At 66.6% G+C, this 57,671-nt stretch carries 41 protein-coding genes and 1 tRNA gene (2 of these 42 running past the window's edge); 10 read left to right on the forward strand and 32 right to left on the reverse strand.

Annotation, left to right across the window (positions count from 1 at the left end):
* The 3 genes from CWC60_RS09555 to CWC60_RS09565 form a co-directional block, all read right to left on the reverse strand.
* On the reverse strand, positions 1-3,291 hold the 5' portion of the coding sequence (locus CWC60_RS09555; RefSeq protein WP_109793756.1) for a PAS domain S-box protein. The gene continues 435 nt to the left of window position 1, outside the view; only the first 3,291 of its 3,726 coding nucleotides appear in the window; it begins with the start codon at positions 3,289-3,291; the stop codon falls past the left edge of the window.
* Between the two features lie 216 nt (positions 3,292-3,507).
* The gene (locus CWC60_RS09560) at positions 3,508-4,767 is read right to left on the reverse strand and encodes a methyl-accepting chemotaxis protein (protein ID WP_109793757.1); all 1,260 of its coding nucleotides are present in this window, start codon (positions 4,765-4,767) and stop codon (positions 3,508-3,510) included.
* 142 nt (positions 4,768-4,909) lie between these two features.
* A complete protein-coding gene (locus tag CWC60_RS09565; protein ID WP_164516463.1) occupies positions 4,910-5,566 on the reverse strand; it encodes a response regulator transcription factor in 657 nt (218 codons plus the stop codon).
* A 451-nt stretch (positions 5,567-6,017) separates the two neighbouring features.
* Between CWC60_RS09565 and CWC60_RS09570 the strand changes: the two genes are divergently transcribed.
* Positions 6,018-6,740, forward strand: a complete 723-nt coding sequence (locus CWC60_RS09570) for a sensor histidine kinase (RefSeq protein ID WP_109793759.1) — start codon at positions 6,018-6,020, stop codon at positions 6,738-6,740.
* A gap of 97 nt (positions 6,741-6,837) precedes the next feature.
* Here the strand turns inward: CWC60_RS09570 and CWC60_RS09575 are convergent, their stop codons facing one another.
* From CWC60_RS09575 to hemC, 18 genes are all read right to left on the reverse strand, one after another.
* Positions 6,838-20,772, reverse strand: a complete 13,935-nt coding sequence (locus CWC60_RS09575; RefSeq protein ID WP_109793760.1) for an Ig-like domain-containing protein — start codon at positions 20,770-20,772, stop codon at positions 6,838-6,840.
* 84 nt (positions 20,773-20,856) lie between these two features.
* On the reverse strand, positions 20,857-21,210 hold the full coding sequence (locus tag CWC60_RS23235; RefSeq protein ID WP_125182757.1) for a hypothetical protein: 354 nt from the start codon (positions 21,208-21,210) through the stop codon (positions 20,857-20,859).
* A gap of 352 nt (positions 21,211-21,562) precedes the next feature.
* Positions 21,563-22,777, reverse strand: coding sequence for a GIY-YIG nuclease family protein (locus CWC60_RS09580; protein WP_109793761.1), 1,215 nt, complete (start codon positions 22,775-22,777; stop codon positions 21,563-21,565).
* Positions 22,770-24,830, reverse strand: coding sequence for a DEAD/DEAH box helicase (locus tag CWC60_RS09585; RefSeq protein WP_109793762.1), 2,061 nt, complete (start codon positions 24,828-24,830; stop codon positions 22,770-22,772). Before CWC60_RS09585 ends, CWC60_RS09580 begins: the two co-directional genes overlap by 8 nt.
* A complete protein-coding gene (locus tag CWC60_RS09590; protein WP_109793763.1) occupies positions 24,827-26,002 on the reverse strand; it encodes a hypothetical protein in 1,176 nt (391 codons plus the stop codon). The genes CWC60_RS09585 and CWC60_RS09590 overlap by 4 nt, the downstream gene beginning before the upstream one ends.
* On the reverse strand, positions 25,999-28,779 hold the full coding sequence (locus CWC60_RS09595) for a class I SAM-dependent DNA methyltransferase (protein WP_109793764.1): 2,781 nt from the start codon (positions 28,777-28,779) through the stop codon (positions 25,999-26,001). The genes CWC60_RS09590 and CWC60_RS09595 overlap by 4 nt, the downstream gene beginning before the upstream one ends.
* A gap of 37 nt (positions 28,780-28,816) precedes the next feature.
* On the reverse strand, positions 28,817-29,902 hold the full coding sequence (locus tag CWC60_RS09600; RefSeq protein ID WP_109793765.1) for a tyrosine-type recombinase/integrase: 1,086 nt from the start codon (positions 29,900-29,902) through the stop codon (positions 28,817-28,819).
* On the reverse strand, positions 29,895-30,386 hold the full coding sequence (locus CWC60_RS09605; RefSeq protein WP_109793766.1) for a helix-turn-helix domain-containing protein: 492 nt from the start codon (positions 30,384-30,386) through the stop codon (positions 29,895-29,897). The genes CWC60_RS09600 and CWC60_RS09605 overlap by 8 nt, the downstream gene beginning before the upstream one ends.
* A 2-nt stretch (positions 30,387-30,388) precedes the next feature.
* Positions 30,389-30,607: a helix-turn-helix transcriptional regulator gene (locus CWC60_RS09610; protein ID WP_109793767.1), complete on the reverse strand. Its 219-nt coding sequence runs from the start codon at positions 30,605-30,607 to the stop codon at positions 30,389-30,391.
* A gap of 177 nt (positions 30,608-30,784) precedes the next feature.
* Complete coding sequence (locus tag CWC60_RS09615; RefSeq protein WP_109793768.1) at positions 30,785-31,465, reverse strand: hypothetical protein; 681 nt, start codon at positions 31,463-31,465, stop codon at positions 30,785-30,787.
* Positions 31,465-32,715 (reverse strand): tyrosine-type recombinase/integrase, encoded by a 1,251-nt coding sequence (locus tag CWC60_RS09620; protein ID WP_109793769.1) that lies wholly within the window; start codon positions 32,713-32,715, stop codon positions 31,465-31,467. Before CWC60_RS09620 ends, CWC60_RS09615 begins: the two co-directional genes overlap by 1 nt.
* Positions 32,716-32,878: 163 nt before the next feature.
* Positions 32,879-32,954 (reverse strand) — tRNA-Thr (locus CWC60_RS09625).
* A gap of 91 nt (positions 32,955-33,045) precedes the next feature.
* Entirely contained in the window at positions 33,046-34,047 is a 1,002-nt protein-coding gene (locus CWC60_RS09630) for an NADPH:quinone oxidoreductase family protein (protein WP_109793770.1), read from the reverse strand.
* Positions 34,048-34,057: 10 nt separating this feature from the next.
* Entirely contained in the window at positions 34,058-34,345 is a 288-nt protein-coding gene (locus CWC60_RS09635; protein WP_109793771.1) for a putative quinol monooxygenase, read from the reverse strand.
* Positions 34,346-34,395: 50 nt separating this feature from the next.
* The gene (locus CWC60_RS09640) at positions 34,396-35,811 is read right to left on the reverse strand and encodes a heme biosynthesis protein HemY (protein ID WP_109793772.1); all 1,416 of its coding nucleotides are present in this window, start codon (positions 35,809-35,811) and stop codon (positions 34,396-34,398) included.
* Positions 35,812-35,814: 3 nt separating this feature from the next.
* On the reverse strand, positions 35,815-37,314 hold the full coding sequence (locus CWC60_RS09645; RefSeq protein ID WP_109793773.1) for a COG4223 family protein: 1,500 nt from the start codon (positions 37,312-37,314) through the stop codon (positions 35,815-35,817).
* 4 nt (positions 37,315-37,318) lie between these two features.
* Positions 37,319-38,047 carry a uroporphyrinogen-III synthase gene (locus CWC60_RS09650; RefSeq protein WP_109793774.1) on the reverse strand — a complete coding sequence of 243 codons (729 nt, stop codon included), beginning with the start codon at positions 38,045-38,047 and terminating at the stop codon, positions 37,319-37,321.
* On the reverse strand, positions 38,044-38,964 hold the full coding sequence (gene hemC / locus CWC60_RS09655; protein WP_206419855.1) for a hydroxymethylbilane synthase: 921 nt from the start codon (positions 38,962-38,964) through the stop codon (positions 38,044-38,046). The genes CWC60_RS09650 and hemC overlap by 4 nt, the downstream gene beginning before the upstream one ends.
* Positions 38,965-39,045: 81 nt before the next feature.
* On the opposite strand from hemC, the gene tsaD reads away from it, so the two are divergent.
* The 3 genes from tsaD (at position 39,046) to rpmB (ending at position 41,527) form a co-directional block, all read left to right on the forward strand.
* Entirely contained in the window at positions 39,046-40,095 is a 1,050-nt protein-coding gene (gene tsaD / locus CWC60_RS09660; RefSeq protein WP_420891154.1) for a tRNA (adenosine(37)-N6)-threonylcarbamoyltransferase complex transferase subunit TsaD, read from the forward strand.
* The gene (meaB, locus tag CWC60_RS09665; RefSeq protein ID WP_109793775.1) at positions 40,089-41,084 is read left to right on the forward strand and encodes a methylmalonyl Co-A mutase-associated GTPase MeaB; all 996 of its coding nucleotides are present in this window, start codon (positions 40,089-40,091) and stop codon (positions 41,082-41,084) included. The genes tsaD and meaB overlap by 7 nt, the downstream gene beginning before the upstream one ends.
* An 89-nt stretch (positions 41,085-41,173) precedes the next feature.
* Positions 41,174-41,527 (forward strand): 50S ribosomal protein L28, encoded by a 354-nt coding sequence (rpmB, locus tag CWC60_RS24090; protein WP_109793776.1) that lies wholly within the window; start codon positions 41,174-41,176, stop codon positions 41,525-41,527.
* Between the two features lie 157 nt (positions 41,528-41,684).
* On the opposite strand, the gene CWC60_RS09675 is transcribed toward rpmB, so the two are convergent.
* The gene (locus tag CWC60_RS09675; RefSeq protein ID WP_109793777.1) at positions 41,685-42,446 is read right to left on the reverse strand and encodes a dienelactone hydrolase family protein; all 762 of its coding nucleotides are present in this window, start codon (positions 42,444-42,446) and stop codon (positions 41,685-41,687) included.
* 281 nt (positions 42,447-42,727) lie between these two features.
* On the opposite strand from CWC60_RS09675, the gene CWC60_RS09680 reads away from it, so the two are divergent.
* The 3 genes from CWC60_RS09680 to CWC60_RS09690 are packed head-to-tail and all read left to right on the forward strand — an operon-like array spanning position 42,728 to position 46,770.
* Complete coding sequence (locus CWC60_RS09680; RefSeq protein WP_109793778.1) at positions 42,728-43,975, forward strand: polyhydroxyalkanoate depolymerase; 1,248 nt, start codon at positions 42,728-42,730, stop codon at positions 43,973-43,975.
* 13 nt (positions 43,976-43,988) lie between these two features.
* Positions 43,989-45,218, forward strand: coding sequence for a hypothetical protein (locus tag CWC60_RS09685; protein WP_109793779.1), 1,230 nt, complete (start codon positions 43,989-43,991; stop codon positions 45,216-45,218).
* Positions 45,219-45,252: 34 nt separating this feature from the next.
* Positions 45,253-46,770 carry an acyl--CoA ligase gene (locus tag CWC60_RS09690; RefSeq protein ID WP_109793780.1) on the forward strand — a complete coding sequence of 506 codons (1,518 nt, stop codon included), beginning with the start codon at positions 45,253-45,255 and terminating at the stop codon, positions 46,768-46,770.
* A 181-nt stretch (positions 46,771-46,951) separates the two neighbouring features.
* Here the strand turns inward: CWC60_RS09690 and CWC60_RS09695 are convergent, their stop codons facing one another.
* Complete coding sequence (locus CWC60_RS09695) at positions 46,952-48,190, reverse strand: acyl-CoA dehydrogenase family protein (protein WP_109793781.1); 1,239 nt, start codon at positions 48,188-48,190, stop codon at positions 46,952-46,954.
* Positions 48,191-48,336: 146 nt separating this feature from the next.
* Between CWC60_RS09695 and CWC60_RS09700 the strand changes: the two genes are divergently transcribed.
* Positions 48,337-49,230: a DMT family transporter gene (locus CWC60_RS09700; RefSeq protein ID WP_109793782.1), complete on the forward strand. Its 894-nt coding sequence runs from the start codon at positions 48,337-48,339 to the stop codon at positions 49,228-49,230.
* Entirely contained in the window at positions 49,227-49,910 is a 684-nt protein-coding gene (locus CWC60_RS09705) for a 2OG-Fe(II) oxygenase (RefSeq protein ID WP_109793783.1), read from the forward strand. Before CWC60_RS09700 ends, CWC60_RS09705 begins: the two co-directional genes overlap by 4 nt.
* A gap of 22 nt (positions 49,911-49,932) precedes the next feature.
* On the opposite strand, the gene CWC60_RS09710 is transcribed toward CWC60_RS09705, so the two are convergent.
* The 7 genes from CWC60_RS09710 to CWC60_RS09735 form a co-directional block, all read right to left on the reverse strand.
* Positions 49,933-50,148, reverse strand: a complete 216-nt coding sequence (locus tag CWC60_RS09710; RefSeq protein ID WP_109793784.1) for a hypothetical protein — start codon at positions 50,146-50,148, stop codon at positions 49,933-49,935.
* Positions 50,149-50,235: 87 nt separating this feature from the next.
* A complete protein-coding gene (locus tag CWC60_RS09715) occupies positions 50,236-50,874 on the reverse strand; it encodes a MarC family protein (RefSeq protein ID WP_109793785.1) in 639 nt (212 codons plus the stop codon).
* A 3-nt stretch (positions 50,875-50,877) separates the two neighbouring features.
* Positions 50,878-51,045, reverse strand: a complete 168-nt coding sequence (locus CWC60_RS23575; RefSeq protein WP_164516465.1) for a hypothetical protein — start codon at positions 51,043-51,045, stop codon at positions 50,878-50,880.
* A gap of 11 nt (positions 51,046-51,056) precedes the next feature.
* Positions 51,057-53,369 carry a xanthine dehydrogenase family protein molybdopterin-binding subunit gene (locus CWC60_RS09720; protein ID WP_109793786.1) on the reverse strand — a complete coding sequence of 771 codons (2,313 nt, stop codon included), beginning with the start codon at positions 53,367-53,369 and terminating at the stop codon, positions 51,057-51,059.
* Between the two features lie 107 nt (positions 53,370-53,476).
* Complete coding sequence (locus CWC60_RS09725) at positions 53,477-54,328, reverse strand: carbon-nitrogen hydrolase family protein (protein ID WP_109793787.1); 852 nt, start codon at positions 54,326-54,328, stop codon at positions 53,477-53,479.
* Positions 54,325-54,591 (reverse strand): glutaredoxin 3, encoded by a 267-nt coding sequence (gene grxC / locus CWC60_RS09730; RefSeq protein WP_109793788.1) that lies wholly within the window; start codon positions 54,589-54,591, stop codon positions 54,325-54,327. The genes CWC60_RS09725 and grxC overlap by 4 nt, the downstream gene beginning before the upstream one ends.
* Before the next feature lie 39 nt (positions 54,592-54,630).
* Positions 54,631-55,374 (reverse strand): ComF family protein, encoded by a 744-nt coding sequence (locus tag CWC60_RS09735; RefSeq protein WP_109793789.1) that lies wholly within the window; start codon positions 55,372-55,374, stop codon positions 54,631-54,633.
* Between the two features lie 12 nt (positions 55,375-55,386).
* Here CWC60_RS09735 and CWC60_RS09740 point away from each other — a divergent pair, with 12 nt between their 5' ends.
* Positions 55,387-56,322, forward strand: coding sequence for a methyltransferase domain-containing protein (locus CWC60_RS09740; protein WP_206419858.1), 936 nt, complete (start codon positions 55,387-55,389; stop codon positions 56,320-56,322).
* 7 nt (positions 56,323-56,329) lie between these two features.
* Here CWC60_RS09740 and CWC60_RS09745 read toward each other — a convergent pair whose 3' ends face one another.
* Together CWC60_RS09745 and argB are read right to left on the reverse strand one after the other, a co-directional pair.
* Positions 56,330-56,818: a GFA family protein gene (locus CWC60_RS09745; RefSeq protein WP_109793791.1), complete on the reverse strand. Its 489-nt coding sequence runs from the start codon at positions 56,816-56,818 to the stop codon at positions 56,330-56,332.
* Positions 56,818-57,671: the 3' portion of an acetylglutamate kinase gene (gene argB, locus CWC60_RS09750; protein ID WP_109793792.1), read on the reverse strand. The gene runs 88 nt beyond the window's last position; 854 of the gene's 942 nt are visible here — the last part of the coding sequence; its start codon lies beyond the right edge, outside the window — the gene reads right to left on this strand; the stop codon is at positions 56,818-56,820. The genes CWC60_RS09745 and argB overlap by 1 nt, the downstream gene beginning before the upstream one ends.

A 57,671-nucleotide genomic window follows, 5' to 3' on the forward strand; every position in this document is an offset into this window, starting at 1 on the left:
TGAGCGATAGAGGCGCTCATGGACCAGAACCATCGCGTTCAACCGATTGCGGATGTCCTGCAGACCGGCGACGCTTTTCGCATCGGTCAGTCCCTGACCCTGAAAATAGAGCAGGCTGGAGATGATCTGGAGGTTGTTCTTGACCCGGTGATGGATCTCCCGAAGCAGGACTTCCTTCTCGTGAAGGGAGGATTCGAGTTCAGCCTGGGCCTTGCGCAGCTCGGTGACGTCCTGCACCGTGCCACGCGTCAGTTGCGGTGCCCCGTCCTTGCCGTAGACGGTTTCACCGCGCTCCTCGACCCACTTGACGCGACCGTCGGACAACAGAATGCGGTGCACGAGCTGGTAGGGCTTACCCTGCTCGACTGCGTCCCAGTAGGCTTGGTGGACCATGTCCCGGTCTTCGGGGTGGAGATAGGAGAGGAAGCTCTCGTAACTGACCTCCGTCTCGGCCGGGTCGGCTTCGAATATCCGGAAAATCTCGTCCGACCAGGCGAGCCTATTGGTGCGGATGTCCAGAACCCACGAACCCAGCCGGGCGATGCGCTGCGCTTCGTTGAGCCTGTCGACCAGTTCCCGCACCGCTTCCTCGGCCTGATGCTGTTCGGTTATATCCTGCACCGTGCCGCGGGATTTCAGGGGTTCGCCGTTCTCGCCATAAAGGGTTTCGGCCCGCTGCTGCACCCATTTTACGCGCCCGTCCGGCATCACCAGGCGGTGCACGGCCGCGTAGGGCTGCCGTTCCCGCACAGAGGTCTCGTAGAGGTCGCGTACACGCTGCCGGTCGTCCGGATGGATCGTCTTCAGGAATTCTTCGTAGGTCGGCGGGGTCGTCCCGGCCTCGACCTCGCGGATGCGGTAATTCTCTTCCGACCAATTCAGCTGACCGCTGGGGATATCCAGTTCCCAGGACCCCAGCCGGCCGATCCGTTGGGCCTCGCGCAGCCTGTCGGCCAGTTCCTCCACCGCGATTGCCGCCTCCTTCGATTCCGTGATGTCCTGCATGGTGCCGCGCGTCAGGAGCGGGGCGCCGCTGTCGTCGAACAGGGTTTCGCCCTGGGCGCTGATCCAGCGGACGCCACCGCCGGGTAGCACGATCCGGTGCCTGATCTCGAACGGCGCCGCCGTCTCGATCGCCCGGGTGAAACTGCCGAAGACCTGCTTCTTGTCCTCGGGATGGACCGCGCGTGCGAACGCTTCAACCTCGTTGATCTTCGCATCCCGCGGGAAGCCGAAAAGGTGCTTGAGCTCATCGGACCAGAGCCATCTCGATCGCGCATGATCGTACTCCCAGGAGCCCACACGTGCGATGCGTTGGGCCTGGGTCAGGCGATCCTCGCTGCGCGCATGCGCGCGCTCAGCGAGTTTCTGGGGTGTGATGTCGACCACGGTCGACATGATCGCCCGCTGACCGTCCCAATCGATGTCGGCGGCCTGGCTCAGCAGCCAGACGGGCGAGCCGTCCTTACGCCGGCCGAGAAACTCCTGAACCGGCGGGTTCCTTTGTCCTTTCATTCGCCGCCGGCGCAGCGCCGCCACACGTTCGACTTCCGTATCGTCGAGGATCGCGTCGAGACTCTTCAGTTCGAGGACATCGTCAGCCGACCTGTAGCCGAGCATCGCGGCAGCCTGCGGGCTGGCATAGAGCGGACGGTGGTCGAGACCGTAAACGAGGATTCCCATCGTGCCGCTCTCCACGAGGCCGCGGAAGCGCTTCTCGCTGACCGCGACCGCGCGTTCGCTTTCGACGCGATCCGTGATGTCGTTCGCCGCGCCGCGATAGCCGTTGAAGTTGCCTGCGGCGTCGAAGATCGGACGGCCATTGCACAGCAGGTGGCGGATCACGCCGGCTGGATCGCAGATGGTCAGCGGCATGTCGCGATAGGCTTCGTGCGCCTTGATCCTGTCGTGAATGGCGTCCCATTCCGCCTTCTGGGTCTCCGACATACCGGACGGTTGCAGCCTGTTGTAGGGCATCCCCAGCGCATCGCCTGCATTGATGCTCGAAATCTCGGTGCGCCCTGTGGCGACGAAGCTGACCCGGAGATCCGAATCCAGCTCCCACAGCCAGTCAGAGGATTGTTCGGCGAGATCGCGGAAGCGCCGCTCGTTGTAGCGGAGTGCGTTCTGGATCAGGTGCTGCTCCGAGACGTCGCGCATGATGCCTTCCAGGGCGACGATTTCGCCGTCCTTTCCCGGAACCGCCGTGCTTGACTGCTCGATCCAGCGCACGCCGCCGACAGGGTCGACAATGCGGTAACTGAGCCGCGGCGCGACTTTCCCGGCGCGGATGTTGGCCCATTCGCGTTCGAAATAGTCCACCGAGTCCGGATGGATGATCCGCGGAATCAACTCCGGATCTTCGATGAAGTCATCGGGATCGTAGCCAAGGGTTTGCGCCGCAGAGGGGCTTACATAGGTAAACTGCCCGGAGGGGACCGACATTCGGAAGAAGGTGTCCTGGGCATTTTCGACGAGGCTGCGGAAGCGCATCTCGCTTTCTTCCAGTTCCCGGCGGGTGCGGATACGCTCGGACACGTCGACACCGGAGCCTACGAGGCCGACGATGCGGTCGTGCTCGTCGCGATAGGGCGCAAAGACGATCTCAAGGGTCGCGAACTCGTTCTCGCGCAGCCGCGTCAGGAATTCGTCGCGTACCGTCATGCCGGTTGCCGCCTGCGCCAGAGCGTTCCGCAACTGCTCCATCGCCCCCGGCGACCAGGACCACCACCAGGTCTCCCAGAACGGCTTCCCGATCACGTCCTCACGTTCGAGGCCTGAGACTTCGAGCGGCAGCCGGTTCGCCTCGACCACGGTGCCCTTCAGATCGAACAGCCCGATATAGGAAGCCAGGCTGTCCAGCAGGCCCTTGAAACGCTTCAACTCGGCCGCGCTCATCGCCCGGTCCGCCTCACGCGCCGTGACATCGACGCCGATCGCCATCAGGACCCGCTCACCGTCCTTTCCCTCGGGCAGAGTGGTGTCGGACCACTCGATCATCCGTTCGCGGCCATCCGCGGTCAGTATGGCGTTGACGTTGCCGCGGGTGGGTTCCTTGCCGTTCCAACCCTGACGGAAGAGCGCACGGACTCTGTCGCGCTCTCGGGCCGGAACGAATGTGTCGAACCAGTCGCGGCCGCGGACCTCGTCAAGGCCCAACCCCGACAAGCGCTCCAGAAAGGGGTTGATGTAGTCGATACGACCGTCCGCCTTCAGCACCACGACAATCGCGGGCAGTTCGGTCAGCAACGACGTCGAGAAGCCGCCTCTCCCCTGCTTCGCCCAACTCATGCGTTTCCGCACCTGGCGCCGACGGCCGAGGGCCGGCGTCTTTCGGCCGGTGGGGAAGGAGGATATGGCTGGTGAACGGGGCACATTGGACAAATGCAATCAACGACACACTCTATACTACGCAGCGGCTGTGTGCATTCGGGCGGCAAACTTGTCGCACTGGCGCTTCCGGACACGCGGCTGCCGCCGTCCGGAGATGCCCGGCATTTCCCATGCTCAATCCTTCCTGCCGAGGAAGCTGTCGATCTCGGTGCGGAGCCGTTCTGCATTACGGGACAGCTCACCGGCGGCGTCGAGGACCTGCCGGGCTGATTCTCCCGTTGAGAGCGTGGCCTGAGAGACCGTCTCGATGTTCTTCGTGACATCCTCTGTACCCGTCGCAGCTTCCTGGACGTTGCGTGCAATGTCGTCGGTCGCCGTGCGTTGCTGTTCCATGCCCACCGAGACCGAGTTCGAAATCTCCGACATCTTCCGGATGGTGCCGGAAACGTCGTCCAGCGACTTCACCGCCCCCTCTGAACCGGACTGGATGGCCTCTATCTGCCTGGTGATCTGTTCGGTGGCGCCGGCGGTCTGGCCGGCGAGCTGCTTGACCTCGTTGGCAACGACGGCGAAGCGCTTCCCTGCCTCCCCGGCGCGGGCGGCCTCGATCGTGGCGTTGAGCGCCAGGAGATTGGTCTGCGCGGCGATGTTGTTGATCAGTTCGACGATCTCGCCGATCTTGCTGGCGGTTTCCGCCAGTTTCGCCATGACCGAGCCGGTCTGTTCCGCTTCCTCCACGGCCATCGTGGCGATCTTCGCGGACTCAGCCACCTGGCCGGTGATCTCGGCGATGGAAGCGGCCAGTTCCTCCGTGGCCGAGGCAACAGTGTGAACGTTCATCGATGCCTGCTGCGATGACGCGGCGACCACGGAGCAGCGCTCCGAGGAGCTGTTCGCCGCATCGGACAGTCCGGTCGCAGTCGAATCCAGCTCCGTGGCGGCGGAGGCCACGATGTCAACGACCTCCTTCACGCGGTTCGCCATTTCCACCTGGTCGGTGATGACGGACCACGAGAGCATCGGGCCCGCATAGCCGCCGTCCGCGTCCCGGATCGCCGACACCTTCAGATCGAGATGCTCGTCACCCAGGCGAATGCGCGCCTTCCATGGCAGGTTCGCAGGATCCCTCAGGATACGCCGCTGATGCTCGGGGTTCTTGTGGAAGACATCGATCGACGCGCCGACAAGCTGGTCGGCCTTGATGGAGACCAGGTGCTCCAGCCGACGGAGAGTTTCCAGACTGGTCCTGCTGGCGTAGGTGACCGTGAAGTTTTCCGGCTCGCACATCATCACGTTCAGCGGCAGGGCATCGAGCATCTGGCGGTAGCGGTCGCGTTCGGCCTTGACCGTTTCGTAGTCCTCGACCGGCTCCGGATCAGCCGGCGGACGGCCGGCGCCGCCCTTCGCGCCGCGGCGGTAAATCATGTTCAGCATGACGGGCTCCTTCGACCTGATTTTCCATGTCGAAGAATGTCCCGCCCCGATGACGCTGAAAATTTGCCAGAGGACCTATCGGGACACCGGACTTGCGCCTATGCCCATCGGCCTAGGGAAGTGCGCCGGTCGGGCATGACGTCTATGTCCCGGGTTCGCTTCCCAATCCGTACCGGTCGCGGGCGATGGCGATGGCCTCGGTGCGGTTGGTGGCGCCGAGGGCGTCGAGGATGTTGGAGACGTGAATCTTGACCGTGCCGACGGACAGGCCGAGTTCGTAGGCAATCTGCTTGTTGGCCTTGCCCAGCGCGATCATGCGCAGCACGTCGACCTGCCTGGGCGTGAGCGGCAGAGCCGGAGACGCCGCCGGCGCCGGGCCGCCCGTCCCGCCCTCCTCGTGCATGGACTCCAGCGCAGTCAGCGGCACGTAGACACCGCCGTCGAGCACGAGGCGGATGGCGGCCATCAGAGTATGGCCGTCGGCGCTCTTCGGAATGAAACCGTCCGCGAGATCGGGCAATATACTGCGCACGATCTGCGCGCTCTCCAGCGCCGAAAAGACAAGGACCCTTGTCTGGGGGCAACGGGCGCGCAGCATCTGCAGTTCCCTGCGCCACTCGCCGTCCGGCATCTTCAGATCAGTGATCACCAGGTCGGGCGGCCCGCCTTCGGAATACACGCCCTCCAGGCAGCGATAACAATCGGCCTCCACAATCTCGGCGTCCGGATAGGCCTGGGAAAGCCGCAATGTCAGCCCCAGACGCACCATCTCATGGTCGTCGGCGACGATCAGTCTCATCCTGTGGGTTCTTTGGCCGGCCCCGGCCCCGGCAGGGTGCGGCATCATCGCAGACATAGATTGCCCCCTGCAGCCCTCGGCTTGGTCTTGTTCATTCCGAGCATCCAGACATCCATGATGATGATTCTATACTTGGATGAACAGGTCGTTAACCCTGTCCGCCAAAGATTTCGCCCTTCGATTGTCTTCCATCTTGAACGCGGATCCTTGCAACTCCTCAACGGACTGGCGGTCGTTTTCGATGAATCGGCTTGCGGGCAACGGACGACAGTTTGCATGAGGACATATATCCAGTTTCAGAGGCGACGACGCGAAGACTCTTTGCCAGAATACGCAACGCTCCGGCCGCGCGAACGCCCGCTTCGTACGCTGCCGGTCGGGGCGCGGTTCACCGGTCCGTCCATGTCAGGCGGCGGCGTTCAGGGATCGGCAAAGCAGCGTGAAAGAAGGCATGCACAAGCAATTCAACGAGTCACGTCTCCTGGCCGCGGCCGGCCACGACCTGCGTCAGCCATTGCAGGCGATGCAGTTGTTCGCCAGTACGCTGTCCGCTTCGCCCATGGAGATGTGCAGGGAGATCGGCCGCAACATCGAGTGCTCGGCGCGCGAATTGGGCTACATGTTCGACGTTCTCTTCGACATGTCGAAGCTGGAAACGGGCGCCATCGAGCCGGAAATTGTCTCGACGCCGCTCGCCGCAGTGGTCGGACAGGTGCTGGACGAAATCGGTCCGGCGCTGACGGACCGTGGCGTGGCGTTGCGCGCCGAATTGCCGGAGGTGTGCGCCTTCACGGACGGCGCGCTGCTGGGCCGAATGCTGCACCATTTGTTGCAGAACGTCGCCGTTCATGCGCCGAGCGGGGATGCGGTGGTGCGCGCCGGGATCGAGAACGGACGCCTGACTCTCTGCGTCGAGGACGACGGTCCCGGTATTCCCGCGGCAATGCGCCAGGCTGTATTCGAGCCCTTCATGCAGGCGCCGCAGGAAGGTGAACGTCCGCAGGGGCTGGGACTCGGACTGACCGTCGTCCGCCGGCTGGCGGATCTGTTGGGACATGAGGTCGTCCTCGGCTCTGGACCCGGCCGTGGCGCGCAGGTTCGGGTGATCCTGGGCGCAGATGAGGCGATGGCGAGAAGTCCCGGCGAGCTTCTTTCAGCTCCAACGTCCCAGTGATGAGCCCCCCTGAACGCGGCATGGCTGATTGCTGGCAGAATCCGGCACCCGGAGGGGCTGGGGCGCGGCCAAAAGGTCGCCCCGTCCGGCCTGTCCCTCAGAACTGGAAGTCGTCGCTGTCCAGGCTGTTGAAATCGACGCCCAGCAGGGCGATCGAGTCGCCCGATCCGTATCCGATCAACGCATTGCCCGACCCGTCGTCACCGATCGCCAGGTCACCGAGGCCCGTCACTGCGAAATCGCCTGAGAAGTCAAGCACGTCGTCGGTGCCTGCCCCGGCCTGGAAATCGGCGACCTGATCCGCGCCATCACCGCTCTGGAAGACGAAGCGGTCGTCGCCCGCGCCACCGGTGAGTGTATCGTTGCCGGCCCCGCCGTCGATCACGTTGATGTTGCCGTCGCCCGTCAACGTGTCGCCGAAATCCGAGCCGATCAGGTTCTCGATCGAGGACAGGAACTCGGTATGGCCGTCATCGACGGCCACGCCGGCGCCCGGTCCGAAGCCGCCGAGCTGGGCGAAGATGCCGGCGCCGCGATCCGAATAGTCCGCCGTGTCCACGCCGGCGCCGCCATTGAGCGTATCCGAAAGATCGCCGCCCTGCAGCGTGTCGTCGCCGTCGCCACCGTCGAGGAGATCGGTGCCATCGCCGCCCAGCAGGGTGTCGTCCGCGCCAAAGCCGTTCAGCGTGTCGTCGCCGGCCCTGCCGTCCAGCAGGTCCGGGCCGGCCGTGCCCTCGATCAGTTCGTCGATGTTCTCCACCGTCACGTTCACCGTCGCCGTGTCGGTCGCACCGTTCCCGTCGGTGACGGTGTAGGTAAAGCTGTCGGCGCCGTCGAAGTTCAGGTTCGGCGTATAGCGGATCTGGCCGCCCTCGATCGTCACCGCGCCGTTCGCGGCGGCGGCCACCGACTGGACCGCAAGCACGTCCAGCGCGTCCACGTCGGTGTCGTTGGCCAGCACGTCGATCAGGATCGAACTGTCCTCGTCCACCGTCACCGCGTCGTCATTCGCGGTGACGGGATCGTTCACGCCCGTCACCCGGACCGTGATCGTCCCCGGATCCGAGACCAGCCCGCTTTGCGTGTCGGTCGCCGTGTACTCGATGGTCACATCGCGGAATTCGCCGACGCCCAGATCCTGGAAGCCGCCCTGCAGGTCGAAGGAGAATTCCGGATTGAAGAAGTTCTCCACCGAGCCTTCGCCTTCCGCGGCCTGACCGGTGATGGCGAGATCCAGGCTGAAGATGCTGCTGGTGCGATCGACCACATCGACGGTCAGCTCTTCCGAAAACAGCCCGGCGCTGTCCTCGGCCACCGTGAAGAACTGATCGGTGATCACCGACGCGTCGGCCTGGCCGGCGATCTCGACGATGGCGAAGCCGTCGCCCTGGATCTCGTCGAAGGTCAGCGTGCGGAAGATGAAGCGGTCGCCTTCGCCCGTCATCTCGAGACGCGACAGCGGCGCGTTGCCGAAAGCCGCCGACAGGTTGGCGTTGAAGTTGCCGCCATCGACCGGAAGGCTCACCGTCCCCAGCGAGTTGCCGTCGGCGTCGAAGCCTTCCAGCCGGACCTGCGCCCCGTCCACCGGCGTCGTGTTGCCGATCGTGCCGATCGAGAGCTGGACGTTGACCGCCAGATGGTCGAAGTCGAAGTCCAGCCGCTCGCCGATGTCGAAGAAGCTCGACGACGAGCCGCCGACCACGCCGATGCCGTTGGAGTTCAGCACGTTGACATTGGCCGAGCCCGTCACCGTCACCCCGTCGAGGTCCAGCGACGGCGTGTTGAAGCTGCCCAGGCTGGAGAGATCGAGGGTCTTGCGGGTCACCACAGCATTGCCGGCCTGATCGCCGTTCGCGTCCTCGACCACGAAGGTGATGACATCGGCGATCGTGTCACCCGCCGCCAGGCCGTCATAGGAGACCTGGCCGTTGAAGCCGCCGAAGTCGGCCACCAGCCCGCCCGAAGGATCGAGCGTGATGCCGTCGCCGACCGCGCCAGTGAAGGTCACGTTCGCACCCGAGGACGCCTCGGCGGAGACGATCCGGAGATCGCTGCCCGTGTCGTTCGCCAGCACGTCCAGCGTCACCGGCACGTTCTCCGTGCCCGTGAAGCCCGTGTCGTTGGCGATCTCGGGGCCGTCGTCGGCGCCGGTGATGGTGATCACCGCCTGGCCGGCGACATCGGCGGTGACGCCATAGGTCAACGAGCCAATGTCGAGGAAGTCGGAGAAGCCGGAGATATGATCGATATCGTCGAAGCGGATCGAGACGCAGCGTTCGCCGTCGGCGGTCTGCACGTTGTGTGCGGTCCAGACCAGACTGGTGCCGCCGAAGGTCTCGCCCTGGTAGACCGCGAACGTGTCCGTCGGCGCCGTGACATCGGCGCCGGCGAAATTCTCCACCGAGAACTCCGACGTGTCGCGAACCGTCTCGACGCCATCCTCGTAGGTGCGCGCCTGCGCAACCCAGTTGAAGCCGCCATTCGGGTTCAGGTGGATGAAGGCGCCGTTCAGCGGCGTGCCGCCGTTCGGGACGAGTTCGCTGCCGGTCCGGACGACCGACTGCGTCGTGCCGGCATCGAAATCGAGCACGAAGAAGAAGCCGCCGTTCGGCACGTCCGGCGGATTGGTGTCGACCGCCTCGAAGTCCGCCGTGTCGTCGGAGACGGCGTAGTCGATGGTAACGGTCTCGCTCTCGCCGGCGTTCAGATCGTCGAACTGCGCCGGATCGATCACCAGTTCGCCCGTCTCCGGATCGACAGTGAAGCTGACGTTCCGCGATCCGTTCGATGAGGCGACCCGGACGTCCTGGACATCCAGATCGTCTCCATCGGCGTCGGAGGCGTTGGCCAGCAGGTCGATCGTGACCGGGGCGTCGTCCTCGGAGACACTACCGGCGTCGACCGGGCCCGAGACGACATGGCGGTCGTCCACCGGATTGACGGTGAGAGCAATGGTTTCAACGGCAGTCAGCGGCCCGCCGGCGCCGGCGTGTCCGAGATCGCTGACAGCGACCTGCAGGATGTCCGTGCCATTGGAATCCGAATCGGGGTTGTAGACAATCGAACCGATGGCGGCGTTCACGTCCGCCAACGCGCCAGTGATCGTCACCGATCCGGTGCCGTCGCCGGCGATGGCAGCGGCGGTGTCGGTCACGTCGATGACGCCATTGATGACCGAAAGCACCGCCTGGACGTCGTTCGCCCCGGCGTCGACGTCCGAGACCGACAGGCCGTCGATCAGCAGTGGCGTGTCCTCGTCCGTGGCGAAAGGATCGGCAGGCACGGTCAGTTCCGCCACCGCGAGCTCGGCGCCGGAAAGCAGGCGCGAGACCACGGCGATGTTGCCGGCGGCCGTCAGCGTGATGTCCGGCGCCTGGCTGTCGTTTACGAAGACCGCCTCGCCGACCCGGTTCCCCGCCGCGTCGAAGCGCTGGACATAGCTGCCGCGGGCAAACGTGTCTCCCGTGTCGAGATCTGTCGCGGCGCCTTCATTGGTGAAGGCGATGGCGAAGCCGCCGTCCGGCAAGGCGAGGACCTCGGAGTCGACCTGGCCCTGGCTCCAGTTGACCACCAGTTCGTCGCCGGTCACCGGGTTGCCGTCGGCGTCGAAGATGCGGAAGAAGTTCTCCCGGTTGGGCAGGGCATTCTCTTCCCAGACCACCACCAGGTTGCCGTTCGACAGTTCCGCGATGGAGGCGGTGAAGTCGAGCAGCGAGTTACCCAGCGCGTTGCTGTCGGCAACGACATCCTCGGCTATCACCGTGCCCGCGTCGTCGACGATGGAGAGGCGGACATTGGTGCCGGTGCCGTCCCCGGGGAAGGCGATGTAGGTGACCGCGTAGCCGCCGCCGGACGTCGCCACGACGTCGGTCGTACCCGGTACGTTGGAGCTCGGGCCCACACGCACAGGTCCCAGCGTCTCATTGCCGTCGGCGTCGAAGCGCTTCGTCATCAGGTCGAGGCCGTCGCGGTAGACCACCACGAATCCGCCGTCCGGTGTCGATGCGATCGCGGCGTTGCCGTCGGTCGAATTGGCGCCGCCCGGCTCTACCTCGATCTCGCCGGTGACCGGCGTGCCGTCCGCATCGAAGATCCGGACCAGCACGTCGTTGCGGCCCTCGACCCACATGGCCGCGATGTTGCCGTTCTCCAGCACCGTCAGATCCTGGGTCGGGTCACCGGTACTGTCCGCAGTCTCGGACGCCAGGAAGCTGGTCGTCAGATTGCCGTCGGCATCGAAGATCGAGACCCGTGAGCCCGCCGTGCCGACATTCTGGTCGATAGTGGCGAAGCCGCCGCCGGGCAGCGCGCCGATGGACATGTCATTGCGCAGGAAGTTGTTGTTGATGCCGGCGAGGCCGCTCGCCTGACTGAAGTCCAGCGCGATCTGATCGTCCGTCCCCGGCAGCAGGATCTCGGGCGCGTCGTTGACTGCGTTCACGGTAACCGCGACCTCGGCTGTGGCCGCGCCGCCATTGCCGTCGTTCACCTCAACGGTGAAGCTGTCGGCGCCGTTGAAATCGACGTCGGGCGTGTAGTCGAACGTGCCGTCGGCGTTGACCGTCACGTTCCCGTTCGCCGGTCCGCCGGACAGCGCGAAGGTCAGATCATCGCTCGCGTCCGGGTCGGTGGCCTGCACCTGGCCCGAGATGGTCGTGTCTTCGTCGCCGCTGACGGCAAGGTCGATCGCCGCCGGGGCGTCATTGACGCCCTGAACGGTGAGCGTCGCCGTCGCGGTCGTTGCCGGCGGGTTGGCCGTGCCCGTCACCCCGCCCACGACCAGCGTGCCGCCCGCATTGTCGGTGTAGTTCAGGCCCGAAAGCACAAGCTCGACCTCGCGCGGTCCGCAGCCGTCATCCAGCGTACCCGTCCACGTGATTGTGCTGTTGGCCATGGAATCGTTGTAGACGACACCCGGTCCGAAGAAGTTGGGGCCGCTGTCGCCCAGCAGGCCTGTGGTGCCGCCATAGCCCTCGATGGACTGCTCTGAGGGGTCCCGGCGCGTCTCGACACCGTCCTCGAAGGTCCGGAACGCCACATGAACATTCGCGTTGTTGGGGTTCAGCGTTATGACCACGCCGTTCTGCGGCACGCTCGACGGACCGGGGAAGGACAGTCCGCCGCCCGGGACATTCAGTTCGAAGCTCAGTTCGCCGGTGTCGAAGTCGAGCACGTAGTAGGCGCCGTTGTTTGGCGAGACCTGGCTGCCGAGCGAGTCGGCGATCGCCCGGTCCTGCTCGAGCACACCATAGCTGACCGTCAGCGTTTCGCTCTCGCCGGCGGCCAGATCGCCGAACTGCGCCGGGTCGATGACCAGCAGGCCGGTCGCGTCATCGACGGCAAAGACCACGTTCCGCGCGGCATTGGAGGAGGCGACGGCGACGCCGGTCGTCGCCAGGTCGTCGCCCTCCGCGTCGCTGGCGTTCGCCAGCAGGTCGACCGTGACAGGTGACTCGTCCTCGGTGGCGCTGCCGCCGCCGACCTCGCCGCTGACGCGCGGCAGGTCGTTGGTCCCGGTGACCGTCACCGACACGGTCTCGCTCGCCGTGCCGCCATTGCCGTCGTCGACCGTGATCTCGTAGTCGAGAACCAGGATCTCGTCACAGGCGAGATGATCGAACAGCGCGTTGTCGGCCGCGAAGCTCCAGTCGACCGCGCCGCCGCTGACGGCCGCGCTCAGGAAGCCGGCCGCCTGAGCCGGCGTGATGCCGCCCGTATTGCCGGTCGCGCCCGCGAACGCGGCGCTCGCGGCATGGCTGTCTCCGGCGTCGACGTCTGTGAAGCCAATGCTGCCGCTGTCGGTCAGCGTTGCCGCCGCGTCCTCGACGACCGCGCCGAGGGCGTCGCTGCCGGGGGCGGGGATGACTGGGGCATCGTTGACGGCGTTGACGATGATGTCGATGGATTCCGAACCCGTCAGCGACCCGCCGGCGCCGGTGTTGCCCAGATCCGAGACGTCGATCTGCAGCGTGTCTTCGCCGTTGAAATCGGCCTCGGGGCTGTAGACGACCGAACCGATGGCGGCGTTCACATCCGCCAGCGCGCCGGTCACGGTGACCGCGCCCGTGCCGTCGCCCGAAATCGTCGCAGCCGTGTCGGAGACATCGAGCACGCCATTGGCGACCGACAGCACCGCCTCGACCTCGCCCGTACCCTCGGCGACATCAATGTCGGAGACGCCGATGCCATTGATGGTGAGGGCGCCATCCTCGTCGACGTCGAATCCCGTGCCGAAGGCCGTCTCCTCGCTCAGCGTCGCGCCGTTGCGCAGCACGCCGTCGAAGCCGTTGCCGGACTGGTCAGCGAAGCTCACGCCGTCGCTGTCATCGAAGGTCCAGTAACCCTCGAGCCCGGCTTCGTCGCCATTGAGCCGTCTGTCCTTCGCGGCTGCGATCTGGGCCTCGGTACGCACAACAGACCAGATCCTGACCTCGTCGATCAGACCGTTGAAGGGATTGTCGCCTGCGTTGAAACCGATGCCCGCGCCCGACTGACCGCTGAAGGCCGGCGAGGCCCCGATCGCCGCCACCTCGACGCCGTCGACATAGAGGCGCGTCACCGCCCCGTCGAAGGTTCCGGCGACGTGCACGAACTGGTCGGTCGGCAATACCGGCCCGCCCACGGGCTGGTAGAATTCCAGACGGCCGTTGAGAAGGCCGAAATAGGGGCTGTCATTGCCGATCTCGAAGATCGTGACATGCCCGCCGCCATGCGATCCGTCGACCCGGATCCAGGCCTCGATGGTGATCGAGTTCTGGAATCCGGCGACCGAGAAGCCGGGAATGCCGGCGCTGGCGCCGCCGGAAACCTGCAGCGCCTTGTTGCCCGACGGCACGCTCACGGCTGGCGCGTCGTTCACAGCGTTCACCGTGACCACGACCTCGGCTGTTTCGGTGCCGCCGTTCCCGTCGTCGACCATGTAGGTGATCGTGTCCGCGCCGTTGAAATCGGCCTCGCCGGTGTAGGTCAGCGTGCCGTCGGCCTCGATCACGACCGCGCCATTGCCGGCGGACGCCGCCGTGACCGTCAGGCTGTCGGAGGCGTCCGGGTCGGTGTCGTTGGCGAGCACGTCGACATTGACCGAACCGTCCTCGTCCACCGTGGCCGTGTCGTCCTGCGCATCCGGGCCGTCATTGACACCGGTGATCTCGACGACGGCCTGTCCGGCGACGTCAGCGGTGACGCCATAGGTCACCGAACCGATGTCGAGGAAGTCGGAGAAGCCCGCAATGTGATCAATCCCGTCGAAGCGGATGGAAACGCAGCGCTCACCGTCCGGCGTCTGCACATCGTGAGCGGTCCAGACCAGGCTGGTGTTGCCGAAGGTCTCGCCCGTCAGGGAAAGGAAGGTTCCGTCCGGCGACGGCTGCTGCGTGCCCGCGAAGTTCTCGACCGTGAATTCGGACAGGTCGCGAATCGTCTCGACGCCATTCTCGTAGGTGCGCGCCTGCGGCCCCCAGTTGAAGCCGCCATTCGGGTTCAGATGGATGAAGGCGCCGTTCAGAGGCGTGCCCCCGTTCGGGACGAGTTCGCTGCCGGTCCGGACCACCGACTGCGTCGTGCCGGCATCGAAATCGAGCACGAAGAAGAAGCCGCCGTTCGGCACGTTCGGCGGATTGGTGTCGACCGCCTCGAAGTCCGCCGTGTCGTCGGAGACGGCGTAGTCGATGGTGACGGTCTCGCTCTCGCCCGCCGCCAGATCGTTGAACTGGGCCGGGTCGAGGATGAGTTCGCCGGATTCCGGGTCGACGGTGAAGCTGACGCTCCGTGATCCGTTCGAAGAGGTGACCGTGACGTTTTCTACATCCAGATCGTCGCCGTCGGCGTCGGAGGCGTTGGTCAGCAGGTCGATCGTGACCGGCGCGTCGTCCTCGGTGACGGACCCGCCATCCACCGGGCCGGAAACGACATGGCGGTCGTCCACCGGATTGACGGACACCGCGACGGTCGCGGTGTCCGTGCCGCCCTGCCCGTCCGAAATCTCGTAGGTGATGGTGTCGGAACCGAAGAAATCGGCGTCCGGCGTGTAGGTGAGCGTGCCGTCGGCCTCGATCGTCACCGCGCCGTTCCCGGCGCTGGCCGAAGTCACCGACAGCACGTCGTTGATATCGGCGTCCGTGTCGTTGGCCAGCACGTCGACATTGACCGTCGTGTCCTCGTCGAGGCTCGCCGCGTCGTCTGCGGCCACCGGCCCGTCATTCAGCCCGTTGATGGTGATGACGAGATCTTCCGCGTCGGTCGCGCCGGCGCTGTCCTCGACCTCGATGCCATAGGTGATCTCCAGGGTCTCTCCCGCGCCAAGATAGGTAAAGAGATCGTCCTCGGCCTCGAACGACCAGTCGACCGCCGCCGGCGCGCCGAGCGAGGAGCTGGTGTTGGCGATGGTGAGGAACGACAGCGCCGCGGCGGCTGTCAGACCGTTGTTCACGCCGGAAATGCTGGCGCCGGTGACCCTGGCCGTGTGGCTTTCGCCGGCGTCCACGTCCGAGAAGACGATGGCGCCCTGGTCGACCAGGCCGTCGACCTCGAAGGCGTAGGCGAGGCTCACGATCTCGTAGACTTCACCGAACTGGTCGCTGCCGATGACGACCGACAGCGCGTCCTCGTTGTTCAGGAAGACGCCCGGATCACCAGAGATGTCGAAGGCCGTGCCGTCACCCTCGACGAGGGTGATCCGGTCCGTCTCGCCCTGCAGGTCGAGATGGATCGAGAAATCCTCCAGCGAGCTTCCGAAGCCGAGTTCCGTGCGGTCATTGGCCGGCGGATTCTCGGGGAAGGCCACGCCCAGGGATCCGTTCGACAGGATCGCGTCGGAGAACAGCGCGCCGATCACCCCATCGGTGGTGAAGAAGGACATGTGCTGGTCGCTGTCGCGGACGCCGAAGAGCATGTCCTGGTCGCCGCCGGCACGCTGGACGACAGCATCGAGATCGATGCTGATCCGCGTACTGGCGCCCACCTCGCCCGCCGCGATGACCGGGATCTCGATCATGGGCAGGCGTGTGACGGCGCCCGTGCCCACATGCAGGACGTCGATCCCGCCCTCGTCGATGACCACCGCGCTGCGCGACGGATCGACGAAGTTCGCCAGCAGATCGTTGGCGTCCAGGCTTGCGGTCCGGGTGAAGCCGACGGTCAGTTCCGACGTCAGGTCGGAGGCGCCGACGTCGATCACCGGCGCATCGTTCACTGCGTTCACCGTGACGGTGACTTCGCCGGTGTCGGCCCCGCCGCGGCCGTCGCTCACCGTGTAGGTGATCGTGTCGACGCCGTTGAAATCCTGGCTGCCGGAATATGTCAGCGTGCCGTCCGCCTCGATGACCACCGTGCCATTGGCGGCGCTGGCTGCCGAGACGCTCAGTTGGTCGCTGTCGAAATCGACGTCGTTGGCCAGGACGTCGATGTTGACCGGGACGTCCTCGTCGGTCGCGCCCGAGTCGTCCGCCGCCTCCGGCCCGTTGTTGGTGCCGTCGGTGAAGAAGGTACCGTCGCCGAACTCCGCAGTCTCGACGCCATCAAGGATTGTGACGCCATCTCGGCCGGGGACCGTATCGGTGATCGTGACCGTGCCGTCATCGTTGAAGATAACGTCATAGTCGTCGGAATCACCGGAGAAGGTGACAGTGTCGACGCCCTCGCCACCGTCGATGACATCGTCGCCCGGCCCGGTCAGGAAACTGTCGTCTCCGCCGCCGCCCAGAAGCGAGTCATTGCCCTCGCCGCCATCGATTGTGTCGTTACCCGCGCCGCCCGCGATCACGTCCGCCCCGGCCCCGCCGGAGAGGCTGTCGGCGTCGTCGCCGCCGTCCAGGCTGTCGTCGCCCGCGCCGCCGATCAGCGTGTCCGATCCGGCGTCGCCCGAGAGGCTGTCATTGCCGTCGCCGCCATCGGCGAAGTCGTCGCCCGCACCAGCGGCGACCGTGTCATCGCCGGAGCCAGCATCGACGGAATCGTTGCCGTCGCCACCATCGACAGCGTCGTTGCCTTCGCCGGCGACAACCGTGTCGTCGCCTGCACCGCCGAGCACGGTGTCGTCTCCGGTTCCGGCATCGACCACGTCATTGCCCGCGCCCGCGTCGACGGAATCCGAGTCCGCGCCCGCATCCACCGTGTCGTCGCCCGCGCCGCCGATCAGCGTGTCCGATCCGGCGTCGCTCGAGAGGCTGTCATTGCCGTCGCCGCCATCGGCGAAGTCGTCGCCCACGCCAGCGGCGACCGTGTCATCGCCCGAACCGGCATCGAGGGAATCGTTGCCCTCTCCGCCATCGACCGAGTCGCTGCCTTCGCCGGCGACAACCGTGTCGTCGCCTGCACCGCCGAGCACGGTGTCATCTCCGGAGCCGGCATCGACCGCATCGTCGCCGTCGCCCGCGTCGACGGAATCCGAGTCCGCGCCCGCATCCACCGTGTCGTCGCCCGCGCCGCCCGCGATGACGTCCTGGCCCGCGCCCCCCGAGAGACTGTCGGCGTCGTCGCCGCCATCCAGGCTGTCGTCGCCCTCGCCGCCGATCAGCGTGTCCGATCCGGCGTCGCCCGAGAGGCTGTCATTGCCATCGCCGCCGTCGATGGCGTTCGCGCCGACATCGCCGGACAGCGTGTCGCCGCCCGAACCGCCGGCGAGGTTCTCGAAACCGATCAGCGTGTCGACGCCGCCCGAGCCGTCGACGCCGGTGGCAGCCCCCAGATCCACGCTGACGCCGGCCGTCTCCTCACTGTAGTCGGCGGTGTCCACGCCGTCGCCGCCGGCCATGAAATCGTCGCCCGCGCCGCCGGAAACTGTGTCGTCGCCGCCATCGCCGAAGATGAAGTCGTCGCCTGCGCCGCCGTCCGCATTGTCCGAACCGTCGCCGCCGAACAGGGAATCGCCGCCTTCGCCGCCACCAAGGATGTCATCGCCAGAATCGCCGAACAGCGTGTCCCGACCGTCGCCGCCATCGAGATCATCCGCGCCGTCCTCGCCGAACAGCCGGTCATCGCCGGCGTCGCCGGCAAGCACATCGTCGCCCCCGCCGCCCTCGACCGTATCGCCGAGCCCGCCGCCCAGGACCGTGTCGTCGCCTGCGCCCGCGTCGAAGACGCCGCCGGCATCATAGCCGGCCTCGGTCGCCTCGCCCGCGTCGGCCGGCAGGGTCACGTGATCGTCGCCGTCGCCCGCCTGGGACGTGTTGCCGTCGTCGTAGTCGAAGATCGTGACATCGTTCAGGTGGACCGTGTCGCCATCCGCCGTGAAGAGCGCATCTGCGTTATCGTTGACCACCGTGACCGCAACCTCGGCGGTATCGGCCAGAAGGCCGTCGCTGATCGTGTAGGTGATCGTGTCGACGCCATGAAAGTTCGGGGCCGGCGTGTAGGTCAGCGTGTTGTCCGGATTGATCGTGACCGCGCCGTGCAGCGCGGAGGCGGCCGTCACGGCGAGCGTGTCGGTCGCGTCGGCGTCGGTGTCGTTGGCGAGCACGGAGACGATGGCCGAACTGTCTTCGGTCACGGTAAGTGCGTCCGCCGCGGCAACCGGACCATCATTGATGCCAGTCACCGTCACCACGACGTCCTCTACGGTGGAGACCGCGCCATGGCCATCGGTCGCCTGCACCTGCACGACGACGTCGCGGCTCTCGCCCTCGGCAAGATCCTGGAAGTCCGCGCCGGGATCGAAGGTGAGCGTCGTGCCCGTGACCGAGGCCGAGCCTCCCGCCGGCGCGCCGACGACCGCGTAGGACAGACTCGTCCCGTCGTCGTCGGAGTCGATATCCGCGCCGAGATCCGAGAGATCCAGAGTGACGGCCGCGCCGTCCTCGTCCGCCGCGAGGGCCGCGCCGGCCAGCGTCGGGCCGTCATTGCCGCCGGTCACGGTGACGACAACGTCCTCGACCGTGGAGACCGCGCCGTGGCTGTCGGTCGCCTGCACCTGCACGACCACATCGCGGGTCTCGCCTTCGGCCAGGTCCTGGAAGTCCGCGCCGGGATCGAAGACGAGCGTGGTGCCGCTGATGGATGCAGCGCCTTCCGCCGGCGCGCCGACGACCGCGTAGGACAGACTCGTCCCGTCGTCGTCCGCATCGACGTCGCCCCCGAGCGCGGCGAGATCGACGGTGATCGCGGCGCCGTCCTCTTCGGCCGAGGCCGCGGTCCCCGCAAGCGTCGGCGCGTCGTTGACCGCGTTGACGGTCAGGCTGACGGTGGCCGTGTCATAGCCGTCGACGCCGTCGAAGACGGTGTAGGTGAAGGAATCCGGGCCGTTGTAGTCGGCGTTCGGCGTGAACAGCACCTTGTTGCCGATGATCGCCACCGTGCCGTTGGCCGGCTGCGTGACCGCGACCACGGTCAGCGCGTCGCCGTCACCGTCGCTGTCGTTGGCCAGCACGTCGATCAGGACCGGCGTGTCCTCGTCGGTCTCGACGAGATCGTCGCCGGCCTCCGGATCGACATTGGTGATGGTGACGTTCAGCGCCTCGAAATTGCGTGCGGTCAGGTCGATCGCCTCGAACTCGAAGCTGTCGTCATTGCGGCCATGCCGCCCCCAGCCCCAGTGCCAGCCGGAATGACCGTTGTCGGCGAGGAAGTCCTCGAAGGCGGCGATGTCGTCGGCCAGCGCGCGGGCCTCGGCCTCCGTCAGGTGCAGGTCCAGCGTGTCGCGACCCTTTCCGCCGTCGTAGACGTCCGTGGCGCCACCGTTCTCCGCCATGACGTAGACCGCGACATCATCGCCGTGGCCGGCGTCGACGGTGTCGTTGCCCGAGCCACCGTCCAGCAGGTCGTCGCCGTGACCGCCGTCCATGCGGTCGTCGCCGCGCTCACCGTCGATGACGTCGTCGCCATGACCGCCGTCGATCGTGTCGTCGAAGGCGGGCAGCGGCCCGTCGAGCACACGGATATCGAGCAGGACGTCGTTGTAGTCGTTGTCGCCGCCGCCCAGCAGATCCTCCCAGGCGGAATTGCCGGCGAGACCGTTGTCGGTCTCGTGGTCGATGCCGTCCCTGTTCAGCGCCGGGTTGGAGAAGAAGATCGTGTCGCGGCCATAGGCGGAATTCAGTTCCCGCCCCCCGGAGACGGCGCGCCAGTCGCCCGAGCCGTCCTGGTGGAAGCTGACGGCGTCGCCGTCGTCCAGACGCCGGTTGCGGTCGCCCCCGTCGGGAATGAGGAAGAAGCCGAGCGAAGCCGCGCCCGCCAGGTCGGCGGCGTCGAGCGTGATGGTCCTGACGTCATCGCCGGCATCGTCATCGGCGCATTTCACGTTGTCGAAGACGATGCGCCCGCCGATCGGATTGCCCGAGGCGTCGGCCAGGTAGAATCCGAAACCGTTGTCGAAGCCGGCGCTGCCACCGATGAGATCGATATCCAGCACCACCGTATCGAGGCCCGTGACATCATAGGTGCCGGCCGCGCCGCGGCTCAGTTCCGATGGTGCCGCGAAATCGGCAAACCCGGCACCGTCACCCTGGATCGTATCGTTGCCATGACCGCCGTCGATCCGGTCGTCGCCCTGACCGCCGACGATCAGATCGTCGCCATGGCCGCCATCGAGCCTGTCATCGCCATCGCCGCCATCGAGGGAATCATCGCCATGTCCGCCATCGACACGGTCATCGCCCGCGCCGGCGGAAACCGCGTCGTCGCCCTTGCCGGCGTCGATCCGGTCCGTGCCCGCGCCCGCATATATGGAGTCGTCGCCCCGGCCGCCATCGACCCGGTCGTCGCCATCGCCTGCATCTATGGAGTCGTCGCCCCGGCCCCCATCGACCCGGTCGTCGCCCGAGCCGGCGGAAATCGCATCGTTTCCATCATCGCCGTCGAGCCGGTCGTCACCTGCGCCACCGTCGATGGTGTCGTCGCCATCGCCGCCCTCTGCGCGATCATCGCCATCGCCGCCGAACAGCATGTCATCGCCGCGACCGCCGTAGAGCCGGTCGTCGCCACCGAGGCCGAGCAGCGTGTCGTCGCCGCCATCCCCCTCAAGCTTGTCGCGCCAGTTGCTCCCAGATAGAGAATCGTCGCCGTCGTTGCGCCGCCCGCGACGCCACCAATTGCCTGCCATCGTGGAGAGCCCCTCTGCTGAGCTCCCCGACCCCAACTACATGAATACCACGACGAATGGCGTTAGGGAATTGTTAAACAAGGCCTATTTCATGAACATCCATTCCGGGAAGCAAATGAAGTGCGCATTCCGGAGGGCCGCAATCGTGGAAGTTGATCGAATTTCAAATCGATTTTCGCGATGCGTGCGGCACTTGGCCATCGCGCCTAGGCACGGGCCGTTTTGCCGTCCGGTCATTGCTGTGATTTCGGCATCGTGACGACGGAGAAGGTCAGCAACGCGCCGCCGACCGAGCTCGCGCCATCGGCCAAGTTCACCCGCACACTCGAAACGTCCAGGCACGACGGCGCGAAGGATATTGTTCATGGCAATCATGGCCGACGGCGGTCCGGCGACGGCGGCGCTCTTCGAACCGTGTCCGCCGCCGATGGGACCCATTCGTCCGCGCGAGATATGCCCCCGCCTGCAATGTCGAACGGGATGGATCGCTATGTCCGCGCGTCCGACCGGCATGCGCATCAAGCGATCGGTCGCTTGGCAGAGATGATCGCGGAAGTTGGCGCTCGCGGTGGACCGGCGGGGACCAGTGACGAAAACCGAACCATGCCGCCGTGGATACGTTTGGAAAATTTCTTAATTTCAAGAAGTTAAATGGTGTCGAGTGGCATCGCATTTGACGCACATCAAATTGATTTAGCGTTATATTTTCAGCGCATTTGATCGAGGATACCAACAAAAATACCAACAACTGGGCGCTGAATCGTCGGCGAAGCGATCACCGCCAGCGGCTTCAGTCCGCTGCGCCGCCCTCCCCCCTGACTTTCAGTGAGGCACTATCCGGATCGTAAACGTAGTCGACGATGCTGCCATCCCTGATCTTCGCCACAGCGTCGTCAATCACGAACAGCGGCACCAGGAACCATTCTCTGGGCGTGACGGGATTGCCGAACCGATCGCGGATTTCGATTGTCAGCCGGGCCGGATCGAAAATCCGATGGATGAGGTTTTCGAGCTTTGTCCGGTTGATGTTGTAAAGCTCGTAGGTGGCGACGACCTCGACGTCGGCCATGAGGAAGGTGGGCTGGAGCCGCGCGCCGGCCACGCGCCTTTCCACGTTCATGTTGGTGACGCCGATCTTGTGGACCAGATCGCGGTTCCGGGCGACGGTCGGATGATCGGACCTGCTCCGCAACACATAGATCGTGCCGCTGGCTTCGTCGCCGTCAGCCGCCGTCTTGGCAAACAGGGGCCCCGCGACGGGCTCGGTAATGCGTCGGCCTGCCTCGTCCTTGTTCAGCGCGCGCTGCAACGACCGCATGAGCATGTTGCTCTCGGTTCCGTTGTCGAAGATGACCCGCAGGCGCGCATCCGTGCGCCCATGCTCAGTCGTCGTGATCTCGCCCATTTCCGCGACATAGGCCTTCTGACCGCCGACGATGAAGAACCTGCCCTGCTGGATCTCGGCCTTGAGTTCAAAGGGGCGGGTCTCCCGCATCCCGGAATCAAGCTCCTCCTGTACCTTCTCGAACAGGGGTTTGAAGGTTGCGAAATCCCTGCATGGCTGGCGATTGGCGATTTCCTCAGCCGCACGCTTCTCGGCAAAGGGGCGGACGTGGCGCAGTGCGGTGACCGACTCATCCGACTGGTCCGCATCGACTCCCAGTTCAGCCAGCAGCTCATCGTCGTCGAGTTCGGATCGATCGGCAGGGGCCGGCTCGGGACTGGCCGTGAGCAGCCCCTGATGATCCATGTCCGCGACAAGGGAACGGCACTCCTCCAGCGCCCGTATGCGGTCCAGACGGACAGCGTAGAGGCGCTCGAAGATGTCCCGCCCTTCGCCGTGCTGCGGGGCGCGGCCATGTTCCTCGGCGAAGCGCTGTATGTCCTCGAACCCCGCGATGATGCGTTCCTGGCGCGGCGTCAGCCGGGCCGGCCGGGCAGTTTCGACTTCGACCCCGAGTTCGGACAGCAGGGCGTCGTCTTCATCCGTAAAGCTCTTAGCCATTGGCGGCGTCCCGCTTCATCTGAGCGAGGAAGGCGACGCCTTCGGCCATACGCTTCTCCCATGCATCCGGGGAGGTAATGGACGGGAGGCGGTCCCGCTCCTGCTTGAAGCGCAAGGCGCGCCTGGCGAGGTCGCGAGCCTCCTCCGGCGTCATCTTCACCTTCTTGGCCGCGATCACCGCCTCGATCTCCTTCAGCCGCTTCTCGTTCATGGTCTTGGACAGGATCGCATAGGCCTCGCCGAACGGGTTCGTCCTGTCGATCATGTCGATGTCCAGCTCGCGAACATCCATCGCCAGTTTCCGAATGCCGTCGATCAGCGCGGTGTTGGCCTTGACCTCGCCCTCTTCGCCGGCCCCTCCACCGCCCAGTATTGTCTGCTTCGCGCGCTGCGTCAGGTTCAGGGCCGCGACGGCGTGCTGCCTGACGGCCTCCTGATCCTCTTCACCCAGCTCCGGGTAACGGTCCTTGACGATCTTGCCCATCCGGACCTGGGTCAGCTCCTCGGGAATCGTCTCCTCGTCGAACATGCCACGCTCGATTGTCGTCTTGTCCTGGACGAAGGCCGCGATCACCTCGTTGAGGTCCTCCTTGCAGATGCGCTCAGCTTCCTCGCTCTTCGGCTCCGCAAGCCCCTTGATCTCGATCTGGAACTGCCCGGTGTCCTCGTTGAAGCCCACATTTGGCTTGTCGGGGTCGTAGCCGCCCTCTCCGTAGTCATAACCCTCGATCGGGCCGCTGTCGGGCCGCTTCGGCGAGAAATTAAACCGGGGGGCGAGCACCTGCTCCATCAGCAGGCTTGCCGCGATCGCCTTCAGCGTGTCGTTGACCGCTTCCGTCACCGCTTCCTCGGAAGCGTCGGGCTCGGCGATCAGGTTGGTGAAGCGGGCGCGGGTCTTTCCCTCGGCGTCGCGGGTCGCACGGCCGATGATCTGGACGATCTCCGTCAGACTGGAGCGGTAGCCGACCGTCAGCGCGTGTTCGCACCAGATCCAGTCGAAGCCCTCCTTGGCCATGCCCAGCGCGATGATGATGTCGACATGGTCGCGGTCGTTCTTCCGGGCCGGGTCCTTGAGCGCGGCCGACACCCGTTCGCGTTTCGACGGTTCATTGTCCACCAGGTCGGCGATCCGGAGAGTCCGCCCTTCGGCGGTCCAGACCAGGTGAAAGCCGGTATCGGGGTCCCTTCCCTGCCACTCGCCCAGTTCCTGGATGATATGCTCCGCCTCCCTGAACTTGTCCTTGGTGCTCTCGCGGGACTGGACGGAGGGAATGTGGATGATCGTCTTCTCGGCCGGATCGAGCACCTTCAGGATGTCGTCGACATAGGACCCCGTGTAGAAAAAATAGCCGATGTCGAGCGCCTTCAGCCAGGTGTAGCCGTTGAGCTGCTCGTAGTAGGTGTAGGTCACCGTATCGAATCTGGACTCGTCCTCCGGACCAAGGACGGGCTCCGCATCGCCCCGGAAGTAGGAACCGGTCATCGCGACGATGTGGCACCGGTCGCGGGCGATGAACTCCGCCAGGTGCGCCCCCAGCCTGTTGTCCGGGTTGGCCGAGACGTGATGGAACTCGTCAACGGCGATCAGGCGGTCGTCAAAGGCTTCGACCCCGAACCTGTCCACGGCGAAGCGGAAGGTGGCGTGGGTGCAGACCAGGGTCCTGTCGTCGCTGTCCAGGAACGCGCCGAGCGCATTGACCTTGCCGCCCTCGCTGCCCGGCGCGTTGCAGAGATTCCACTTCGGCGCGACGGTCCAGTCCGCCCAGAACCCGGACGCCGAAAGCGCCTCATCGGCGAAGCTGGCCCCGATCGACCGCTCCGGCACCACGATGATCGCCTGCTTCAGGCCCTGGTTGTGCAGCTTGTCCAGCGCGATGAACATCAGCGCCCGGCTCTTCCCCGACGCCGGCGGCGACTTGATCAACAGGTACTGCTCGCCCCGCTTCTCATAGGCGCGTTCCTGCATCGGCCGCATGCCGAGTTCGTTCGACCGCGTCGAGGAACCGTTCCGGGCATAGGTGACGGAGACGGAAGGAGCGATCTTCTGTCTCATCGCCGAAATCTCCTCGCTGCGGCGTTGCCCGTGTCCCATGCCATGTCGATCAGGGCTGGTTCGGCAAGAAAGAACTCGCCGCCGAGCGACTCGCCACGGGGTCCGCCACAAAGCACTTCCTGCATCGCACGTTCGCCCGCTTTCGCATGATCGGAACTGGGGTGCGCATCATACCCGAGCGCCGCGCCGGAATGGAGCACTTCCCATCTGAAGGCGCCGCGCGGCAAAGCCCGATTGTGATCGTCGCAACGGGTCATCGGACTCTTCGAGAAGCCGGCCTTGACGATGAATTTCCCGCCCGCGGACCGGCCCAGGAAGTCATCAGCAGAACCGATCAGACGCAGGACATAGAGATGCTTCGGGCCTTCGGATTCCCGCGTCGTGAACGGAGTTTGCGACACCGGGCCGGCCTTGCTCGGCGACAGGATTTCGGGCGCGGCGGCCACAGACGCCCCGACGATCGGGTTCTGGCCGAATACATCCACTTCGCTCAGGTCAAGGTGGAGCAGCCGGCCGGCCTCGTCTCGCTCCAGGCGGACACCTTGCGCTCCGATATGCCGCCATGCGCCGGCGGCGGTCGATTGGGGGGCAAATTCCTCAACATCCATTCGGGTCTCGGGCGTGACACGCCATGCACGGACAACCCGCACAGCATGGTTCCATTTGTCCGCCCGATCGGGGTCGGCCACCTTGTCGCGCCATTCTGTCGGATGCATGAACTCTTCGGCAGTGCCGAGCTGATGCGAGCATTGCAGCAGCCCGAGCACTTTCCTTCTCTCGGCCGGGAGCGCCTTGCTGGTTCCGTAGACGACCATCAGAACGCCGGGTTCGCTTTCGCCGACGAATTTCCGCCGCGCGCGCTCATGCGTGAAGCCCACGAACCCCCAGGCGTCCGGATCGAACCCGTAGAAGCTGGTCAGCCAGACATTCGGTGGATCGGCATTGATCGCGTCGAGAGGGGGCATCAATTGGCTGGCATGAGCCCTCTCGAACGCTCGGACAGAACCATAGGCTTCTGCGACGCGCCGCTGGACCGCCGGCATCATCCGGGCTCCACGCTCCGGCCAGCCCCGCGCCTCGAACAGCTTTTCGAAGCCGCCATAGTGTTCATTTGCGATGCGCGTGATCGCCTGCGCATCGCCGCCGGGCGGGTATCCGCGGGCATCGCTCACGACGCCCGCCGGTCCGGCTGGTCCGCCTTCCCTGTCATCTTCGCGTACATCTCGAACAGCTTCTCCAGCCGTTCGGTGTCGTTGCGGAAACGGCGGCCGATATAGATGCGCTCCAGCACCTCGTCATTGCGGTCATGGGCCGCGCGCAGATCGTCGGGCATCTTCTCCGGGTCATAGAGGTCCGCAATGGTCGCGGGCCAATGTGCCTCCCGCGCCAGCAGGATGTCCTCGGCGCAGCGGGTCAGGTCGGCCTTGTTCTTTTCAGTCAATTTGGGGACAGGAAAGGTGTTCCAGCCAAGCTTATTTCCGTAAGAAAATCTCATCTCTAGACGTGAGCATACTGTTCCAATCCAAACGATGTGCATCTTCGACGCGATTAACGCTAAATTCCAAAGATCAGCATCATAGATTGCAAAACATTTATCGCCGATAATTGGTCCGGCCTGGAAATAATCGACAGGCAGATATGGTCGGCTCTCAGATGAGACCCGCGGCACAATAATCGCCCTATCTCCATTTTTCGCAGACATTTGGACAAAGCGATAAGGCGTTTTGGCATGCGCTCGTGTAGATGCCGCTTTGCTAGCCACCCTGAACTGGCGCACCTTTTCAATGCGTGATGTTATTTCTGGGAAACTTATAGCAATATTTTTCTGCCGCTCATCAATCCAGATACACGCTCTCGGCTTTGAGTGGATAAGCTCCTCCGAGCCAAAGAATTTTCGCACAAAGTGCGCATCAGAACCAATTTTCTCTACCAACTCACGTCCTTCAGAGGCGGTCATAATTAGGTTGCCACCGTCCTTGGCCATATTTCCCAGATACATCTCGCTTACCTGAGATAGAGGTTTGGTTCTTTGCTCAATGAACACAGAAGAATTTGGCACCAAGTACGGACCAATCTCCTTAACCTTCCACACCTCTGAATCGCTATATAGAAAAGCGCCGCCAGGTGTTTTCGATATTCCGACGATCACTACAGTCACACCGGCTTTGTCACTAGCCAGATTCGACCACTTGAAGGGTGTATGAGCGAAAGAAATGCGAAAACCTTCGCTAAAAACCACTGGCCAAAGTAGAGCGACTTGCTCGCCTTGGCATATCGAGTTCGTTGCCACAAAAGCGGCAGATGCCTCAGTAGCGTTGCAGAAATGACATGCTTTCACAAACCAGTTTGCAACATAGTCGAGAGAGGCGAATGATCCCGAATATTGAGAGAAAACGTGCTCGGTGTCGCTCCTTTCGCCTGCCTCCTTTTTGTTGCGCCCTTTGTAGGGCGGATTTCCACAAATATAGGTCTCGCCACCCTCGTTCTCGAAATCGATCGCAGGCTGGTCCAGGGGCTCCTGCAACAGGTCATCACCATGGGTCTTCACGCCTGTGCCGGTCGGCGGGCAGATGCTCAGCCAGTCCAGCCGGAGGGCGTTGCCGCAGGTGATCCAGTTCTCGGCGTCGAGCGGCAGGAACTCGGCCAAGGCTTCCTTCTGACCGCGATAGGCGACGTCACACTGGTATTCGGCAATGATGAGCGCCAGGCGCGCGATCTCGGCGGCGAAATCGCGGATCTCGATGCCCCGGAAGTTCGTGAGCGGGATGTCCGACTTTCGGTCTTCCTCGCCGCGGCGCCTGTTGATCTCCGCCTCGATCTCCCGCATCTGCTTGTAGGCGATGACCAGAAAGTTGCCGGACCCGCAGGCGGGGTCGAAGACCCTGATCCGCGCCATGCGGCGGCGCAGGTTCAACAGCTTGCGCCCATTGTCGCCGGCCTCGTCGAGTTGCGCCCGGAGGTCGTCGAGAAACAGTGGGTTCAGCACCTTCAGGATGTTCGGCACGCTGGTGTAGTGCATGCCCAGTGCGCCGCGTTCCTCGTCGTCGGCGACGGCCTGGATCATGGAGCCGAAGATGTCCGGGTTGATCTGGTCCCAGGGCAGGCGGCCGATGTTTCTGAGATACCCCAGCGCCACCTTGCTGAAGCGCGGGACATCGAGGGAGCCGGAGAACAGCTCCCCGTTCACATAGGGGAAGACATCCGCCCAGGCGGGGATGCCGGCTGCCCTGCGATGGCGGTTGCTCAGAGTGCCCCCGTGCCGGGTCGGGGTGTTCATCGCCCGGAAGATTTCGGCGATGACCTCGTGTGTGTTCGAGGCGTCGCCGTCGCTCATCTGCGTGACCGTCGCGGTGAACTGGTCCGCGCCGTTGAAGATGCCGGTGTCCTCGGCGAAGAAGCAGAAGATCAGCCGCGCCATGAAATGGTTCAGGTCGTGGCGGCGGTCGGCCGCGCCCCAGTCCGGGTTCTGCTTCAGCAGTTCGATGTATAGCTTGTTCAGGCGGCCGGTCGCCTTGATGTCAAACGCGCTCTCCCGGATCTGCTTGACGGTCGTGATGCCGGCCAAGGGCAGGAAGAAGCCGAAGTGGTCGGCGAACTCGCCATAGCCGCAGACGACTACTTCCCCGCTGCTCAGATCCTCGGCGTGGAACTCACGGCCGTCAGTTGCCAGGATGAAGCGCACGCGGTTGCGCGCGGTATTGGTCGCCGGACTGTCCTTCAACGCCTGGAGGGTCTCCGCGACGGTTCCTTCATCGCAGGTCTTGATGTGGATGTGGTTGCGCTGGAGCACGCCGCCGAGGTCGGACCGGTTCGAATCGCCCTTTCTGAGGCGCTTGATCTCGACCGGCTTCCGCCCGAAAGCCTCGAGAAACGCGAACGGAAACTCGGCCGGATCGAACGGCTGCCCGGCGAGCGCCGATATGGCCTCCTCGATCTCGACGGCGTTCATCTCATTCCCCCGGTTGTGCGGCCGACTCTGCGGCGCATTATCGGCTTGTCCGTACCGCCTCCGCAATGCGGCGCACCAGCTCGTCTTCACGATCGCTGGACGGCAGGCGCACGCTGCGCATGATCTCCGCCTGCCGGTGGGGCGCGACGGCACCATAGCTCGTGAACGTCGTCAGGACCTTTTCATGGCCGAAGTTCTGACTCCAGGCCTTGAACTCCTCCGGCGTCCGGCAGACCTGCTCGCCCAGCCGCGCCAGCGTATTGCGGAAGCTGTGCGGGTTGAAATAGGGCAGGCTGGCCGCCTCGAAGGCTTCGCGGAAGATGCGGCGGATCGCGCCGGCGTTCTTCCAGTGGCGGCGGTCGAGCCCGGCCGGGGCGAAAACGCCGTCGCCGTTCGGCGCGACGCGGGTCGCGGGAAACAGCGGGTCGTCATCGCCGAACAGCAGCACGGTCCTCAGATGGTCGATCCAATCGGTCACGATGGCCTCGATGTCGTCCCCAACGGGGAAGAAGGACGAGGAGAAGGTCTTGGCCCGCTTGGTGCGGACCTCCCGCGCGTCCTGGTGAACAAGGCGGCGGGCGACGTCGACGTGCTTCAGCGACATCGACGCGATGGCGTTGTCGCGCGCGCCGCTCAACAGGGTGAAGGCGACCAGAGCGCGATCGCGGCGCTGGATGTCGGTATCGGCCGACATGGTCGCCAGGACGTGTCTGATCTGTTCGACCGTCGGGACCGGGCGTTCTCGGACGGCGCGGGCGATGCGGGAATCGTTGGCCGAGGGGTTGAAGTAGTCCGCGTCCGAATAGCGGATGCGGGAGCGATAGCCGGGCTGGTCGGCCAGCCACTGGACAAACGCCTTCAGGGCCATCAGCCGGGCGTGAACGGTCGCCTTGGCAAGCGGCTTGCCCGTCGCCGGATTGATCTGCTCGACCAGATCGCGCTTGAACTTCCGCGCCTGCTCGATATGGAACCGCTTGAAGTCGCGGAATCCGGTCGACGCCTCGAAGGCCGCGATGGCGGCCGCGGCCTGGTCGACGGAGGTCTCGGAAAGGCGCTTCGCCTCCCGCAGATAGGTGAGATAACGGCGCTTGATCCGCTCGTTTTCGGGGTGGTGCTTACGCATGGGTTTGAGGCTCCTTGTCGAAGTGGTCATCCACACAGGGACCGGCGGGCTCCCCTATGTGTGTCGGAGCCTGCGGGCCCGAGACCTCCATGCCGGCGGCGAAAGGGGCGAGGCGGGCGATGGCGACGCGGCGGTGCATCAGCGTCTCGCAGACCGCGCAGAGGGCCCTGAGATTGACGCTGGACGGGTTGCGGTCGACGATCTCGGCCATCTCCAGCGCCGCCCGGCGCGGGACCCGGCAGCGGAAGCAGTAGAACTCGCCCGGGCCGCATCGGGCGCGCGGACGGCGGCGCGCCTTCAGGAACGCAATCAGGTCTTCGCCGAGGATCAGGAAGGGCTTCCGGTCGGTCAGCGCCGGCAACCCGTCCGCGATCCAGCGCCTGATGGTGCCCCGGCCTCGACCGAGAGTCCGGGCGACTTCCTCGACCGTGTAGTTGCGGTGGCGCTTGACCGCGCGCCAGTTGCCTCCGCTGGCCGCGGCCATGCTCAGCTGCCCCACTGGCGGAGCAGGTCGCGGATGTCCTCGACGCGCCAGGCCGTGATGCGGGGGCCCAGCTTGACGGGCGCGGGGAAGCGCCCCGCCTTCACGCCGTCCCACCAGGTCGACTTGCTGACGGGGATGATGGGCGGCTGGGGCGGGTCCGCCTTCGGGTTGCCGATGATCTGGCTGAGCCGGAGATAGCCGGTCTCGGGGAGGGTGTGCATGGTTCGACCTCGTCCAATGAGTGACGAGGCGATATTTCGGCGTCCGGCGGCCCGCGAATAGCCGGGTGGATTGCAGAAAACCCGGCCGCGTTTTCACGGCAATGTGGCCCGGGTTCCCATCAGAATATGGGGCCCCAATCCGGCCGCATCGACCATACCCCCTTTGTTTTCAGAGAGTTAGCAAGGTATGTCGGATTCGTCGTTTTCGGGGGTGGTTTCCGTTGTGGCGTCCTCTCCTGCCTCCTGGCCCGGCGTCTTCGGAGCGCCGCCTTTCTGTTGCCAGTTGGCGATCTTGGCGATGCCCTCGATGGTCGACTCCATCGGATTGCCGTCATCGTCCGTCCAGCCATAGGTGGCCGCGTTCTCGCGCAGCCATTTCAGCAGAGCTTGCTTCGGGTGCTTGCCCCTGAGGTCCTCGTCGTTCTGGTTGGCGAGCCAGGCTCTCACCGCCGCCGCCAGTTTCGGCGCGTAGTGCGGGTGTTCGGGGTTCAGGTATTCCGGCTGGCCAGCCTTCTCCGGAAAGAAGAAGCCGCTGCGGAATCCTCGCCGTTCGAGCAACGCGCGCAGGGAATCGATATTCACAAGGGAGCGGTGGACATCGACCGTGCCCGGAATCCCGCCGGTCGGGTTGCCGTTTTGATCGTAATCGAGTTCGGGTACCAACTCCCCACTAATCCGCTCCTTGAGGAGGGCCTGCATGATCGCGTGCTTGACCGCCTCGTACTTTGGCGGGCGTAGATCGCCGGCCTGTCGTTCAACTTCGTCGGCCAGGTTCGCAGGGTCCTCGCCCGCCACCAGCAACGCGGCCTGGACGATGGTGAGTTCCTCGGTCAGTCTCCAGTAGTCGATGTCCTCCATCAGCCGGCACTCCGGACAGAGCCGCGGGCCGTCGCGCCCTCCTGCGGGAAGGGCACCACCTCGCCGACGGTCCGCGCCGCGTCGAGGAAATCCGCCCACCAGGCCATCATCGCGACGCGGTCGCTCCAGTGCTCGCCGCGGGCATAGGCACGGCGGACGTCGTTGTTCTCGACATGGCCAAGCTGGCGTTCGATCACGTCGGGCGACCAGCGGCCGGACTCGTTCAGCAGGGTCGAGGCGGTGGCGCGGAAGCCATGCGCCGTGACCTCGTCCTTCGCATAGCCCATGCGGCGCAGGGCGGCGTTGAGGGTGTTCTCCGACATCGACCGCCGGGCCGAACGCACGGACGGAAAGACCAGCGCCTCGTTGGCGGAGACCGCGCGCAAATCGCGCAGAATGGCGACCGCCTGCGGGGCCAGCGGCACGCGATGCTCGCGGCGCATCTTGGTCCGCTCCGCCGGAATGCGCCATATCGCTTCGTCGAAATCGAGCTCGGCCCAACGGGCCGCGCGCAGTTCGCCCGGCCGCGGGAACAGCAGCGCCATCAACTGCAGCGCCGCCCGGGTGGTCGGCTGACCGTCGAAACCGTCGATGGCGCGCAGCAGGCCGCCCAGCGCCCTGCGATCAGTGATCGCCGCGCGGTGCCGGACCTTCGGCGCAACGAGAGCCCCTCGTAGCGCGACGGTCGGATCGTTCTCGGCCCGCGCCGTGGCGATGGCGTAGCGGAAGACGCTGCCAATCGTGCTGCGCAACCGGCGGGCCGTCTCGTGATGTCCCCGCCCCTCGACCTGCCGGAGCACCTCCAGCACTTCGGCCGAGGAGATATCGGCGATGGGGCGACCGCCGAGCTTCGTCTCCGCCATGCCGAGCAGCCATCGCGCCTTTTCGAGCGTGACCGGCGCGCGCCCCTCGCGCTCCAGCTTCCGGACGTACTCCGCGCCGATCGCATGGAAGGTGTTCTCTGCGCCATTGCGCGCCCGCAGCTTCTCCGCACGCTTCTGGTCAGCCGGGTCCATGCCCTCGGCCAGCAGACGCTTGGCGTCGTGGCGCGCCGTGCGCGCGGCATCCAGCGAGACCGCCGGGTAAGCCCCGATCGCCAGCGTCTTCTGCTTTCCAGCGAACCGGTAGGCCAGCCGCCAGAGCTTCGAGCCCTTTGGCGTGATCAGCAAATGCAGTCCCCCGCCATCCGAAATTTTTGTCGGCTTTTCGGCTGGGCGGGCGTTGCGGAGCTTGGCATCTGTCAGCGGCATGTTGGTATCCTGCGCATGGTCTCGGGACCGATGCCAACAACAATACCAACATTTTCGCGGGATACCAACGGACAGCACCGGACCATGTCGGCCACAGCCCCGCGTCAAACCCCTAGCTTTCCCGGCTCTTCGGGACGTTATTGGATGATGCTGGAAGGGAAAATGGTGCCGTCGAGTGGACTCGAACCACCGACCTACTGATTACGAATCAGTTGCTCTACCAGCTGAGCTACGACGGCGCCGGGCCGGCCTTTCGTGCCGGCAGGGCCGCGTCTATAGCCCGGCGCGGCGCGGCGGGCAAGGGGCGCGTTGCCTCGTCCCGTCCGCCCGTCAGGGCGTCAGCACCACGCGCCCCAGCGCCTTGCGGTCGCGCACCTCGGCCCAGGCTTCCCGGAATCTCTCCAGCGGCCAGGCGGCGTGGACATGCGGGTGGATCGCACCCTCGGCCCAGAGCGCCTTCAGGCTGTCCATCGCCCGCCGGCGCACGGGCGAGAACCGCACCCGTTCGTCGTTCGGGCTCCAGCCCCAGTAGGTGCCCCAGTTGAAGCCCATCACCGAGATGTCCTTCACCAGCAGCAGGTTGACGCCGATCTCCGGGATCTCGCCGGCGGCGTAGCCGATGGTGAGCACTCGACCGCCCCGATCCAGCGCCCTGAGCGACTGGTGGAAGACCTGTCCGCCGATCGGGTCGTAGACCACGTCGACGCCCTGCCCGTCCGTCAGCGCCAGCACCTCGTCCTTGAAGTTTTCCGTGCGGCTGTCCAGAACATGGTCAGCGCCACGGTCCTTCAGCCAGTCCCGCTTCTCCGCCGTCCCGGCCCGGGCAATGACCGTGGCGCCATGCGCCTTCGACAGTTCCACCGCGGCAAGGCCGACGCCGCCCCCTGCCCCGTGTACCAGCACCCGCTCGCCGGGCTCCAGCCGGGCGCGCAGATGCAGCGCGCCCCAGGACGTGCCGTAGGACGACAACATCGGTATGGCTTCGGGGAAGTCCAAGCCGTCGGGCATGCGGTAGACCTGACCGCCCCAGATGGCGACGCGTTCGGCCATGCCGCCCCAGTCGACGAAGGACATCACCCGGTCGCCCGGCGCCAGGCCCTCGACCTCGGCGCCCACGGCGACGATCTCGCCGGCGACCTCGGTCCCCGGTGTGAAGGGCCGGGGCGGCTTGCGCTGATAGCGGCCCGAGACCACCAGATTGGTTGCGAAGGACATGCCGACGGCGCGCACGCCGATGACGACCTGGTCCGGCCGGGGCTCCGGCTCGGGCAGGTCGTCGGCGAGCTCGAGTTCCTCGAAGGGCCGCCAGTCGCGGCAGACGAGACCGCGCAAGGGGCTTCGCCTACTCGGCGCCTTCCATGCGGGTGACGTCGGGCGGGCCGTCCATGAACGCGCCCATCTCCTTGCCGATGGTGCGGAAATGGTCGGAGGCGCGGTGCGCCTGCACGGCGTCCATGTCCTTGTAGGCCTCAAGGAACCTGTACTCGTTCTCGTTCTCGGTCCGGAACAGGCGGTAGAACAGGCAGCCCGGCTCGTTGGCGTTGACGGCCTCGACCAGCCGCTTTGCCGTGGCCTCGAAATCCGCGCCGGCGCCCGGCTTCGTCTTGATGGTTGCAACCACTCCGATCATCTCGATTTCCTCCCCTGAATGGATGACGGCGCGCAGACTATGCCAAGGAGTCAGCCGCCGGAACCCCGGTTTCGCGTGGGCGGGGCATCTTCTTCCGTCACGGCTTCCTCGATCTGGGCCTCGACCTTCGTCGGTTCGTGCTCGCGTTCCACCAGAAGGACCGCGTCCCGCAGCGGCTCGGCCGCGCGCCATTCCAGCCCGTCGAAATGGCCGCAGGACGGGCAGAGCGGCTTCCAGCCCGGAGCGATGGCGTTGCAGGCGCTGCACTGCCAGCGGCCGGGCGGCGGGGCGTCGGCCAGCCGGCCCAGCCATTCGCGCGCCTTCTCCGCGCCGCCCTCGCTGCGTTCGGCGACATCCACCATCAGACGGCAGAAGCGCTGGTCGACCACCGGCGCCCGGTCCAGCGCCGCGTAGGCGTAGTCGCGTGCGAGGTCGACCCGGTCGGCGTCCAGCGCCAGGCGCCCCAGGGTGAGCTGCGTCTCCGCATGGTCCACGTCCGCGGCGGTGATCTTCTCGAACCGTTTCAACCGCGCTTCCGCATCCTCGTCCGGATGCAGGTCCATGATCGCCCGGGCGATATCGGGGTGCTGCAGCCTGGACCAGCCCTCCCCCAGATGACGCGTGGCCCGGCGTTCCCGGCCGGCGGCGGCCTGCAGGCGGCCCTCGACGACCACGGCCGGCACGTGATTCGGATCTTCCTTCAGGGCGTTCTGGGCGTAGGAGAGCGCGGATTTCAGATCGCCCGCCTCCTCCTTCTCCATCGCCAGGGCGGTATCGATCACAGCGTGCAGACGCCGTGCGGCCTCCTTCTCGTAGACTGCCGTGCGCACGCCGTCGGCGAGCGTGACCTGAGCGCCGCGCCAGTCGCGGGCGGCGGACTGCAGATCGAACAGCGCCCGCACGGCCCAGCCGGCGTCGGGCCTGAGCCGGTGAGCGCGGGCGGCAAGCTCCAGTGCGCGGTCGTGATCACCCGCCCGTCCGGCCTGGATCAGCAGACCGCGCAGGGCCACGAGCTCGGTCTCCGGGGTTTCCAGCATCGCCCGGAAATGGGACTCGGCCTGCCGGTCGTCGCCAGCGAGCTGCGCCGCCTGCGCCTTCAGCAGCAGCGCCATGGGCGGATTGGCGAGATAGCGGTCTGCCTGCTCGGCGGCCTTGGTCGCCCGCCGCCAATCGCCCGAAGCGATCGCGGCCATGCCCTCGGTCAGCGCCCGGTAACCTTTCTCGCTGCGGTTGCCGCGGAAGAAACCGCGAATACGCTCGGGCCCGGCCAGCAGCCACCCGATCAGACGGTAGATCAGCAGGATAACGCCGATCAGGATCGCCAGCGCGCCGACGATGACCGGGACCGAAGTATCGATCTGCCAGCCGCCCCATTGCATCGAAACGCGGCCGGGATTGTCGGCCAGCCAGGCCGCCACCGCCGCCAGGGCGACGACGACGAGGAAGAGGATGATCAGGCGGATCATGGATCAGCCGTCCTTCGACAGGTTCTGATAGACTGCCGTCTGCAGGCCGTCGATCGCCGCTTCCAGGGCGATCCGCCGCTCCGCGTCGGCTTTCCAGGGGGCCACGGCCTCGGCCGCCTCGCCGTCGAGCGTCTCCAGTTCCGTGACCGCGGCGCGCAGATCGCCTTCGCGGACCCGGGCCTCCGCGCGGGCGACCACGGCCTCGACGCTGTCCCCTTCCAGTTCGCCCGTACGGCGCACCCGCACCACGTTGCCGACGCGCCGGAGCGCGCCGCCGATCAGGCTGTCATCCTCGCCCGTGGTGGCGGCAACGACGGCGCGGCCGGCCACATCCGGAAACCGTTCCTGCAGGCTGGACTGCGCAGGCACACCGCTCGCAGCCGCCTCGGCGACCGCCGGATAGGTCGCCGGGTCGACGCCCAGCGCGGTGACGCTTTCCCATGCCCCGGGGAACGGACGCTCGCCGGCGGCGGCGTCGCGCAGGCGTCCCATGGCGAGAACCAGGGCCGCATTGCGGGCCAGTTCGCCCTGTCGGGCCTCGCCGGCCGCCTCGGCCTGCGCCGCAATGTCGTTCAGGCGGGCCATCACGTCGCCTGTCTCCCGCTCCAGGGCGCCGGTCAGGTCCGAACGGACCGCCTGGATGCGGCTGTCGAGATCTTCGGAAAGTCCAGCCTGACTGTTGCGCAACTCGTCCTGGCGCGCCTGCAGCGCAGCCAGTTCAGTGTTCAGATCGTCCAGCCGGGTTTCCAGCGCCGCCATCTGTTCGCGCACCTGCTGGCCGCCGCCGTCGCCGACGGTGACCGAAAGCGGCTGGCCCTGGCTCTCCGGCGCGGCAGGCCGGTCCTCCAGCGCCGACAGACGCTCCTCCAGCGTTCCCAGTTCGCCGAGCCGGTCCTCCAGCGCGCCGAGCCGCGTGGCCAGTGCCGCGGCGGGCTGCGCTGCATCCTCCGACACTCCGGCGGCCCGCGCCGTTTCGAGTTCACCGGCGAGCCCGGTCACGCGCTCCTGCAAGGCCGCGAGATCGGACTGCAGCGTGGCCACCCGCGGATCGGGCTCCTGTTCCGGCGCCGCCGCCGGGCCGGCCTCGGCCAGGTCCGTGACCCGCTGTTCCAGCTGGGCGAGGCGCTGGGCGCTGCCCGTCGGGACCTGCTGGACATGCGTCAGCGCGTAGACGCCGCCGACGCCGATGAGGGCCAGTACGGCCAGAATCCGGGCCAGGCCGTCCGAGCGTGGCCGCGCCGCCGCCACGGTCTCGGTTTCCTCCGCCCGATCGGCGGCGGGTTCGTCGTCCGCCGCCATCTTCGCCTCGTCCTCTTCGCGCTGTTCGCTGTCGGGCACGGAGACGGCTGCGCCTTCCATGCCGGCGACCTGTGCTTCGGTAGGGGTCTTCCCGCCGCCGGCACCCGCCGCCGTCGCGCTTTCGGTCTGCTTGTCGGATCCGGCGGTCCCGTCCGCCGCGGCTTCGGAGCCCTGATCGGACTTCTTCTTGTCGTCGCTGGTCATCTACTCACCTGTGTCGTTCGCCGGCGGCGTGACGGTCCACGCAGGACAGCAAGGCATCCTGATTCGGGCGGGGGGCGGATACAACCACCCGATAGGGGAGCCGCCGCGCGATCTCCGCCGCGCGGGGGCTGATGCAGAAGGCCACAAGACTCTCCGCCACCGAGGTCAGTCCCATATTGTCCAGCACCCTAGCAAAGGCTTCCGCCGACCGCGGGGAGAAAAACAGCACCGCGTCAATCCGCCGGGCGACCAACGCCGCGGCCGCTTCCGCGGAAATCCGGTCGTTCGCCACCGCGCGGTACAGCACTTCCCGCCGGACCTCGAAGCCCGATTCCGCGAGCGCGCCCTTGAGATCGCCGGCTGTTTCGGCGCCTGCGGCATGCACAAGCGGACCCGCGGCGGGATCCAGTTCGGCCACTGCGACGCGGGTGAGGTCATCGACATCCCCGTCGGCATCCCGCACGTCAGGAAAGCCGCATTCGCGCGCCAGCGCCGCCGTGCTCCGTCCCACCGCCATGAGTGGCAGGTCGCGACGCGGCGTGGCCGCCGCAAGGGCCCGGACACCGTTGCGGCTGGTGGCCAGCAGGGCCTGCACGCCCTGCAGGTCCAGCCCGTCGGGTGCTTCCAGCACGATATCAAGTACCGGATCGATCAGAACCTGGTGGCCGCGGGCCTCGAGCGCCCGGGCCGTTTCCACTGCGTCGAGACGCGGCCGTGTCAGCAGAATTCTCAAAGGATCTCCGCGAGAAAGGCCGGCCCGGCGTCCCGCTTCAGTTGCTGTCCGGCGTCGTCGCCCATGCGGAAGGCGTCGGACACGGGCCCGCGCCGCTCGGTCGCCCGGCGGTCGCTGCCGTCCGGCATGACGATTTCGGCGCGCAGCCAGAGTTCGCCGTCGGCCTGACGCAGGCCGAGCCCGGCAATGGGGGTGCGGCAGGAGCCGTCCAGCGCGGCCAGCATGGCGCGTTCGGCGGTCACCGCGTACTCGGTCTCGGTATCGTGCAGCGCGGCCAGCCGTTCCCGCGTCGCTTCGTCATCGCTGCGGATCTCGACGCCGACAGCGCCCTGGGCCACCGCCGGCAGCATCTCTTCGGGCTCGATAAGGGCGGTGATGCGCTCGGTCCGCTGCAACCGGATCAGCCCGGCATTGGCGAGGAACGTCGCGGCGACCTCACCCCGGTCCAGCTTCTCCAGCCGGGTCGCCACATTGCCGCGGAAGGTGATCACCTTCAGGTCTGGCCGGCGGTGAAGCACCTGCGCCTGGCGGCGGAGGCTTGCGGTGCCCACGACGGCACCGTGAGGCAGACCGGCGATACCCTCGGCCACGTTGCAGATGAAGGCGTCGCGCGGATCCTCGCGCGGCAGCAGGCAGCAGATCTCCATGCCGTCCGGCAGGACCGTCGGCATGTCCTTCATGGAATGCACCGCCATGTCGATCTCGCCGGCGGCGAGCGCCTCCTCGATCTCCTTCGTGAACAGTCCCTTGCCGCCGATGGACGCGAGCGCCCGGTCGCGGATGCGGTCGCCGGTGGTGGTGATGACGACCACCTCCACCGCTTCGTCCGGCAGCTCCGGATGCGCCTGATGGAGACGCCGCTTGACCTCGTTGGCCTGCCACAGCGCCAGCGGGCTGCCGCGGGTACCGATCTTCATACTTGCTTGTCCGTTCATGGTTGGCGGTGTTACCTCCCCGCTTCCGCTATTGCCAGCGTCAAGGGCCGTCAGGTGACAACGATACTGGGCATCGAGACAAGCTGTGACGAGACCGCCGCCGCCGTGGTCCGTGACGACGGGACAATCCTGTCCAACGTGGTCTTCTCCCAGATCGATGAACACGCGCCCTTCGCCGGCGTGGTACCGGAAATCGCCGCCCGCGCCCATGTCGAGAAGCTGGACAGCGTGATCGCCGCCGCATTGTCCGAGGCCGGTATCGGGCTGGCCGGCGTCGACGCCATCGCAGCGACGGCCGGACCCGGGCTGATCGGCGGCGTCATCGTCGGCTTCACCACCGCCAAGGCCATGGCGCTCGCCGCCGGAAAGCCGCTGATCGCCGTCAATCACCTGGAAGCCCACGCGCTCACCGTGCGCATGACCGATCCGGTCGGGTTCCCCTATCTCCTGCTGCTCGTCTCCGGCGGACATTGCCAGATCCTGCTGGTGGAGGGCGTCGGCCACTACCGCCGGCTGGGGGCGACCATTGACGATGCGGTGGGCGAGGCCTTCGACAAGACCGCCAAGCTGCTGGGCCTGGGCTTCCCCGGTGGTCCGGCTGTGGAACGCTGCGCGACGGACGGCAATCCGGCGCGCTTCGGCCTGCCCCGGCCGATGATGGGGCGGCCCGAGCTGGATTTCTCGTTCTCGGGACTCAAGACCGCCGTCCGCCAGGTGGCGGAGAAGCTGGGACCCCGCCCCGCGCCGCAGGATCTGGCCGATCTCTGTGCCAGCTTCCAGGCCGCCATCGGCGACGTGCTGGCCGATCGCGTCGGGCGGGCCCTCGGCCGCTGCCGCGAGCTGGGTGTGGCGCCGAACGCCTTCGTGCTGGCCGGCGGCGTCGCCGCGAACCGGTATCTGCGCGGCCGCCTGTTGGAGACCGCGCGCGCCGGCGACATCGAGATGAAGGCGCCGCCGCCCAAGCTCTGCACCGACAATGGCGCCATGGTCGCCTGGGCCGGCGTGGAGCGATTCCGCCTCGGTCTCACCGATCCGCTGGCGGCCGCGCCGCGCGCCCGCTGGCCGCTGGACGAGACGGCCGCGCCCCTGCCCTTCGCCGGAGCCAAATCGTGACCGCGCCCGATCTGGAGCAGATGGCCGACCGCATCGCCGCCGGCAATCGCCGCGCCCTGGCCCGCGCCATCACGCTGGTCGAATCCAGCCGGGCCGATCACCGCACGCAGGCCCAGGAGCTTCTGGAAAAGCTGGTCGGCCGGGCCGGCGGCGCTATCCGGCTGGGCATTTCCGGCACGCCGGGCGTCGGCAAGTCGACCTTCATCGAAGCCTTCGGCCAGCATCTGACCGCCGCCGGCCACCGGGTCGCCGTTCTGGCCGTCGATCCGTCGTCGAAACGCACAGGCGGCTCCATCCTGGGCGACAAGACACGCATGGAGCATCTGGCGCGCGACCCAAACGCCTTCATCCGGCCCTCGCCCTCGGGCGGCACGCTGGGCGGCGTGGCCCGGCGCACCCGCGAGACCATGCTTCTGGTCGAGGCCGCCGGCTATGATGTCGTGCTGGTGGAAACCGTCGGCGTCGGCCAGTCCGAAACCACCGTGGCCGAGATGGTCGACCTGTTCATGCTGCTGCTCTCGCCGGGCGGCGGCGACGAGTTGCAGGGCATCAAGCGCGGCGTCATGGAGCTGGCCGACCTGATCGTCATCAACAAGGCCGATGGCGATCTGCTGGCCGCGGCCAAACGGGCGGCGACGGAATACCGCGGCGCGCTCGGCCTGATCCGTCCGAAGACGCCGCACTGGCGCGCCAGGGTGCGGCTGGCCTCCGCGCTGAAGGGCGAAGGCATCGAAGAGATCTGGCGCGACATCACGAAATACCGCGAGGCGATGACGGAAGCCGGCGCACTCGAAAAGCAGCGGGCCGAACAGGCCAAGGCCTGGATGTGGCAGGAGCTGACGGACGGGCTGGTATACGCGCTGACACGCGACCGGCGCGTTGCGGCGGCATTGCCGGACTGGGAAGCGCGGGTGATGAGCGGCGAAGCGACGCCCGGCGCGGCCGCGGATGCGCTGCGCGCGCTGTTCCTCGGCCATTCGGAGGCTTGACCGCCCGCGGCGGCTTCGCTAAACACCGCCGCTCGGTATTGCGGGACGGGAGACCGTCCCTTTATTTCGATCAGAACGGGAGACCAGACATGGCTCGGCGGTGCGAGCTGACCGGCAAGGGCGTGATGTCCGGCCACAATGTCAGCCACTCCAACATCAAGACCAAACGGCGCTTCCTGCCGAGCGTGCGGCGCGTGAAGCTCGGCTCCGACGCGCTGGGCCGGACCGTCACCCTCAAGATCTCGACCCATGCCCTGCGCTCGGTCGAGCACAACGAGGGCATCGACAACTACATCCTGAAGCAGTCCGATGCGAACCTGTCGCTGAACGCCCGGCGGCTGAAGCGGGAGATCAGGAAGGCCCGCGCCGAGCGCGGCGCAGCGGCCGACCTGACCCTGCCGGCGGAAGCCGACGCGGATGCGGTGGAGGAAGCCGCCACCTGATCCGGACCGGAAACGGAACGATCTCGAAGGGCTCCGGCACGCCGGGGCCCTTCTTCGTTCGGATCGTGTCGGCCGACCAGTCTCCGCATCTCCCGGTCGGTCATTGGAGCTTGCGGCGACTGAGCGCCGAACTGCCGGCAACTTCCCGGCATGGGGCCTAGCCGAGATTGGCGAGCAGGAAATCCTGGGTCCGGGCCCATGCGAGCATCGCGTCCTGCGCGTCGTAGCGGGCCGTGGTGGGGTTCGCGAAGCCGTGCTGGGCATCGTACCAGTAGCTGGTGACATCCTTGCCGGCGAGAGCCATCTCGGCCTCGAACTTTCTCACCATCTCGTGGTTGATCCACTCGTCCTGCTCGGCGAAGTGTCCCAGCACCGGCCCCCTCAGCTGCTTCAGCGCTTCGGCCTCGCGGGCGACATTCCCGTAGTAGACCACCGTGGCGTCCACTGGCCGGGCGATGGAGGCGTTCAGCGACCAGCCGCCGCCGAAGCACCATCCGACCGTGCCCACCTTCCCGTTGACCGCCTCATGGGCCTTCATCCAGTCGATCCAGCTGGCCAGCGTGCCGGTGGCCTGCGCCGCGTCGACCTGCTGCATGTAGGCGCGCGCGTTGCCCGGATCGGTCGCCACCTTGCCGTCGTAGAGATCGGCGGCGACGGCGACATAGCCCATCTTCGCGAACTCGTCGGCCATGGTCTTGATCTGATCGTTCAGGCCCCACCATTCGTGGATCAGCAGCATCGCCGGCGCGGGGGTCTTCTCCGGCATGGCGACGAAGCCGGTCACGGTGCGGCCGTCATGCGTGGTCAAGGCGGTTTCGTTGAGCGTCGCCGCCGCCGCGCGCGACAGGAGGGGATCGGCGAGGATGGCGGCCAGCGGCAGCGACGCCGCGCCTTTCAGTACGGTTCTGCGAGCAAGCATGTCATGAGCTCCGTTCACGAATGAGACCGACGCGATGGTAGCCTGTTCCGGCGCCGGCACCACTCACGGGCGCGTCATTTCGCGCTGCAACAGACGGCATCGGCATACCGCGCATGCGTCACGCAACGCCTTGCAAGCGGCGTCGTTAAGAGCAGATTCAGTTTGGCAGTGCACAATTCGCGGACTGTAACAAGATTGACAACTACCGGGTATTGTGCGGTGCAATAGCAATTCCTCAGGATTCAGAATCCTGAATCCGGAACGGAAGGAACAGGCTCAAAGTGCTCTATCAGCTCTACGAAATGAACCACGCGGCGATCGCGCCGTTCAGGACGGCTGCCCAGTTCACGCAGGCCGCGCTGCGCAATCCGATGAATCCGGCGGCCTTCACCATGCAGGGCCGCGCCGCCGCCGCCGCCGCGGACGTCTTCGAGAGCATCACGCGCCGCTATGGCAAGCCGGCCTTCGAGATCGACGAGGTCATGGTCAACGGCACGAGGGTCGGCGTGAGCGAGCAGATCGTGATGCGCAAGCCCTTCGGGCAGCTCAAGTACTTCAAGAAGGACCGCTCCGAGATCCCGGCCAAGCTGGCCGACATGCCCAGGGTGCTGATCGTCGCGCCGCTGTCGGGCCATTTCGCCACGCTGCTGCGCGGCACGGTCCGGGCCATGCTGCCGGAGCACGAGGTCTTCATCACCGACTGGCGGGACGCCCGTCAGGTTCCGGTTTCCGAAGGCAAGTTCGACCTCGAGGACTACATCGACTACGTGATGGATTTCCTGCACGTCCTGGGCCCGAACACCCATGTGATGGCGGTCTGCCAGCCGGGACCGGCGGTGCTCGCCGCAACGGCGCTGATGTCTGAGGACCGCGATCCCTGCACACCGGCGACGCTGACCATCATGGGCAGCCCGATCGATCCGCGGAAGAGCCCGACGGTGCCCAACGAACTGGCCACCTCCCGGCCGCTGGAATGGTTCAAGAACCATGTCGTCATGTCGGTGCCGATGCCTCATCCGGGCTTCATGCGGTCTGTCTACCCGGGTTTCCTGCAGCTCACCGGCTTCATGACCATGAACCTCGACCGTCACATCGACGCCCACAAGCGGCTGTTCGACAGCCTCGTCAAGGGCGACGGCGACACGGCGGCGGCGCACCGCAAGTTCTACGACGAGTATCTCTCCGTGCTCGACATGACCGCGGAGTTCTACCTGCAGACGATCGAATCCGTGTTCCAGAAGTTCGACCTGCCGAACGGCAACATGACCTGGCGGGGACGCAAGGTGGATCCGTCGAAGATCACCAAGACGGCCCTGTTCACGGTCGAGGGCGAGAACGACGACATTTCCGGCATCGGTCAGACCCAGGCCGCGCACGACCTCTGCATCAACATTCCCGAGAAGAAGCAGCTCGACTACGTCCAGCCGGATGTCGGCCACTACGGCGTCTTCAACGGCAACCGCTTCCGCACCGAGATCCAGCCGCGCGTCCGGGACTTCATCCGCTCGTTCCCGGTGCTCGGGGCCTGAACGGCGCGGACCCTTGGCGGAGCACTTCTTCGCCATAGGCTTCCGCGGCATCGCCGCCGCCTGGGTCGCGCGCCGCGTGGCCCTGATGGAAAAGGGCGGCGTCTGGGCCGCCGACCGCGACATCGTCACCGGCATGGGCCTGCCGTCGAGCCGCGACCTGCTCTACCCTGACCGTCCTGCGGCGCAGGGCGAACGGTCGGACGCCGAAATCCTGGACGACATCCGCCACCTGGCGCCGCATCTCGTGCGGCCGGTGCGCCTGGTCACGCTGGGGGCGCTCAGAAAGAAGTTCTTCGGCCTCTGGCTGACCCGCGACGTCGAGAAGTACGGCAAAACGGTGAACCTCACCGAGCATCAGGCGGGACGGCCGCTTTGCGAGATTGCCCGCCGTGCCGCGCTGCGGGTGCAGATGGAGCGAGTCCATTTCGTCGACGCGCCGCGGCTGACCGTGGCGCTCGCCCGCGACTTCACGGCCCGCGAGGGCACCCTGGCCCGCGAAGGCTCGATCAGCGCCTCCTACACCCTGACCGACGACCAGCAGGACCGCGGTGAGACATTCCGGCCCCGCGTCCAGACGGTGCTGAAGCGCACCTACCGGGAGGATTTCGCCTACAGCCTCCCCTGCCCCGACAATGTATCGGTGCTCGTCCTGCCGCTGGACCAGGATACCCTGCTACTTGAGCGCGAAGTAGGCGATCTTTCGGTCGAGGAGGCCTTCGGGCAACTGGAGCACACGTTCGAGATGCATTTCGATCTCGAACTCAAGCAGGAGCATGTGATCTGGGCCAACGTCATCGACGATCCGGCCGATTTCTCCTGCATCCAGCACCTTCGTCAGGACGACAGTGTGCTCGCGCGGCTGGGCGACATCTTCGCACAGCATGGCGTCGGCGACGCCCACGAGAAGGCCGGTCTTGCCGACGGCAGGATCGAGGAGAACTACGGCGTCTTCGCCAACCAGATCGCGGCGAATTACAGCCATATCGACGCCGCCTATATCCGCGCTCTTGTCGCCCGCCACGGCCCCCTGACGCCCGACGTGCTGGGCCCGACCCACCGCGAATCGGACCTGGGGGAGGATTTCGGCGGCGGCCTGCGCGCCCGCGAGGCGAAGTGGATGCTGGAGCAGGAGTTCGCCCGCACCGCCGAGGACATCGCCTGGCGGCGCGGCCGCTTCGCGCTGCACGGGGCGGATGTCGACAGGCTGCAGCGGTGGATGGACCGGGGCGCGCCTCTGGGCTAGGTGTTGCATGCAACACTGAGGGAGGCCGCCCGACATGACCGACACCGTCCGTGCCCTGCTGGAGACCGGCGCCGCCGCCGCCCCCGCCATCGGCGGCGAGAACCGGCCCGACATGACCCACGAGGCCCTCGGCGCCTTCGCCGACGAGATCGTGGCGACGCTGAACGGCTTCGGCATCGGCCGCGGCGACCGGGTGGCGATCGTGCTGCCCAACGGGCCGGAGATGGCGACGGCGTTCCTGACCATCGCCTGCGGCGCGACGACGGCGCCGCTCAATCCCGCCTACCGCGCGGACGAATACGACTTCTACCTCTCCGATCTGAACGCGAAGGCCCTCGTCGTCCCCGACGACTATGACGGCGACGCCCTGGGCGTGGCGGAGAAGCGCGGCATTCCCGTCCTGCGCCTCTCGCCGCGGAGCAACGAGGCTGCCGGGCTGTTCCATCTCGCCGGCGAGATCGAGGGCACGCCCGCAAATCCCGGTCCCGCAGAGCCGAGCGACGTCGCCCTGGTGCTGCACACCTCCGGCACCACTTCGCGGCCCAAGATCGTGCCGCTGAGCCAGGCCAATGTCGCCGCCAGCGCCCGCCACATCGCCAACGCCATCGCGCTGAAGGCGGAGGACCGCTGCCTCAACATCATGCCGCTCTTTCACATCCACGGCCTGATCGCGGCGGTGCTGTCCTCGGTGGCCGCGGGCGGCAGCGTCTGGTGCAGCCCCGGTTTCAACGCGCTGCGCTTCTTCAACTGGGTCGAGACGGCGAAGCCCACCTGGTACACCGCCGTGCCGACCATGCACCAGGCGATCCTGGGCCGCGCCGGCCGCAACGCCGACGTCATCAAGGCCCACCCCTTCCGCCTGATCCGCTCGTCCTCCTCCTCCCTGCCGCCGCAGGTGATGGCGGAGCTGGAGGCGACCTTCGGCTGTCCCGTGATCGAAAGCTACGGCATGACCGAGGCGGCGCACCAGATGGCCTCCAACCCACTACCACCGGCCGCGCGCAAGCCGGGCACAGTGGGCATCGCCGCCGGGCCGGAGGTCGGCATCATGGACCCGGACGGCAATCTGCTGGGGCACGGCGCAACCGGCGAGGTGGTGATCAAGGGACCGAACGTCACCGCGGGCTACGAGAACAACCCGAAGGCCAATGCCGAGAACTTCACCAACGGCTGGTTCCGCACCGGCGACCAGGGCGTCCTCGACAACGAGGGTTATCTCACCATCACCGGGCGGCTGAAGGAGATCATCAACCGCGGCGGCGAGAAGATCTCGCCCCGGGAGGTCGACGAGGTGCTGATGGACCACCCGGCCGTCGCCCAGGCCGTGACATTCGCCATGCCGCACGCGAAGCTGGGCGAGGAGGTCGCCGCCGCCGTCGTCCTCCGCGAGGGTCAGGCGGCGGACGAACGCGCCATACGCGACTTCGCCGCGAAGCGTCTGGCGGACTTCAAGGTGCCGCGCAAGGTGCTGATCATGGAGGAAATCCCGAAGGGCGCGACCGGCAAGCTGCAGCGCATCGGCCTGGCGGAGAAGCTGGGGCTGGCGGGGTAATCGAATCCGCTTCGCTCAGCTCCTCGGCCCCACCGTTGTTGCCACGTGAAGTGATCTGAAGTCCTGGGCTTGACCCCAGGACCCAGCCTCTCGTTTCGCTGGGCCCTTGGATCAAGTCCAAGGGCGCCAGTCTGAAGCAATTCCTTCGAACTTCCGATCGGCCTGTCAGACCGCTCCTCTCTCAGTCGCGAAACTTCTTGAACAGGTCCGACGCCACCTTGCGGATCTGGATCTCCTCGGTGCCCTCGGTGATGCGGTAGCGGCGGTGGTGGCGGTAGATGTGCTCGAACGGCTTGTAGCGGGTGTAGCCCATGCCGCCATGCACCTGCATGGCCCGGTCGGCGGCCTCGCAGACGAAGCGGTTGGCGCGGTAGTTCGCCATGGCGACCCAGTGGGTGACCGCCATGTGGTCCTGCTGGTCCAGGTGCCAGGCCGACTTGTAGACCAGACCGCGCAGCATCTCGGCCTCGGTGTTGAGTTCGGCAAGCGGCCACTGGATCGCCTGGTTGCGCGACAACGGCTGGCCCCAGGTGACCCGGTTGTTGGCCCATTTGACCGCCTCGTCGACGCAGTACTGCCCGGCGCCGAGGCTGGAAGCCGCCTGGCGGATACGGTTCTCGTGGAAGAAGGCCTGCATGCACTCCAGGCCGCGGCCTTCCTCGTGCAGGATCGCGCTGTCGGGCACGCGCACGTCGCGGAAGTGCACCTCCGCGTGGTCGGAGGGCATGTTGAAGGTCCAGTGCATGTAGGCGATGTCGACGCCCGGCGTCTCGACGGGGACGATGAAGGCGGTGATGCCCATGGGCTCGCCCGGGCTGCCCGACGTGCGCGCGAAGACGACGTCGTGGCTGGCGTTCGACATGCCGGAGTTCCAGCGCTTGGTGCCGTTGATCACCCAGTCGCCGCCGTCGCGCTTCGCCTCCGTCTCCATGAAGGTCGCGTCGGAGCCGTGATTGGGCTCGGTGACGCCGAAGGCGACGCGCTTGCGGCCCGTGATCATGTCCTCGATGAATTCTTCCCTCTGCGCCTCTGTGCCGACGGCGCGGAAGATGTGGACCACGGGGAAGTTGCCGACGATCGAGCTCTCGTTCTGGAGGTCGTTGTGCAGCCCCAGCCCCTTGTGCGCCAGGTGCTCGCGGATGATCGCCATGCCCAGATTGGAGCCGCCCGAGCCGCCGACGTCCTTCGGCAGCGCCCAGCGCAGATGGCCGGCCCTGTCGGCCCGGCGCTTCATCTCCGCCAGCAGCTCTTCCCACTCCTCCTTCGGCCGCCCGCCCTTCTCCCAGTCCGTCCGCTCGTACTCTCGGCGGTGATCGAAGAACCGGATGTTCTCGGCCTCCAGCGGCTTGATCTCCTTCTCGATGAAGTCGTCCAAGACCGCCAGATAGTCGCGGATGTCGTCGGGTATGTTGAAATCCATGCGCGCGTCCTCCCCGCCGCGCAGTCTAGGCCAACCAACGGCCGCGGCAACCGGCGCAAATTCCGGGAGGCGAAGTTCCGATGCCCGCGCTATGTCAGGGGACGCAACGGCACGAAGAACGCGGGGACGCAATGGCGGCGAGATCGATGGGCGCAACGGAATGGGGACTGCTCGCCGCGCTGTCGCTCATCTGGGGCTCGACTTTCTTCTTCGTCGAGATCGCCCTGGCCGAGGTCGGGCCGCTGACCCTGGTGCTGGGACGCGTCGCCATGGGCGCGGCGGTGCTGTGGGTCGTGGTCCTGGCGATGGGCGCGCGACGGCCGAAGGGCTGGCGCGACTGGCGCGATCTGGCGCTCATGGGCCTGCTGAACAACGCCATCCCCTTCTGCCTGATATTCTGGGGCCAGCAGCACATCGCCTCTGGCCTCGCCTCGATCCTCAACGCGACCACCCCGATCTTCGCCATCCTGGTCGCGCATCTGCTGCTGGCCGATGAACGCGCGACGCCGGGCAAGGCCGCGGGCGTCATCTTCGGCCTCGCCGGCGTGACCATGCTGATCGGGCCGGAGGCGCTGACGGGGCTGAGCGACGGCCTGCTGGGGCAACTCGCGGTGATGGGCGCCGCCGTCTCCTACGCTTTCGCCGGCGCGTTCGGGCGGCGGCTGGGCCGCTTTGCGCCGCCGGTCGCGGCGGCCGGCATGCTCACCATGTCGACGGCGATCATGGTGCCCGCAGCCCTTCTCGCCGAGGGCGCGCCGGCGGCCCTGCCGTCCCTCGCGCCGCTCGCCGCCTGGGTGGCGCTGGGCGTCGCCGGCACCGGCCTCGCCTATATCCTCTATTTCCGCATCCTGGCGACCGCGGGCGCGACGAATCTGCTTTTGACGACCTTCCTGATTCCGCCCAGCGCCATCTTCCTGGGCGTGGTCTTCCTGGACGAAAGCCTGGCGCCCACCGCTCTCGGGGGGCTGGCCCTGATCTTCGCCGGTCTGGCCTGCGTGGATGGCCGGCTGCTGCGCTTCGCCCGGAGGCGGACGGCATGAGCCCGGACTGGGAAGCGATCCGCCGGCGGATCGACGAACGCGGCTTCGCCGTCGCCCCGGCGATGCTCGACGCCGGAACCTGCGCGGCTATCGCGGCCGGCTATGCCGACGACGGGCTCTATCGCAGCCGCGTGGTCATGCGCCGCCATTCCTTCGGCGAGGGCGAGTACAAGTACTTCAGCTATCCCCTGCCCGCTCCCGTCCAGCGTCTCAGGGAAAGCGTCTATCCCGAACTCGCCCCGCTGGCCAATCTCTGGGCCGAAAGGCTCGGCTGGGACTCCCGCTTCCCGGCGGCGCATGCGGACTACCTGGAACAGTGTCACGCGGCGGGACAGACGCGGCCGACGCCGCTGGTGCTGAGCTACGGGCCCGGCGACTACAACCGCCTGCACCAGGACCTCTATGGCGACCTGCACTTTCCCGTTCAGATGGCGGTGCTGCTTACCGACCCGGCCGAATTCGAGGGAGGCGAATTCGTGCTCACCGAAACCCAGGCGCGCAAGCAGAACCGGGCGGAGGTGATCTCGCTCAGGCAGGGCGACGCCGTGCTGTTCGCGGTCAACCAGCGGCCCGTGGCCTCGAAGAACGGCTACTCCCGGGTCACCATGCGCCACGGAGTTTCGACGGTGCGGTCGGGCCATCGCCGCACGCTGGGCGTGATCTTCCACGACGCCCGGTAAAGGGCGAGCCGGCGCCTTCCGCTCAGCCCCGGCCGCCGGGCAGATTGTCCGCGCCGAGAGACTGATCCAAGCGGTTGAAGTGTTCGATAATCTGACGGAACTGCTGTTCCGGCGAGCGCAGTTCCTGCTGCCGCCGCCGCTCCCGCGCCGCTCGCCGCCGCATGACCGCGAACCCGCAGAGCAGGCCGACCCCGGCCAGTGCGGCGATGACGAGAATGGCGTCGACGCCCAGTTCCATGAGTTCCGCACCCCCGTTCAGCCGACTGAACTCCGATCATAGTCCGAACGGACGCGCCGCCGCTGTGGCGCGCGTCACGGGCCGCAGCTACATCGGCGCAACGCCGAAGGTGTTGGCGACAGCGTCGAACACGAGCTGGACCGCCAGCGCCGCCAGGATGACGCCCAGTATGCGGCCGATGGTCTGGGCGACCGTATCGCCCAGCAGCCGCAGGACAGGCCCGACCGCGAGAAAGATCGCCAGGCAGATCAGCAGCACCGCCGAAGCCGCGCCCAACACCGCGATCTGGTCGGCGAATGCGTCTCCGGCTTCCTTCATGTAGAGCATGATCGTCGCGATGGCGCCGGGGCCGGCCATCATCGGAATGGCCATGGGAAAGACGGAGATGTCTTCTTCCACGCTCCCGCGGTGTTCCACCATGTCGTTGGTGCGCTTCTCGCGCCGCTCGCTGCGCTTCTCGAACACCATTTCCAGCGCGATCAGGAACAGCAGGATGCCGCCGGCGGCGCGGAAGGCCTCCAGCGTGATCCCCATGGCCCCCAGCAGGAACGCACCGCCATAGGCGAAGCCGAACAGGATGAAGGCGGCGACGACGGTCGCCTTGACCGCCATGATCGCCTTGTGGCGGCGCGAGGCGCCTTCGGTCAGCGTCGCGAAGATGGGCGCGATGCCGATCGGGTCGACCACGACGAAGAAAGTCACCAGCGCCGGTACGAAGGCCTCCATGGCCTAGCCGCCAGCCGATTCGAACCAGGCGCATCGGCGCAACACGCTATGGGCCACCACGAACAGCACCACGCCCAGAAAGAACATCATGCCCAGCCGGCGGCGGCCGAGCGGATCGGACCGGGGCTTCTCCTCGTCGCCGGCCGGTTCCGGATCCGCCCCGTCAGTCAAAGGAGCCCCCTCTACTTCGCGGCCTGGATCGCGCGCCACACTGCCTGCGGCGTCGCCGGCATGTCGATCTGCGTCACACCGAGATCCGACAGCGCATCGATGATGGCGTTGATCAGCGCCGGCGGGCCGGCAAGGCAACCCGCTTCGCCGCAGCCCTTGGTGCCGAGCATGTTCGACTTGCAGGGCACTTCCTCGCGGTGGAAGTCGAAGTTGGGCAGGTCGTAGGCGCGGGGCATGGCGTAGTCCATGAAGGATCCCGCCAGCATCTGCCCGTCCTCGTCGAAATAACCGTGTTCCAGCATCGCCTGGCCGACGCCCTGGGCGATACCGCCATGGACCTGACTTTCGACGAACAACGGGTTCACGACGTTGCCGAAATCGTCGACCACGGTCCAGCGGTCGATGCGGGTGACGCCGGTCTCCGGATCGACCTCGACTTCGCAGACATGGCAGCCATTGGGATAGGTCACCGGATTGAACTTCGCGGTCTCGCGCGTATCGAGCGCCTCGATCTCGCCGGCCAACGCCATCTTCCTGGCTTCATCGGCCAGGGCGAGGATGTCGATCTTCCGGTCCGTGCCTGCCACGGCGAAACTGCCATCGTCGAACTCGATGTCGACGGCGCTGGTCTCGAAATACTGCGCCGCGGCGGCCTTGCCCTTCTCGATCACCGCGTCGGACATGGCGTGGATCGCCGTGCCCGTGGAGACCAACGAGCGGGACCCGCCGGTACCGCCGCCGGTCGGAATGGCGTCGGTATCGCCCATGACGATCTTCACCTTCTCCGCGTCGATGCCCAGGCGATCGCAGATGAGCTGAGTGAAGGCCGTCTCGTGGCCCTGCCCATTGGACTGGGTGCCCACGAAGACGGATACCGTGCCATCCTCATCGAAGCGGATGGCCGCCGATTCCTCGGGCATGCCGGCAGTCGCCTCGATGTAGTAGCAGAGGCCCCGGCCGCGCTTCAGACCGGCCTTCGCGCTCTCCGCCCTGCGGGCGGCAAAGCCCTGCCAGTCGGCCTCATCCAGCGCACGTTCCATCAGCCGCCCGAACTCGCCCGAATCATAGGTCTCGCCGGTCGAGGTCTTGTAGGGCATCTGTTCCGGCCTGATGAAATTGCGCCGGCGCACCTCGTCCTGGCCCAGACCGGTCTCCATGGCGATACGATTGACCAGCCGCTCGATCAGGTAGATCGCCTCCGGCCGGCCCGCGCCGCGATAGGCGTCGACAGGCGTGGTATTGGTCATGACCCCGTGGACGTCGAAATACATCACCGGGATGTCGTAGACGCCGGCCAGCACCTTGGCGTGCGCCGCCGTCGGGATCAGGCACGACATGGTGGAAAGATAGGCGCCCAGATTGGCGGTCGTATGCACCCTGAGGCCAAGGAACTTCGCGTTCTCATCGATCGCCATCTCGGCCCAGGACCAATGGTCACGGCCCTGGGTATCGGTCAGGAACGCTTCCTGCCGGTCGGAGATCCAGCGCACAGGCTTCTTCAGCTTGCGCGCGGCATAGGCCGACAGGATGTGTTCGGGATAGAAGAACAGCTTCATGCCGAAGCCGCCGCCCACGTCCGGCGTGACCACGCGGACCTGGCTGTCTTCGAGACCCAGGCAGCCGGCGAGCTGGCGCTTGATGCCCCACCCCCCCTGGGTCGAGGTATAGAGTGTGATCTTGTCGGCCGCGGCGTCGTAATCGGCGATCGAGGTGCGCGCCTCCATGGAATTGGCGACGACGCGCTGATTGATCAGTTCGATCCGAATCACTTTCGCGGCCTTGTCGAAGGCGGCCTTGGTGCCGGCCTCGTCGCCATTCTCGAAGTCGAAGACCAGATTGCCCGGCGCGCTGTCATGCAGCAGCGGCGCGCCCGGTTCCTTCGCCTTGCGCGCGTCGGCGACGGCGTCCAGCGGCTCATAGTCGACCATCACCGCTTCGGCCGCCTCGCGCGCCTGCGCCAGGCTCTCGGCAACGACGAAGGCGACGCCGTCGCCCACATGGCGAACCTTGTCATGCGCCAGGGCGAAGTGCGGCGGTTCGGCGCGCTTCGAGCCGTCCTTGTTCTTGACCGGCCAGAGGCTCGGCAGGCCGCCGACGCCGGCGTCCTGCAGTTCCTTACCGGTGACGATGTCGACCACGCCGGGCATGGCCTTCGCATCGTCGACGTCGACCGAAAGGATCTTCGCATGGGCGTAGGGCGAACGGACCACGACCGCGAAAAGCTGGCCCTCGAGCCGGATGTCGTCGGCATACTTGCCGGTTCCCGTGATGAAGCGGATATCCTCGACGCGGCGGACTGCCTGCGCGACACCGAACTTGGTCATTCTCGAACGCCCTCCCCGACGGCTTCTGCGGCAACAGCAAAACGGCCCCGTTTTGGGCGGGACCGGCAAATTCGGATGTTACGGTCCGTGGGCCGTTTGGCAAGCCGCTACTCCGCCGCCTGCGTCGCGGCCGTCCGGCCAAGATCATAGGGCCTGTCGTTGGAAAGCGACGGCACTGCCCGGCGCGCCTTCTCGATCTTCTCCATGTCGAGATCGGCGGCGACCCAGCCGGGTTCTTCGCCGGCGTCGGCCAGCACCTCGCCCCAGGGCGCCACGATCAGCGAGTGGCCATAGGTCTGCCGCCCGCCGTCATGCTCGCCCGTCTGCGCCGCCGCGATCACGAAGCAGCCGTTCTCGATCGCCCGGGCGCGCAGCAGCACGTGCCAATGCGCCTTGCCCGTCTCCGCGGTGAAGGCCGAAGGCATGGTGAGTATATCGGCGCCGGCCTTGGCCAGATCGCGGTAGAGGTGCGGAAAGCGCATGTCGTAGCAGATCGTCATGCCGAGACGGCCGAAAGGCAGATCGACCACGTTGACCGATGCGCCCGGCCTGTAGGCCTTCGATTCCTTGAAGGACTCTCCGGACGGCAGATCCACGTCGAACATGTGAATCTTTTCGTAGCGGTTGGCGATGGCGCCGTCGGGCGCAATCAGGAAGGATCGGTTGACCAGCCGGTCGTCGCCCGCCGTCTTCAGCGCCAGCGAACCGATGTTGAGCCAGACGCCCAGCTTTGCGGCAAGGTCGCGATAGGCCGCGAGCGAGGGATCGTCCTCCTCCAGGCGCGCCGCCTCCATGGTGTCGCGTCGGCGGCGGAAGATGAAGTTCGTCACCTCGGGCGTCTGGACGAAGATCGCGCCATCCTTCGCCGCATCCTCGATCCGTGGCCGGTTGGCGGCCAGATTGGCTTCCCAGTCCGTACCCGTGTTCGGCTGAATGCAGGCGGCCCTGACCGAAGTCATGGCGCCGGCGCTTCCTTCAGCAACGGATCCAGACGGCCCGCCGCCTCCATCGCGGCAAGATCGTCATAGCCGCCGACATGGATATCGCCGACGAAGACCTGCGGCACCGTCCGCCGGCCCGAGCGCTTGATCATCTCGTCACGCTTGCCCGGCGTGAACATGATGTCGATCTCCTCGTAGGCGACGCCCTTGTCGTCGAACAGCTTCTTCGCGCGGTAGCAGTAGGGGCAGAGCCCCGTCGTATACATCACGACCCTGGACATGGTCTTCGCCGTTCCCGTCCTTGTTGAGACCTGATTAACCTAGTGCGTCTGTCCGGCCCGGACAACGCGCGCCACCGTCAGCACGTCGACCGACGCCGCCCCGCCGCGCCTGAGCACGCGGGCGCAGGCCTCCACCGTCGCCCCGGTGGTGTAGACGTCGTCGACCAGCACCAACCGGGCGTCGCGGACCCGCTCGGCCGCCCCTTCGGCCAAACGGAACGCGCCACGCACATTCCGCCGCCGGGCGGTGGCGCTGAGTCCGCCCTGGCTGCGCGTGGGACGCCGGCGCTCCAGCAGATCGGGCAGGAACCCGATGCCTGCGCGGATCGCCAGTTCCCGCGAGAGCAGCGCTGCCTGGTTGTAGCGTCGCCGCCAGAGCCGCCGGCGGTGCAACGGCACGGGCACGACGCCATCCGCGTCCGCCAGCAGGGGCCTTCCGGCCCGCCAGAGCAGCGTCGCCAGCCCTGCCGCCATGTCGGTGCGGTCGCCATGCTTGAAGCCGAGCACCGCCTGGCGGAGGGGCTCATCATAGCGCACGGCCGACCGGGCACGGTCGAACACTGGCGGCTGCGCCGCGCAGAGCGCACAAACGCGGCCGGGCTCGGTCTCGAAATCGAAGGGCAGGCCGCAGCAGGCGCACATCGGCTCGGTGATGAAGTCGCTCTCGCCGAAGCAGCGGGCGCAGAGTCTGGCCGGGTCGGCAACCTCCGCCCCGCAGGCGAAGCATTGCGGCGGCAAAAGGACGTCGAGCGCGAGGCGCGCGGCTGGTCGCAGGAGTTTCATCGCCCGGCGAGTATGGCAAGAACCGCCGGAACCTGCCATATCCGCCGCATGGCTTCCGAGATCGAGATCTTCGAGCGGCGACTGCATGCCCGCAACCGCGCCCGCGCGGCGGCCGGGTTCGCGGATCACGACTTCCTGTTCCGCGACGTCGCCGAGCGCATGGCCGACCGGCTCGGCGACGTGCAGCGCAGCTTCCGGCGGGCGCTGGTCGTCGGCGGCCGCGCCCGCTTGCCGGAAGGACTGGTGGGACCGGACGGGAAAATCGCCGAAGCCGTGACCATGGACCTCGCCCCGGCCTTCGCCCGGCCCCGGCCGGCGGTCGCCGCCGACGAGGAATGGCTGCCTTTCGCGCCCGGAAGCTTCGACCTGATCCTGAGCCCGCTCTCGCTGCATTGGACCAACGATCTGCCCGGCGCGATGATCCAGCTCCGAGGCGCGCTGAAGCCCGACGGGCTGTTGCTGGCGGCGCTGTTCGGCGGCGGCACGCTGCACGAGTTGCGCCATGCGCTGATGGAAGCGGAATCGGAGATCGAGGGCGGCGTCAGCCCCCGCGTCTCCCCCTTCGCCGAGATTCGGGACTCGGGCGGCCTGCTGCAGCGCGCGGGCCTGGCGCTGCCGGTGGCCGACATGGACACCATCACCGTGACCTACGGCCATCCGCTGAAGCTGCTGGCGGACCTGCGCGGCATGGGGGAGCAGAACGTTGTCCGCGAACGCCGCCGCAAACCGCTGCGCCGGGCGACCCTGCTCCGGGCGATGGAGATCTACACCGACCGTTTCGGGCTGGCGGACGGCCGGGTGCCGGCGACTTTCGAGATCATCTGGCTGACCGGCTGGGCGCCGCACGAAAGCCAGCAGAAGCCGCTCCGGCCCGGCTCCGCGGCCCAGCGTCTGGCCGACGCCCTGGACGCCACGGAGAAGCCGGCCGGCGACAAGGCGAAGCCCTGAGAAAGGCTCAGCTTTCCAGCCCCAGCCGCTTGTGCCAGTCCTCGAGGGACTCGTCCGGATAGTGGCCATGGACCTGGTCGTGCTCGCCGGGGCGGAACAGCACCCAGTCGGGCTTGAAGTCCATCATCAGATGCGTGCGCTCCGGCGGCACGGGAAGATCGGTGTCGACCACGCCGGCCAGCGGGTGCACGAGGTCCGGCCAGCGGCTGTCCCAGAGCCAGAGATGGGTGCCGCACTCGCCGCAGAAGCTGCGCTCCGCGTTCGATGTCGTGACCTCGCCGGTCCGCTCGTCTTCCATCCGGGCGCGGTAGACGCGGAGGTTCTCCCCGCCCTCGATCTCCAGCGTGGTGTTGTCGGCGCCCAGATTGACGGCATAGCCGCCGCCCCCGCTGGTCTTCCGGCAGATGCTGCAATAGCAGAGATTGAAGGGATAGGGATGGCGGGACTCGACGCGAAACCGGACCGCCTTGCAGTGACAGGAACCTTCGAGCAGCATCAGCCGCCTTCCCCGTCCGCCGGATCGTCGCGGCGGATCATCGTGCCGACGCCATGTTCGGTGAAGGTCTCCAGCAGGATCACGTTCTCGACCCGCCCGTCCAGGATGGTGGCCGCGCCGACGCCGTTGCGGACCGCATCCAGGCAGGTCTCGATCTTCGGGATCATGCCGCCGGTGATTACGCCCTCGCCGCGCAGGACCAGCACGTCCCGGGGCGTCAGGACCGGCAGCAGCTGACCGTCCTTGTCCAGCACGCCGGCCACGTCGGTGAGCATGATCAACTTGGCCGCGCCGAGCGCCGAGGCGATGGCGCCGGCCGCGGAATCGGCGTTGATGTTGAAGGTTTCGCCATTCTTGCCAACACCGATCGGCGCGATCACAGGGATCACCGCGTCCAGATCGATGGCGTTGAAGATGTCGGGATTGATGTGACGCGGCTCGCCGACGAAGCCAAGGTCAAGAATGCGCTCGATGTTGGAATCGGGATCGGCCTTGGACCGGGTCAGCTTGCGCGCCTGAATCAGCGCGCCGTCCTTGCCGGAGAGGCCGATCGCCATGCCGCCGGCCAGCTGGATGGCGGAAACGATCTGCTTGTTGATGGAGCCCGACAGGACCATCTCGACAATGTCGACGGTTTCCCGGTCGGTGACCCTCAGGCCATCGACGAACTGACTGTGGATCTTCAGCCGCTCCAGCATGCGGCCGATCTGCGGGCCGCCGCCATGCACGATCACCGGATGGATGCCCACCTGCTTCAGCAGCACGATGTTCTCGGCGAAGGCCTTTGCCAGGGTGTCGTCGCCCATCGCGTGGCCGCCATACTTGATGACGAAGACCTCGCCGGCGAACCGGC

The sequence above is a fragment of the Minwuia thermotolerans genome (assembly GCF_002924445.1).
GTDB classification, from domain to species: Bacteria; Pseudomonadota; Alphaproteobacteria; order Minwuiales; family Minwuiaceae; genus Minwuia; species Minwuia thermotolerans.

Coding starts and splice junctions, on each gene's coding strand:
- CWC60_RS09560 (WP_109793757.1), bottom strand. CDS start 4,767: ATGCTGAACATGATTTACCGCCGCGGCGCGAAGGGCGGCGCCGGCCGT.
- CWC60_RS09565 (WP_164516463.1), bottom strand. CDS start 5,566: ATGAGACTGATCGTCGCCGACGACCATGAGATGGTGCGTCTGGGGCTG.
- CWC60_RS09570 (WP_109793759.1), top strand. CDS start 6,018: ATGCACAAGCAATTCAACGAGTCACGTCTCCTGGCCGCGGCCGGCCAC.
- CWC60_RS09575 (WP_109793760.1), bottom strand. CDS start 20,772: ATGGCAGGCAATTGGTGGCGTCGCGGGCGGCGCAACGACGGCGACGAT.
- CWC60_RS23235 (WP_125182757.1), bottom strand. CDS start 21,210: ATGGGTCCCATCGGCGGCGGACACGGTTCGAAGAGCGCCGCCGTCGCC.
- CWC60_RS09580 (WP_109793761.1), bottom strand. CDS start 22,777: ATGGCTAAGAGCTTTACGGATGAAGACGACGCCCTGCTGTCCGAACTC.
- CWC60_RS09585 (WP_109793762.1), bottom strand. CDS start 24,830: ATGAGACAGAAGATCGCTCCTTCCGTCTCCGTCACCTATGCCCGGAAC.
- CWC60_RS09595 (WP_109793764.1), bottom strand. CDS start 28,779: ATGAACGCCGTCGAGATCGAGGAGGCCATATCGGCGCTCGCCGGGCAG.
- CWC60_RS09600 (WP_109793765.1), bottom strand. CDS start 29,902: ATGCGTAAGCACCACCCCGAAAACGAGCGGATCAAGCGCCGTTATCTC.
- CWC60_RS09605 (WP_109793766.1), bottom strand. CDS start 30,386: ATGGCCGCGGCCAGCGGAGGCAACTGGCGCGCGGTCAAGCGCCACCGC.
- CWC60_RS09610 (WP_109793767.1), bottom strand. CDS start 30,607: ATGCACACCCTCCCCGAGACCGGCTATCTCCGGCTCAGCCAGATCATC.
- CWC60_RS09615 (WP_109793768.1), bottom strand. CDS start 31,465: ATGGAGGACATCGACTACTGGAGACTGACCGAGGAACTCACCATCGTC.
- CWC60_RS09620 (WP_109793769.1), bottom strand. CDS start 32,715: ATGCCGCTGACAGATGCCAAGCTCCGCAACGCCCGCCCAGCCGAAAAG.
- CWC60_RS09635 (WP_109793771.1), bottom strand. CDS start 34,345: ATGATCGGAGTGGTTGCAACCATCAAGACGAAGCCGGGCGCCGGCGCG.
- CWC60_RS09640 (WP_109793772.1), bottom strand. CDS start 35,811: ATGATCCGCCTGATCATCCTCTTCCTCGTCGTCGTCGCCCTGGCGGCG.
- CWC60_RS09645 (WP_109793773.1), bottom strand. CDS start 37,314: ATGACCAGCGACGACAAGAAGAAGTCCGATCAGGGCTCCGAAGCCGCG.
- hemC (WP_206419855.1), bottom strand. CDS start 38,964: ATGAAGATCGGTACCCGCGGCAGCCCGCTGGCGCTGTGGCAGGCCAAC.
- rpmB (WP_109793776.1), top strand. CDS start 41,174: ATGGCTCGGCGGTGCGAGCTGACCGGCAAGGGCGTGATGTCCGGCCAC.
- CWC60_RS09675 (WP_109793777.1), bottom strand. CDS start 42,446: ATGCTTGCTCGCAGAACCGTACTGAAAGGCGCGGCGTCGCTGCCGCTG.
- CWC60_RS09690 (WP_109793780.1), top strand. CDS start 45,253: ATGACCGACACCGTCCGTGCCCTGCTGGAGACCGGCGCCGCCGCCGCC.
- CWC60_RS09695 (WP_109793781.1), bottom strand. CDS start 48,190: ATGGATTTCAACATACCCGACGACATCCGCGACTATCTGGCGGTCTTG.
- CWC60_RS09700 (WP_109793782.1), top strand. CDS start 48,337: ATGGGCGCAACGGAATGGGGACTGCTCGCCGCGCTGTCGCTCATCTGG.
- CWC60_RS09705 (WP_109793783.1), top strand. CDS start 49,227: ATGAGCCCGGACTGGGAAGCGATCCGCCGGCGGATCGACGAACGCGGC.
- CWC60_RS09710 (WP_109793784.1), bottom strand. CDS start 50,148: ATGGAACTGGGCGTCGACGCCATTCTCGTCATCGCCGCACTGGCCGGG.
- CWC60_RS09715 (WP_109793785.1), bottom strand. CDS start 50,874: ATGGAGGCCTTCGTACCGGCGCTGGTGACTTTCTTCGTCGTGGTCGAC.
- CWC60_RS09720 (WP_109793786.1), bottom strand. CDS start 53,369: ATGACCAAGTTCGGTGTCGCGCAGGCAGTCCGCCGCGTCGAGGATATC.
- CWC60_RS09725 (WP_109793787.1), bottom strand. CDS start 54,328: ATGACTTCGGTCAGGGCCGCCTGCATTCAGCCGAACACGGGTACGGAC.
- grxC (WP_109793788.1), bottom strand. CDS start 54,591: ATGTCCAGGGTCGTGATGTATACGACGGGGCTCTGCCCCTACTGCTAC.
- CWC60_RS09735 (WP_109793789.1), bottom strand. CDS start 55,374: ATGAAACTCCTGCGACCAGCCGCGCGCCTCGCGCTCGACGTCCTTTTG.
- CWC60_RS09740 (WP_206419858.1), top strand. CDS start 55,387: ATGGCAAGAACCGCCGGAACCTGCCATATCCGCCGCATGGCTTCCGAG.
- CWC60_RS09745 (WP_109793791.1), bottom strand. CDS start 56,818: ATGCTGCTCGAAGGTTCCTGTCACTGCAAGGCGGTCCGGTTTCGCGTC.